The following is a 54969-nucleotide window of genomic DNA, read 5'->3' on the forward strand; positions in this document are numbered from 1 at the left end:
TGGTGGCGCTGGTGACGGTCCTGGTGCTGGCCGTGGCGACCGCGGCGCTGGGCGCGCTGGTTTACGTCATGCGCGACCAGCAGCGCAACGTCGACGCCGAGCAATCCCGCAATGAGCGCTTCGTCGACACGGGCAAGCAGACCGTGATCAACATGTTCAGCTACACGCAGGACACCGTCGATGAGAGCGTCAATCGCTTCATCGACGGGACCAGCGGCCCGTTGCGCGACATGATGAGCCAGGGCAACAACGCCGACAATCTCAAGGCACTGTTCCGCGACACCAATGCCAGCTCGGAGGCCGTGGTGAACGGCGCTGCGTTGGAGAAGGTGGACGAGATCGCCGGAAACGCCTCGGTGCTGGTGGCGGTGCGGGTGACGGTCGCCGACATGGACGGGGTCAATTCGCCGACCCGGCCGTACCGGTTGCGCGTGATCGTGCACGAGGACGACAACGGGCACATGACCGGATACGACCTCAAGTACCCCGACGGTGGAAACTGATGCGCTCTAAACTCACTGCCTTGCTGATCGGCCTGTTGACCGTGGCATTCGTGGCAGCGGCGGGGGTCGGCGGCTCGCTGTACTGGAACCGGGTGATGCAACGCGCCCAGGCGGTAACCCGGGCCGAACTGCCTACCCTGGCGACCGATCAGATTCCCAAGGTGTTCGGCTACGACTATCAGACCGTCGAGCGCAGCTTGACGGAGACCTATCCGCTGCTCGCCCCGGGCTTCCGGCAGAAGTTCGAAGAGGATGCCACCGCCAAGGTGATCCCTGAGGCACGCAAGCGTCAGCTCGTGGTGCAGATCAGCATCGTGGGCGTCGGGGTGATGACCGCCCAACGTGAGTCGGGATCGGTGCTGGTGTACATGAACCGCACGGTGACCGACAAGTCCCGCCAACCGTTGTACGACGGCAGCCGACTGAAGGTCGACTACCGCAAGGTGGACGGCAACTGGCTGATCAACGCGATCAATCCGATCTGACGCGGCCCAGCGCTCACGCTGGGTTCGCGTTTCCCAACGCCTCGAGGAAAGCGCGGGCCCACCGGTCGACGTCGTGGGCCAATACCTGCCGGCGCAGGGCGCGCATGCGCCGCTTGCCCTCTTCGGGGCTCTGCTCCAGCGCAGCCTCCATGGCGTCTTTGACGCCCTCCAGATGGTGGGGGTTGATGAGATAGGCCTGACGCAGCTCGGCGGCCGCACCGGTGAACTCGGACAGCACCAACGCCCCGCCGAGGTCACTGCGGCAGGCCACGTACTCCTTGGCCACCAGGTTCATCCCGTCGCGTAGCGGCGTGACCAGCATGACGTCGGCGGCGACGAAGAACGCGATGAGCTCGTCGCGCGGCACCGGGCGGTGCACGTAGTGCACGACGGGATGCCCGACCTCGCCGAACTCGCCGTTGATGTGCCCGACCTGACGCTCGATGTCCTCGCGCATCGCCTTGTAGCTCTCGACACGCTCGCGGCTGGGTGTGGCCAATTGGACCAGGACGGTGTCGTCGCGTTTGACCCGCTGCTCTTCGAGCAGCTCGGAGAACGCGTGCAGCCGGACATCGATGCCCTTGGTGTAGTCGAGCCGGTCGACGCCGAGGAGGATCTTGCGGGGGTTGCCGAGCTCGGCGCGGATCTGCCGGGCGCGTTGCCGGATCGCGCGGTTGCGCGCCCTGGCATCCAGATCTGCCGAGTCGATGGAGATGGGGAAGGCTCCGACCGTGACGGTGCGGAAGCCGTAGGAGATCTGGCCGAAGCGTGAGCGCACACCGATCGAGGCGCGTGAGGTGTTGGCCCCGATCAGGCGCCGCGCCAAGACCAGGAAGTTCTGCGCGCCGCCGGCCAGATGGAATCCGACCAGGTCGGCGCCAAGCAGGCCTTCGACGATCTCGCTGCGCCATGGCATCTGCATGAACAGTTCGACCGGTGGGAAGGGGATGTGCAGAAAGAAGCCGATGGTGAGGTCGGGGCGGAGCATCCGCAGCATCTTCGGGACGAGTTGCAGCTGATAGTCCTGGATCCAGACGGTGGCACCGGGTGCGGCGGCGCGGGCCGTCGCCTCGGCAAAACGCCGGTTCACCTCGACGTAGGCGTCCCACCACTTGCGGTGGTACACGGGTTTGACGATGAGGTCGTGATACAGCGGCCACAGCGTGGCGTTCGAGAACCCTTCGTAGTAGTCCGCAACATCTTGGGCAGACAATTCCACCGGGAAGAGCTGCAGGTCTTCCTCGACGATCGGCTCGTCGCCACTGTCGGGGATGCCGGCCCAGCCGATCCATGCGCCGCGGCGTTTACGCAGCAGCGGTTCCAGCGCCGTCACCAGTCCGCCGGGACTGCGTTTCCATGTCGTGCTGCCGTCCGGCAACCGCTCCATGTCGATGGGCAGCCGATTGGCCACCACGACGAAGTCGGAGCTACCGGAGGCGGCCTTGCGGCCACCTTCCGGGCTCACCTACGCCTCGGTTTTCGAAGGCCCAATGCCGAGCATGGACAGGAACATCCGGCACTCGTCGGCGTCGGTGGCGTAGGTCGCCACGACCCGGCGGGCCTGGCTGGCCGTGCTGTCGGCCAGGGGCTCGACGTCGTCGATCTCGGCGGTTTCAGATTTCGCAGGCATGACACAACTGTATGCGACCGGGACAGGCCCGGCCGCCTCACGCCATCAGCCGATGGAACCGTGCACTGTCGGGCTGCTGCCGACGGTGGACTCCGGGACCGGCTGCGGCCCCTGGGACTGCTGTTCCTCGGCCAGGCCGATGCACTCCCCGGAGTTGGCACCGGTGCAAGGGATGGAACCGCCGCCGCCGGGCTCGTTCACAGCGGGCAGGTTCGGGTTGCCCGGGATGCTGCTGAAGCCGCCCGGGGAATTCGGCACGGTGTGCGGAACACAGTTGCCGGTGTAGAGGTCTTCTTCTTCGCCGGTCGGGCAGGCCAGCACCGGGCCGGAGGGCACTGGGGCGGAGAACGCGACGATCGCCGGCGCGGCGGCCGCAGCGAGTGCAAAGCCGCCGGCAAAGATCAGTCGTCGCATCGAGATCGGGAAGGTCGCCATCGTCACGCTTTCTCTAGGTATTCGATTGTCTGTTGGTGGGATTCTATGGACGCTGTGGGATATCTGCATCCGATCTACGAGTTGGCTGGGAAACCGTCCCGAGGCGCTAGGGGCTGGCGCTGATCGTTGAACGCGGAATGGGTCGTGGACCTTCGGCCTCGTCCTCCTCGGCCAGGCCGATACATTCGCCGGCGTTGTGGCCGGTGCACGGGATGGCTCCGCCTCCGCCGGGCAGATTCACCGCAGGCAAATCCGGATTGCCCGGGATGCCGCTGAACGGCGACGGCGAATTCGGCACCAGGAAAGGCGTGCAGGTGGTCGTGTAGATGTCCTCTTCCTCACCGGTTGTGCACGTTGCCTGGGCGACCGGCGTCCCCAGCCACAAGGACAGTGCGCAACCGGCACCGGCTACAGCCAGCGCGACGGGCGCGACGACGGATTTCACACCAGCAGTCTAGGGCTGCTGGAGGTTTACTGTGCGGTCTCTGCCGTAGCGCTGTGTCAGCCGATGTGGCCGGTCGCGGTCGGGCTGCTGCCGACCGTCGACTGCGGCACCGGTTGCGGCCCCTGGGTCTGTTGCTCTTCGGCCAGGCCGATGCACTGACCGGAATTGCCGCCGGTGCAGGGGATGCCGTCGATCTGCGGCAGTTGGTTCGGGGCGGAGCTGAACTCCGGGGAGTTGGGCACCAGGTACGGGACGCACACCCCGGTGTAGGTGTCCGCGGTTTCCCCGTTGGGGCACGACGCCTCCGCTTGAGCAGGGGGGATCGGTGCGATCAGCACGGCCGCTGCCGGGGCTGAAGCGATGGCAGCGGCGAGGCCTGCCGCGACGGCGAAGCGGCGGGCGAGCAGTGGGGTGATGGCCATTGCCAGGCTTTCTCTATAGGGCCGGTGTGGTTTGCTGAATAACTGGCGGCAGTGGCTTGATGACGGTCCGGAAGCCATATCGGCACACGCCGAAAGTCTACGCTCTACGTGGAGAAATGGCTCTACCCCGGGCTTGGGGACTGCGGTGCTCCGGCGCTGCTGTGAGTCCTCTGCATGGTTGCTGTGATCCCGGTGTGAGCGCGATTACGCGATACACGTAATGTGCAATCCGTAACTTACTTACCGTGCCTAAGAGGTGGTCCGAAATGGTCAGTCCCGACGACACAGCCCGCCAGGTCGAATACGAGACGCTCGACGACGGACGCATCGCCCGGATCTGGCTGAACCGTCCGGATGCGCAAAACGCCCAGTCCCGGACCCTGCTGGTGCAGCTCGACGAAGCGTTCGGGCGCGCCGAGGCCGATGATGCCGTCCGTGTGGTGATCCTGGCTGCACGTGGGAAGAACTTCTCGGCCGGACATGACCTCGGCTCCGAAGAGGCGCTTGCCGAGCGCCAGCCAGGGCCGACTCAACACCCGACCTTCCGCTCGCACGGTGCCACCGCCGCCGGTGTCGCCGAACGAACCTATTTGCAGGAGTGGCACTTCTACTTCGAGAACACCCGGCGCTGGCGCGATCTGCGCAAGATCACCATTGCCCAGGTACAGGGCAACGCGATCTCCGCGGCCTTGATGCTGATCTGGGCCTGTGACCTGATCGTGGCCGCCGACGACGCCAAGTTCAGCGACGTCGTCGGGGTGCGGATGGGAATGCCGGGAGTCGAGTATTACGCCCACCCATGGGAATTCGGTGCCCGCAAGGCCAAAGAGCTACTGCTGACCGGTGATTCGATCGACGCCGATGAGGCGTACCGGCTGGGGATGGTGTCCAAGGTCTTCGCGCGCGACGAACTCGAAGACAAGACACTGGAATTCGCGCGGCGCATCGCCGACCGGCCGACAATGGCGGCGTTGCTGGTCAAGGATTCCGTCAACGCAGCCAGTGATGCGATGGGCTTCACCGAAGCGCTTCGGCATGCCTTCCACATTCACGAACTCGGGCACGCGCACTGGGCGTCGGCCAACGAGAATCGCTGGCCGGTGGGTATGCCGCCAGATGTTCCCGACTGGCGGACATTGGGGGCTCCCAAGCCCGCCCGGCGTGATACACCATGACCATGCAGATTTCGTTAGAGGGTCGAACCTATCTGGTCACCGGCGGCGGCAGCGGCATCGGCAAGGCTTCCGCGGCCGCCATCGTCGCCGCCGGCGGCAACGCCCTGCTGATCGGGCGCAATGCCGACAAGCTCAGCGCCGCCACTGACGAGCTGAATGCCCAGGGGCCCGGATCGGTCCGCTATGAGCCTGCCGACGTCACCAACGAAGACGAGGTTCGCCGGGCGGTCGACGCGGCCACCGCATGGAACGGCCAGTTGCACGGTGTCGTGCACAGCGCAGGCGGGTCGCTGACCATCGGTCCGATCACCCAGATCGATTCCGAACTGTGGCGCCAGACCGTCGATCTGAACGTCAACGGCACGATGTACCTGATCAAGCACGCGGGCCGGGAGATGGTTCGGGGCGGCGGTGGCTCGTTCGTCGGCATCTCGTCGATCGCCTCGAGCAACACCCATCGCTGGTTCGGTGCGTACGGGGTGAGCAAGGCCGCGCTCGACCACCTGCTCAAGCTGGCCGCCGACGAGCTCGGGCCGTCCTCCGTGCGGTTCAACAGCATTCGTCCGGGATTGACCCGCACCGAGATGGTCGGCCCGGTCTTCGAGCTCCCCGCGGCCCGCGACGACTACGAAGCTTGCACGCCCATGCCGCGGTTCGGCGAGGTCGAGGACATCGCCAACCTGGCGGTGTTCCTGCTCAGCGATGCCGCGGGCTGGATCACAGGCCAGGCCATCGGGGTGGACGGCGGACACGCGCTGCGCCGCGGGCCGGATATCTCGGGAATGCTCGAACCGTTGTACGGCGCCGACGGCCTGCGCGGCGTCGTCCCCGACTGACTCGGTGGCGCGTGGCCGGGGCCTACACCGAAGGCCCCGGCTTTCATGCCGTCGGTGTCGCCATGAGTTGGCCTACTGTTGGCCGGCCGAGTCGAGCTCCGCGTTGCCTTCCGCGTGTTCGCAAACCCGGTGCACGGCGGTCACGATGCCCTGATACCCGGTGCAGCGGCAGAAGTTTCCCGACAACCCCTCGCGGATCTCGCCATCGGTGGGATTCGGGTTGTCGCGCAGCATCGCGGTGATCGAGGTGACGAATCCCGGTGTGCAGAAGCCACATTGCAGCCCGTGGCACTCCTTGAGTGCGGTCTGCACAGGGGACAGCTCGCCGTCCGGTCCGGCGATGCCCTCGACCGTGGTCACTTCCTGTCCGTCCACCTGAACCGCGAACAGCAGGCAGGACCGGACGGCCTGCCCGTCCAGCAGAACCGTGCAGGCGCCGCAGGCGCCGTGCTCGCAGCCGAGGTGGGTGCCCGTGAGACCGCAGGTGTCCCGCAGGAAGTCGGCCAGCGTGACGCGGGGTTCGACCACCCCCTGGTAGTCCCGCCCGTTGACCGAAACCGCAACTGGCAGTTCATGCATTGAGGGCCTCCTCGGCGTGCGTGGTTGCCTGGGTCCAGGCGCGGGATACCATGGCGGCCCCCACCCGGGCCCGGTATGACGCCGAGCCTTGCAGGTCGGCGGGAATGTCGCTGAGTTCGGGCATCGCCAACCGGCCGATCTCGTCGGCGGTGAGGCCGCCGATCGGGGTGCCGATCACCGCCGCTTCGGCCGCGGTGGCCCGCAGTGGGGTGGAGCCGAGCCCGAGCAGTCCGATGCCGCAGCGGGTGATCCGGTCGTCCTCGTCGAGTTCGATTCCGACGACGGCCCCGGCGATCGCGAAATCGCCGTGTCGCCGTGCGAATTCGGCGATCCCGAAACCGCTGCGGCCCGATGCCACCGGGAAGCGCACCGCGGTGAGGATCTCGTCTGAGGCCAGCGCGGTCTCCCACAGGCCGGTGAAGAACTCGGCGGCCGGGATGGCCCGGGTGCCGCGGGATGAGGTCGCCTCGATCGTGGCGTCGAGTGCCAGGGCGACAGCCGCGTACTCTGCCGCCGGGTCGGCATGCGCGATCGCCCCGCCCAGCGTGCCGCGGCTGCGGATCTGGAAGTGCCCGATGTGCGGTGTGGCCAGGGTCAGCAGCGGCACCGAATCGGCGATCTCGTCGTCCAGTCCCACCATGGCGTGCGGGGTGGCCGCACCGATCCGAACCTCATTGTCCTGCAGCGCGATGTCGTCCAGTTCGGAGAGTCGTGAGATGTCGATCAGGTTGTCGAAGTGGGTCAGGCGCATCGACAGCATCGGCACCAGGCTCTGACCGCCCGCCAGGACCTTGGCGTCCTCGCCGTACTCGCTCAGCATGCCGACTGCCTCGGCGACCGAGGTGGGCCGGTGATAGGCGAAGGGGGCGGGTTTCATGACACCAACCGCAGCAGTGCGGCCTGCAGGTCCTCGGTGCTCAGCCCACTGGACTTTCGCTTGTTGCGTCCGGTCCGGCCGATCAAGAAGCCGAGCACGCCTGCGGCCGCGGCCGCGCCGATCGCCGGGGCGAAGCGCTTGGCCATCGGCACGGCCATCACTTTGGCCAGCGCGAGTGCGTTGATCGGGGCGGCCTCCTGGGCCGGCTGTTCGGCGGCCGTTGCGGCCGAGCCGGTTTGGGCCTGCGTCGTCTCGCCGACCAGCTCGGCCTCCAGGCTGCGGGCGAACTGGTCGATCAGGCTGCCGGCCACGTCTGCCAGCACGCCCCGGCCGAACTGGGCTGCCTTGCCGGAAATGGCGAGATCGGTGGTGACCACGACCAGTGTGGAATCGGCGCCTTCGTCCTTGAGCTGTGCGGTCACGACCGCCGAGGCGGTGCCGCTGCCGCGGGTCTCCTTGCCGTTGGCTTTGAGGACCACCCGCTGTGCTGCCGCGTCCTTCTCCTGGAATGTCGCATCGCCCTTGTAGGACACCGTGATCGGGCCGACCTTCACCTTGACGGCACCCGTGAAGTCGTCACCGTCGACGCTCAGCAGGGTGGCGCCGGGCAGGCAGGGTGCGACGCGCTCGACGTCGGTGAGCACCTCCCAGGTTTTCGCCGCCGGCACCGCGACCCGGAATTCGTTGTTGAGCTCCACGATTGGTGGTCCCTTCCTAGAGGTTTCTACGAGTGGTGTTCCTGCGCCAGCTCGATGGCTTCGACGATGGCTGCCGGAGTGGCGGGCAGGGTGGTCAGGGTGACGCCGAGCGGGGCCAGTGCATCGTTGACGGCGTTTATCACCGCGGGTGTCGAGCCGATGGCCCCACCCTCACCCGCACCCTTGTAGCCACCGACGCCGGGTCCCGGGATCTCGACATGGCCGTACTCGATCGTCGGGACTTCGGTGGTGGTGGGCAGCAGGTAGTCGACAAATGTCGAGGACAACGGGTTTCCGGCGTCGTCATAGGACAGCTTCTCCAGCAGCGCGCCGCCGATGCCCTGCACGGTGCCGCCGGCGATCTGGCCTTCGACCACGTTGGGGTTGATCATCGGACCAACATCCTCGCTGACGATGTAGCGCGTGAGGGTGACGTGCCCGGTGATCACGTCGACCTCGCACGTGCAGGCGTGGGTGGCGTTGGCCCAGTGGATCGGGGCGGTGGGCGGTGCGGTGTACCGGGCGGTGGCTTCCAGGGAAGCTGAGGTGCCGGGCGGAAGCATCTGCGGCTCGTAGTGGGCGCGGTAGGCCAGATCGGCGAAGCTGACGCTCTTTTCGGGATCGTGGCGCGCCGTCGCCTTGGACCCGCCGAGTTCGATCTCGGACTCCTCGACCTCGAGCCGGGCCGCGGCCATCGCGACGAGCTGTTTGCGCAGGATGGTTCCGGCCTCGTTGACCGCACCCGCGGTCATCGGGGCGCTGCGGCTGCCCTGGGTTCCTGCGCCGTACGGCGTCACCGCGGTATCGCCCTGAATGGTGGCGACATCGTCGATGTCGGCACCCAGGGCGTCGGCGGTGAGCTGAATAACGGTGGTTTCCAAGCTGTTTCCGGTGGAACCGCCGTTGACGTAGACGTTGATCTTGCCGGTCGGTTCCATCCGGATCGTGCAGCCCTCGCTGGCCAGGTGGCCGGTGGCTGCACCGGTGGGTTCGATGTAGGCCGAGAAGCCGAGTCCGAGGTAACGGCCCTGGGCCAGCGCCTCGGCCTGCTCCTTGCGGAAGCCTTCGTGGTCGAGGATCTTGACGGCCTGCTCGAACGTCTCGATCGGGGCGACGTGGTCATACGGCATGCCGTTGGGGTTGAAGTACGGCATCTCGTCGCGGCGGAGCAGGTTCTTGCGCCGCAACTCGACGGGGTCCACACCCATCTTGCGGGCTGCGATGTCGAGAAGTATTTCGCGGGTGAGGGTTTCGTACTGCCACGGGCCGCGGTAGGCGTGCAGGCCGGCGGTGTTGGAGAACACGGTCTTGTAGTTGAAGCTGGCCTTGGGCACCCGGTACGGGCCGGGGAAGAACATGCCGATGGCCGCGGTGGTCAGCACGGGATAAGGGGTCGGGTAGGAGCCGACGTCTTGGATGAAGTCGATGTCGGCGGCCAGTATGGTGCCGTCCTCGTCGAAGGCCATGCGTACGTCGCCGTCGACGTGACGGGACTGCCCGGCCGACATCAGGTTTTCCCGGCGGTCCTCGATCCACTTGAGCGCTGTGCCTGATCGCGCGTGCGAGGTCGCACTGGAAACTTTGCGGGCGGCCAGCATGATGCACATGTCCTCGCGCATCGGGACCACCTTCTGGCCGAATCCGCCGCCGGTGTCGCGCATGATGACTCGCACATGCTGGGCCGGGATGCCGAGCAGGCGGGCCGCGAAAGCGCGCAGTTCGTGCGGAGTCTGGGTGGAGGCCCAGATGGTCAGCTCGCCTGAGGTCGCCGACCATTCGGTGACCATTCCCCGGCACTCGATCGGCACCGGCACGTGCATCTGCTGGTAGATGTGCTCGTTCACCACGTGCGCGGCTGAACTGAAGACCTCCTCGTCGGGAGGCATGCCGGCCATCCCGCCGGCATTGTTGTCCGGAAAGGCCTCGTGGACGGACACTTCCGAGGCCAATGCCTGCCGGAAGTCGGCGATCGCCGGAAGCGGTTCGTAGTCGACGTCGACCAGGTCGACGGCATCCTCGGCGAGGTAGCGGCTCTCGGCGATGACCAGCGCCACGGGATCTCCCACGAATTTGACCTCGCCCTCGGCCAGGGGCGGGCGCGGGGTGTCGGGGACGTCCTTGCCCGCGACGGCATGCCAGGCCTCCTTGACCTCCGGGTTGAGGTCGGCGGCGGTGAGCACGCAATGCACCCCGGGCAGCGCCAGGGCGGCGGCTGCGTCGATGCGGGTGAATTTGGCATGCGCGTACGGGCTGCGGACGAAGCAGGCATGCAGCATGCCGGGCCGCGTGACGTCGTCGACATAGGTGCCGCGTCCGGTGAGTAGTCGGGTGTCCTCGACCCGTTCGACCCGTCGGCCGGCATAGCGGGTTGCGACGGTCTCCGGTACGGCTGACGCCATAGGATCGCTCCAATCCGTCGGTTCACGTATGCGCAGTACTTATGCGCATAACCTAGCGGCCGCCGGAGGCTCCGACGCCGAATCAAGAGTGTGGTTATCGTACATCGGAAAGCAATATGCCTGAAGAAGAGAGTGTCATTTCCGCAGGATTGCGGTTACTGACCGGCACGGTACTGACGACTATCGCCATCGTCGCTGCGGTGGCCTCGGCGCCGCCGACGTTCGCCAGGCCCGCTGCCGAGGCCGGACTGGTCGACGTGCGCACCGTGGTGCCGGATGCAGTGGTCGACCTGCGGTACGCGACTCCCGACAATTTCGTCGGCCGGCGGCTCTATCCGGCCGGGGCACCCTGCCTGGTGCACGAATCCCTGGCCGCCGGGTTGGCCACCGCAGCGGCCGTGCTGCGGCCGGACAAGCTCGTCTTCTGGGACTGTTATCGGCCGCATGAGGTTCAGGTGCGGATGTTCGAAGTGGTGTCGAATCCCAACTGGGTGGCGCGGCCGGGACCGTACGCCCGCAGCCACGAGGCCGGCCGATCGGTGGACGTGACGATCGCCGGGGCCGACATGGGCACCGGTTTCGACGACTTCACCGAACGCAGCCGGGCTTATGCGACCGACGGGATCACCCCTGCCGCCCGAGCCAACCGGACCCGGCTGCGTGAGGCGATGGGCGCCGGCGGATTGACCGTGTATTCAGGGGAGTGGTGGCATTTCGACGGGCCGGGTGCCGCCGATCCGCGCCCCTACCTGGACGTCCCGCTCGGATAAGTTTCCCCTGGGTACTTGAGGCTTTTGTCCGCGTTTGGAATGTGTCAGCATGGGGAACCGTAACGTTCGTCACGATCCGGTAGGCGTGGAGTCGAAATGAACGTCCTCAAGCTGTTCCAGGGTGCGATGCTGATTGCCGCCTGCGCCCTACCAATCGCACCGATGCCCAACGCGTCGGCGCAACCACCGTGTCCAGACGTCGAGGTGGTCTTCGCCCGAGGAACCTACGAGCCGCCGGGTGTCGGCGGACCGGGACAGTCCTTCGTCGATGCGCTGCGTGCCCGCGTCGGGGAGCGTTCCGTCGAGGTGTACCCGGTGAACTACCAGGCCAGTGGGAACTTCGGGGACCGGATCGAGTTCGCCAGAACGGTGGTCGACGGCATCCGCGACGCATCCGACCACATCAAGGCGACGGCCAGGGACTGCCCGAAGACGAAGGTGGTCCTGGGCGGCTACTCCCAGGGCGCCGTCGTAGCCGGCTACACCACCGCGGCCACCGTGCCGGATGGCATCCCGCCGGAATACAAGCAATACATCCCCGAGCCCATGCCGGCCGCGGTTGCCGACCACGTGGCATCGGTGGTACTGCTCGGTGCGCCGTCCGACGAGTTCATGCGCGATATCGGCGCCCCGCAGATGGTGATCGGCCCGCGGTACAAGGACAAAACCATCGAGTTGTGCGAGCCCGGTGACACCATCTGTGACGGAACACCGGCCGGTGTACCCAACTTCGCCCACACCGCGTACGTCTTCAACGGGATGCCGGGCCAGGCCGCTGACTTCACCGTGGGCCGGCTCTGACCGGCCACGTAGATAACGATATGAAACCTCAATGGTTGCAATGTGATACGTGAGCCCAGGAGTTTTGCCCGACGCCACTATGTTCGCTGAGTGCACCGTCGAACGGCCCTGAAGATCCCGCTGGTACTGGCAGCAGCAGCGGCCCTCCCCCAAGCACTGGCCCCTCTTCCGGTGATCCCACGCGCGACCGCGGCGCCAGGCCAATGGCCGGTAGAGCGCGCCAATGCGTGGTATCAGGCGCAGGGCTGGCTCGTCGGCACCAACTTCATCACCTCGAACGCGATCAACCAGATCGAGATGTTCTCTGCAGGTACCTACGATGCGCGCCGCATCAACAGCGAATTGCAGGCGTGTCGACTGCTCGGATTCAACACGGTCCGGGTCTTCCTGCATGACCTGTTGTGGGCGCAGGACCGTGCCGGATTCCAAAGCAGGCTGGCCAATTTCGTCGGGATCGCAGCGCGTCAAGGAATCAAGCCGCTGTTTGTCTTCTTCGATTCGTGCTGGGATCCGAACCCGCAGCTCGGGGCGCAACGAGCGCCGACGCCCGGCGTGCACAACTCCGGCTGGGTGCAGAGCCCGGGTGCGCAACGCATCGACGATCCGCGTTACCGCCCGGTGCTGCGCGACTATGTGGTCGGGGTGATGAGCCAGTTCCGCAACGACGATCGGGTGCTGGGCTGGGACCTGTGGAACGAACCGGACAACCCTGCCAAGCAGTACCGCAAGGTCGAACGCAAGGACAAGATCGACGCGGTCGGAGGCCTGCTGCCGCAGGTGTTCGCGTGGGCACGCTCCGTCAATGCCGCGCAACCGTTGACCAGTGGCGTGTGGCAGGGCAGCTGGGATCGTGGAAACCGAAGCGAGATGGACAATTTCCAACTCGACAACTCCGACGTCATCTCCTTTCACTCCTACGCCGGGCCCGCCGAATTCGAAGCCCGCATCGCCGAGCTCGCACCGTTGGGCCGGCCGATCCTGTGCACCGAATACCTGGCGCGCGACCAGGGCAGCACGCTCGAAGGCGTGCTGCCGGTTGCCAAGCGGCACAACGTCGGTGCCTACAGCTGGGGATTGGTGGCCGGCAAGACCCAGACGTATTTCCCGTGGGATTCCTGGGACAAGCCCTACACCAAGGTGCCGAACGTGTGGTTCAGCGACCTGCTGCAGCCCGACGGGCGGCCATACAAGCAAAGCGAATACCAGACCCTGAAGAAGCTCACCACCCGGGTGTAGGCGTTTGAGCTTCGCCCATGTGGGTGACTCCATTGACTATGGATCAAAGCGACGGCGGCCGGCCGATACCGAAAGACGCGCGCAAAGTCACCGAGGGGCAAGCGGAACTGCAGGACGAATTCGACCGTCGGGGTGAGGATCCCGACGGTCCAGCGCTGCACGAGAGCCACGAGAACATCGCCGACGAGACGTGATCATCTAGAACGACTGGCCGTTGGCATAGCGCTGTCGGCGGAAGTAGCGGCCATTGCCTCGGTTGCGGCTCTTGTACGTCGGCAGTTGAGAGTCGCAGTTCGGACAGACCAACCTCAGGTTCTCCCGGCGATTGTTCGTCGGGTTCCCGTCGATGTGGTCCATGACGAACGTGAGCGGAAGGTCCTGCCACACACTGGTCGCGCTGCAGATGGCGCAACAGCCGGACTGGGCAACGGCGATGTATTCCCGGATGTAGTGATTCTGGCGGCTGTCCACCCATGCTTCGCCGGATTCGAGCCAGCGTTTGGTGCTTGCGTCGCGTCGGGCTGCCGCCTGACATGCATTACCGCAGTAGACCTTCTGACTGCGCTTCGTCAGTGGTGAACCACAGTTGCGACAGAGCCTCATGTGAGGAAGTTACTAACATGCACCGACAACAATCGATGCGTGTGGAGCCCCCTATCGGGATTGAACCGATGACCTACATATTACAAGTATGTTGCTCTACCACTGAGCTAAGGAGGCGGGTGGAACGCGCCCTAGCTTAACGGGTCACTCGTCGGCGTCGATAACTCGCTGGGAACTGACCGGCCGCGGGGAGCCCCGCCGGGACGAGCGACGGGGCAGCGGGATGCGGTCGGCGATGCTGCTGAGCGGGTTGACCACCTGGCTCAGTGTGATGACCGCATCGTGCAGTGCATCGATGGTGGGGGCCAGCGCCTCCAGTCCGGGCGCCAGCCGGTTCAGCGTGTCGGCCACGTCGGCGAGTTTGAGCAGCGGGCCATCGGGGTCGGTCAGGGTATCCAGCAGGCCGCCCTCGGCGAGCAGCCGGTCGGCCACGCCGTCCTCACGCAGCACCCGCTCGATGAGGCCGTCGTTTGCCAGCAGCTGATCGGCCAGCCCGCCTGGCGCGACCACCCGTGAGAGCGCGCCGTCATCGGTGGTGAGCCGGTCCAGCAGCCCGCCCTCCATGGTGACCTGGTCCACCAGCCCACCGGGGGCCACCGCCCGGGCCACCGCGCCGTTGTCCGCGGTCAGCCGGTCCAGCATGCCGCCCTCAGCCGTTAGCTGATCGACCAGCCCGCCTGGTCGCAGCAAACGGTTGATCGGGCCGTCGGGCGCCAGTGCCCGACCCAGCGGGGCGTCGTCGTCCAACAACCGCGCGAGCCGGTTCGCGCGCTCGACCGCATCATCGATCCCGAACAGCGAGGCCATCGATGACCTGCTGGTGAGCGGGTTCGCATCGGTGATTCCGCGTTGCACGGCGTTGAGCGTCTCGTTGGCGATGCCGAGTCCGGCGTCGGCCACGGCCAACCCGATGCGCACGGGCGCGGTAGCAACCTGGACCAGCGTCTTGCCGAGGTTCATGGGCGTCAGTGTAGTTACCCGCGTCACAGCTAAACTCACAGGAAGTGCACAGCGTGCATGCAGGTTGAGTTCAAGAGGCACGATCAACATCAGAGAATGGCCATGCCTGCAGTTCCTGAGAGCGTCCCCGAAGCCCGAATCCTCGTCGTCGACGACGAGGCCAACATCGTCGAGCTGCTGTCCGTCAGCTTGAAGTTCCAGGGTTTCGAGGTGCACACCGCGTCCAACGGTGCTGCGGCCCTCGACAAGGCCAGGGAAGTCCGCCCCGATGCGGTGATTCTCGACGTGATGATGCCCGGCATGGACGGTTTCGGGTTGCTGCGCCGGCTGCGCGCGGACGGCATCGACGCGCCGGCCTTGTTCCTCACCGCGCGCGACAGCCTGCAGGACAAGATCGCCGGGCTCACCCTCGGCGGAGATGACTACGTGACCAAGCCGTTCAGCCTCGAAGAGGTGGTGGCCCGGCTGCGGGTGATCTTGCGCCGGTCCGGCCGGGGAGTGGAGGAACCGCGCAGCGCCAAGCTGTCGTTCGCCGACATCGAACTCGACGAGGACACGCACGAGGTGTGGAAGGCGGGCGAGCCCGTCTCGCTCTCGCCTACGGAGTTCACCCTGCTGCGGTACTTCATCATCAACGCGGGCACGGTGCTGTCCAAGCCGAAGATTCTCGACCACGTGTGGCGCTACGACTTCGGTGGCGACGTCAACGTCGTCGAGTCGTACGTGTCCTACCTGCGCCGCAAGATCGACACCGGAGACAAGCGCCTGCTGCACACCCTGCGCGGGGTCGGTTACGTTTTGCGTGAGCCGCGCTGACGGCCGGCCAGTCAGCGGCATACTTTTACCGGTGTTGGACCGGGTAGAACGGCGCGGGGTGCCGTTGCGCGTCGGCCTGGTGGCCGTCGCACTGGTCTTGGTGGCATGCGGTCTGCTGGCCTCCGGCGTCGCGGTCACTTCGATCATGCGGCACACCGAGGTCAACCGCATCGATCAGACGCTGCTCGATGCCGCGGGCAGCTGGGCACAGGAGCCGCGCCAACTGCCCTCGACGCCGCTGGTAGGTCCGAATCCGGCGCGTCCGCCATCGAACTTTTACGTCCGCGGCGTCGATCAGGACGGCCGAACCTGGATCGCGATCAACGACCGCGAGGCCGAACCGGAGTTGCCTGACGACAACGATGTCGGCCCGGTCCCCGTGACCGTCGAGTCTGTCGGGGCCTCCGATGTGCAGTGGCGGGCCATGACGGTCCGGGGCCCGAACGGTGAGCGCACCACGGTCGCGATCGACCTGTCCGACGTCCAGTCGTCGGTGCGGGCGTTGATCTGGTCGCAGGTCGGCATCGGCACGGTCGTGCTGCTGGTGCTCGGTATCGTCGGCTACGCCGTCGTACACCGCAGCCTGCGTCCGCTCGTCGAAGTGGAACGTACGGCCGCGGCGATCGCGGCCGGCCAGTTGGATCGCCGTGTCCCCGAACGGGATCCGCGTACCGAGGTGGGCCGGTTGTCGTCCGCGCTGAACGGCATGCTCGCACAGATCCAGCGGGCGGTGGCCTCCTCGGAGGCCTCGGCCGAGCAGGCGCGTACGTCCGAGGAACGGATGCGCCGCTTCATCACCGACGCCAGCCATGAACTGCGTACCCCGCTCACCACGATCCGCGGATTCGCCGAGCTCTACCGCCAGGGCGCTGCCCGCGACGTCGAGATGCTGATGGGGCGCATCGAGAGTGAGTCCCGGCGGATGGGCCTGCTGGTCGAGGATCTGCTGCTGCTGGCCCGTCTGGATGCGCAGCGGCCGCTGGATCAGCATCGCGTCGACCTGCTGACCCTGGCGACCGACGCCGTGCACGATACGCAGTCGATCGCACCGGGCCGCCGGGTACGCATGGAGGTGTTCGACGGTCCCGGCACCCCCGAGGTGCTCGGCGACGAAGCCCGCCTGCGTCAGGTGCTGAGCAACCTGGTGGCCAACGCGGTGCAGCACACCCCGGACACCGCCGGGATCACGGTGCGGGTCGGCACCGACGACGACCACGCCATCATCGAGGTGTGCGACGAAGGTCCGGGCATGAGCCAGGACGATGCGCGGCGGGTGTTCGAGCGGTTCTACCGCGCCGACAGCTCACGCACCCGGGCCAGTGGCGGCACCGGGTTGGGCCTGTCGATCGTGCATTCGTTGGTGCTGGCTCACGGCGGCACGGTCACGGTCACCACCGCGCCCGGTCAGGGCTGCCGGTTCACCGTCAGCTTGCCTAGGATTGCAGATCTGCCAGCGCGGCCTTGATCTTGGTCTGTGCCTCGTCGAGGGACTCGGCCGACGGATTGTTGTCGACGTGCGCGAAGCCGAAGTCGGTCAGGTTGTAGGCCGGGAACACGTGCACGTGCAGGTGCGGCACCTCAAGGCCGGCGATGATCACGCCGGCCCGCTGTGCACCGAAGGCCCGGCACACAGCCTTGCCGATCAGCTGTGACACCTCCATCACCCGGCCGAAGACGGCGGGTTCGACGTCCTGCCAGTTGTCGATCTCGGCCCGGGGCACCACGAGGGTGTGGCCCTGCGTCATCGGCGCGATGGTGAGGAACGCGACGATGTCATCGTCCTCATAGACGAATCGCCCGGGCAATTCTCCGTTGATGATCTTCGTGAAGACGGACGCCATGTCGCAAGCATAGTGAGGCCGCGAAGCCGCCAAGCGCGAGCGTGAAGCCTCCCGAACCCGGTCAGGCCCCGGAGATGGCCGCGTGCAATTCCCCGACCGTCCACGGCGGCGTGCTGTGATGGTCGCGGTATCCGATGAAACCGGTTGAGGGTCGCGCGAATTCGCCGATGAACCCGCCCGCGGCGATGAAGATGCGGCCGGTCACGCCCTTGGCCTCGTCGCTGACCAGGTAGGCGTACGTCGGGGCGACGTATTCCGGTGGAGCGGCGTCCAGCGCGCCCTGCATGCTGACGTCGTCGAGCAGGCCGCGGCGGTTGAGCTCGGCGATGTGCTGCTCGTAGTCGGACCCGGTGGACAGCCGGGTGCGGGCACCCGGGCACACCACGTTGGCCCGCACCCCGTGTTCTTTGAGCTCGGCGGCGATCGCCAGGGTCAGCCCGTTGACCGCGCCTTTGCCCGCGGGGTAGCCGCTGCCTCCGTAATCGCCGAGAAAGGCGAAGGAGCTGGTGTTGACGATGGCGCCGCCGCCTTGGGCCACCATCTTCGGCGCCGCCGCGCGGCAGGTTTCGAACACTGTGCCCAGGTGCGCGTCGAGCAGCTCGTGAAATTCGGCACTGGTCACATTGAGGATGGACGATCCCGCCGGTTCGGCGGTCCCGGCACAGTTGACCAGGATGTCGACCCGGCCGAACTCGGCGACACAGGTGTCGACGAGCGCGTCGGCCACCTTGGGGTCGGCAGGTGACCCGGCATGCGCGACACCGGAAACCCGCTGTGCCGCAGCGGCTGCCGCATCGGCGTCGCGACCGTTGACCACCACACCCGCGCCCTGGGCGGCGAGCAGTTCGGCAACTGCCAGCCCGATGCCGCGGGTGCCGCCGACAACGATCGCGCCGCGGCCGGCGAGCGGGCCGCTAATCGGCATCTGCCTCGGCGAACTGCATGGCCTCCAGGTTCCAGTAGCCGCGCAGGTTGGTGATCAGACCTTCGTCGTTCACCTTGTAGGTGAAGACGCCGCGCACGGTGGCGGTGAATCCGTTCGGAAACTTGGTGCGCAGCACCAGGATGTACGCGATCTCGTTCGGCGAGCTGGACGGGAACGTCTCCTCGCACGTGACGGTCAGCTCGTTCGGCCCGATGTTGGCGTCGTAGAAAGCACCGAGGGCTTCCTTGCCGCGCACGCCGGTACCGTCGGGGTTGGTGACGGCCTCCCCGATCGGGTCCTCGACCAGGACGTCGTCGGCCATGAGCGCCAGCCAGCCCTCACGATCACCGGATTGCACGCACTTCCAGGACGACCGCGAGGCCACGACCACGGGTGTCTCGGTGTGTGTTTCGGTCACGTAATTCCCTTCCTACCCAATAAGTTGTGGAGCCGTAGCCGTATTGAGGACGGCTACGGCTCCACAAATCGCAGAGTGGTCAGCGATCGGCATCCGTGTAGCGGATGACGCCGCGGATGTTGCGACCTTCCAGCATGTCGGCGTAGCCGTCGTTGATCTGCTCGAGCTTGTACTGCCGGGTGACCATGTCGTCGAGGTTCAACCGGCCCGCCTTGTACATGCTCAGCAGCTGCGGGATGTCGTGGTGCGGGTTGCCGCCGCCGAAGATGGTGCCCTGCAGGCGCTTCTGCAGCAGCGTCAGCATCGACAGGTTGAGCTTCACGTCGTTGCTGGCCATGTTGGCGACGGCGGTGGCCACCACGGTGCCGCCCTTGGCGGTGATGTTCATGTAGTGGTCGATGTCCTCGCCCTTGAGCTCACCGACGGTGACGATCGTCTTGTGCGCCATCCGGCCCTGGGTGACCTCTGCGACGCCGGCCATCGCGGAGAAGATGTCGGGGTAGGCGTGGGTGGCGCCGAACTTCAGCGCGTTGTCCCGTTTGAACTCAACGGGATCCACCGCGAAGACGTTGCGCGCGCCTGCGGCCAGCGCGCCCTGCAGCGCGCCGGTGCCGACACCGCCGACCCCGACGATGACGACGTCGTCGCCGGGGCGGACGTCACCGCTGCGCACGGCCGAGCCGTAGCCGGTGGTGACACCGCAGCCCACGAGGCAGGCCACCTCGAACGGGATGGACGGATCGATCTTCACGACCGAGCTCTTGTGCACCACCATGTACGGGCTGAAGGTGCCCAGCAGGGTCATCGGGATGACGGGCTGGCCGTTCTTGACCGCGTGGATACGGTGGGTGCCGTCGGACACGGCGGTGCCGGCCAGCAGGCCCGCGCCCAGATCGCACAGGTTCCGCAGGCCCTCCTGGCACGCCGGACATTCACCGCAGGACGGGATGAACGACAGCACGACGTGGTCGCCGGGCTGAATGTGGTCGACACCCGGGCCGACCTCGGTGACGATGCCTGCGCCTTCGTGGCCGCCGAGCACCGGGAACCCTGCCATCGGGATGTCGCCGGTCACCAGGTGGTGGTCCGAATGGCACATACCGGAGGCTTCCATCTGGATCTTGACCTCGTCCTTGACGGGGTCACCGATCTCGATCTCCTCGATGGTCCACGGTTGGTTGAACTCCCAGATGAGAGCGCCTTTGGTCTTCATCACGTGTGCCTTCCACTAGAGCCGTTGACCACAGACTAGAGCTATTAGTTGCGTGGGTCACACCCACCCCCAAGCAACTGCTTGGCCGGGAGCTACCAGATCTTCACGGGAGCTTCGCCGAGCGGGTAGTAGCCCGGCAGTTTCTCGCCGGCCAGGCTGCGCTCGATGCGCTTCTGCATGGTGGGGGTGAGGTCGCCGGACTCGATGAGCTTCAGGAACGCCTTCTGAACGTGGCCGAAATCGAAGAAGTCCCGCTGCCACTCGATGAGCAGTTGATCGTTGAGCCGGAACCAGCTACCGCCGATGCCGTAGATCTCGTCGCGGCTGCCGTCGCTCTTGTTGGCGATCTGCTTCCAGAAGCCGACGATCTCGTTCTGCTTCTCGTCGATCAGCACCCGCTGGTATTCGTAGACCCAGTTCTCCAGGCCTTCCATCTCCAGACCCAGTGCCACGTCGCGGATTTCGTCGCGGCCGACGCACATCACGTCTTCCTTGGGGCCGATGTTCCAGCCGTAGGTGGCATCTTCGGTGTAGAAGTCGGCCAGCGGCTTCCAGTCACCGGCCTTCTCGGCTTCCTGATTGGCCTTGAGCCAGCGATCCGACCAGGCTTCCAGTTCGTTTCTCGACGCCATTGTCATTCCTTCTCTGTGATGGATAGAGCGCGGGTAGGACACATTTCGACAGCCATCTCCACGGCATCGCGGAGCTCGTCGGGTGGCTCGTGATCGAGGATTTCGACGACGCCGCGTTTGGGCACCCGGAATACGTCCGGCGCTTCGAGCTCGCACATGGCGTGGCCCTGGCACAGATCCTCGTCGACCTCAACGCGGTAGCAGCCCATGGGACTAAACCTCTTCGATTCCCCGGTCGCTGCGCTCCTGCCCGCCGGCGACTCGCTTGCGGTATCGCACCTTGGCCGGCCGTGCCAGCTGGACCACCATCTTCGAATGGTCGTTCTGGTAGCTCTCGGGCGGCTGTGCCATCTCGAATTCATACTCGCGCAACAGGACCGAGAAGATCGCCTTGATCTGCATCTGGGCGAACGCGGCCCCGACGCAGCGATGCTTGCCGGCCCCGAAGGGGATCCAGGTCCACCGGTTGATCAGGTCTTCCTGGCGCGGCTTCTCGTACCGGTCCGGGTCGAAGGCGTCCGGGTCGGGGAAGTCCTCGGGGATCCGGTTGGAGATGGCCGGGGAAGCCGCGACCATCTGGCCCTTGTGGATCGGGAAGCCGGCCACTTCGAACTCATCCTGGGCCACCCGCATCAGGATGATCAGGGGCGGGTGCAGGCGCAGGGTTTCCTTGAGCGCATTGTCGATGTTGGGAATCTGCCGCAGCGCATGGAAACTCACCTCTTGGCCGTCGGCGTACAGGTCGTCGAGCTCCTGCTGGACCTTGGCGTAGAAGTCCGGGTGGCGCAGCAGTTCGATCAGCGTCCAGGACGACGTTCCCGAGCTGGTGTGGTGGCCGGCGAACATCAGTGAGATGAACATGCCGGTGACCTCGTTGGCGGAGAAGCGCGGATTGCCCTCCTCGTCCTTGATGGACACCAGAACGTCGAGCAGGTCACGATCGCTCTTGTCGGTGGGCGGGTTGGCGATTCGCCCGTTCATCACCTCTTGGACCAGTTCCACCAGGTTGGCCCTGGCCTCGTCGCGAACCCGGAAACTCTCGATGTCCAGGTAGGGGTCGACGTAGCAGAGCGGATCGGTGCCGCGCTCCAGCAGGTGATAGAAGTTGGCGAACCGGGAATCGAGCTGATTGCGGAACTTCGGCCCGATGAGGCAGGCCGTCGACGTGTAGATGGTGAGCTCGGAGAAGAACTCCAGCAGGTCGATTTCCCCGCTCTCACCCCAGTTCTCGATCATCCGCCGCACCTCGTGCTCGATGGTCGCGGCGTGCCCCTTCATCTGCTCACCGCGCAGCGCGGTGTTGTGCAGCATCTCGGCGCGGCGCTCGGGGTCGGCGTCGAACACCACACCCTCGCCGAAGATCGGGGTCATGAACGGGTAGGCCTCGGCCTGGTTCAGTTCGCTGTCGCTGGAGCGGAAGAAGAACTCGTTGGCCTCCGCGCCGCTCAGCAGCACCACCTGCTTGTCGGCCAGCTGGAACCAGCCCACGTCACCGCACTCGTCGCGGATGCGTTGCATCAGGCCGATCGGGTCGGTGCGGAATTCCTCGAGGTGGCCGTGCTCTTCCTCACCACCGGAAACCCGTTGAACTTCTTTGAGTTCAGAGCTCGTCATGTTCTACTCAGCCTTCCACTCTCAGCTTCTGGCGATCCTTGACGTCGGACAACGGCGCCTCGGGCTGAATCTCCAGTTCGGCGATGAAGCCGCCACGGGGGGTCTCCGCGACGAAGGTGATGGCCCGCGCGAGATCGGCCGCGCGCAGGAAGTAGTCGTGCCGGGCCTGACCCCACTTGGCCCAGTCCTCCAGCATCTCGCCTACCTTGTCCATCGGCGCGCTCCAGCCCATGGCGGTCTTGGTGGGCCCGGGGTGGACGACGGAGGCGCGCACACCGGTGCCCTCCAGTTCCATCTGCAAGGTCTTGGCCATGCCCAGCAGGCCGGCCTTGGCGGCGCCGTAGCCGCCCATGTACGGCCGCGGCCGCAGGGACACATCAGAGCCGACGAAGATGATGTCACCGCGGCGGCGCTCGACCATGCCCGGAAGCACTGCGGTGGCAAGGCGATTGGCGCCAATGAGGTGAATCTGAACTTGATTCTCGAATTCGTCGGTGCTGATCTCGTGGAGCTGGCCGAAGAAGGTGTCACCCGCGCCGGCCACGAGCAGCTCGATGTCGCCGAGCGCCTCGGTGGCGCCGTGGACGAACGACTTGACCGACTCCGCGTCGGTGACGTCGAGCGGCAAAGCGATCGCCTCGCCGCCCGCGGCCGTGATCTGGTCGACGAGCTCCTGGCACTTCTCGACGCGGCGTGCGCCGAGGGCAACCGGGAAGCCGTGTGCGGCCAGCTCGGTTGCCGTGGCGGCACCGATGCCGGACGACGCGCCGGCGACGATTGCCGGTCGACGGTCGGGATGGGGTTCGAAACGAGCCATTTAACGCGCCTTTACGGTCATTGGAAGGTGCGCGAATCCGCGGACGGAACTTGAGTGAACGCGGACGGCATTGGCCTCGTCTACCTCGTATCCGCGAATTCGCTTGAACAACTCGGTCAGTGCCACCCGGGCCTCCATGCGCGCCAGGTGCGCGCCGAGGCAGAAGTGGGCACCACTGCCGAAACTCACTAATTTCGGGCCGATCTCGCGATCGATCCGATACTCGTCGGGATTCTCGAAGACGCGTTCGTCGCGGTTCGCCGAGCCGATCAGCAACACCAGCACGTCGCCGGCGGGCACCGTGGTGTCGTAGTACGTCTGGTCTTCGGTGACCAGCCGGGCCAGGATCTGGCTGGAGGCGTCATAGCGCAGCGTCTCCTCGACCCAGGGCACCACCAAGTCGTGGTTGTCGAACACCGGCGCCAGCTGAGCGGGATTCTTGTAGCCCCAATATGCGGCGTTGGCAAGGAGTTTGGTGGTCGTCTCGTTACCCGCCACCACCATCAGGAACAGGAAGGCCATGATCTCGTCGTCGGTGAGCCGGTCTCCGTCGATCTCGGCCTCCACCAGCGCCGACGTCAGATCGTCGGTGCGGTTTTTGCGGCGCTGCTTCACCATGTCGGCGTAGTAGACCAGCAGTTCACCCGAGGCCGCGATGGCGGATTCGGGCACATCGGCGACGCCGTCTTCGCGGTGCATGACACCGTCGGCCAGCGCTCGGATGCGAACCCGGTCTTCTTCCGGCACGCCCATCAGTTCGGAGATGACATCCATGGGCAGCTTGCCGGCGAAATCGTCGACGTAGTCGAAAGTGGTGCTCTGCAGTGCCGTATCGAGGTGCTGGTGGGCGATCTCGGTGACCCGGCCCTCCAGTTCGCGGATACGCCGAGGAGTGAAGCCTTTGGATACCAGGGTGCGCAGCCGGAGGTGGCCGGGATCGTCGAGGGCCAGGAACGACATCACCCGATGTGCCTCGTCGTTACGGGAGATCGGGTCGAGGGACACGCCGTGCTTGTTGGACAGCGTGACGCTGTTGCGGAACCCGGCCACCACGTCCTTGTGCCGCGACAGGGCCCAGAACTTGAGATCGTCGTTGCGGTACAGCGGGGCCTCGTCGCGCAGCCGGCGGTAGTACGGGTATGGATCTTCGTGAAAGTCGTAGTCGTAGGGGTCGAGGATCACCCCGACTTGCTTCAAGCTCATTGGTCTTTGTCTTCTCCCAAGACGAGGCCGACAACGTAGGTCAGCCGATCGGCGATCTGGTGGTAGGTGAATGCGCCGCTGCCTGCGTTGACCAGCGCGCCGAAGAACGTCATCTCCAAGGCGGACACGATGCGGGGATCGGCGTCCGGGCCGACGGCCGAGCGGATGCGTTTGTGGATCTCGGCGCCGATGCGGTCACGCACCTTGCGCACCGCCGGATCGGTGCCGCCGCCGAGCAGGGCCGTGGTGCAGGCGGCCGCCACCTCGGGCTCGTCGGCGACAACCAGGGTCAGCGCCCGCAACGCCTTGTCGACGCGGGTGGTCATGGAGTCGTTGACGTCGGTGAAATACGGGCAACGACTGACCAGGTCCAGGTACATCTCGGCGATCAGGTGGTTCTTCGACGAGAAGTATGTGTAGGCCGTGGCCGGTGCGACCCCGGCGCGTGCGGCGACCGCACGCACCGTCAGATCGGCATACGACGATTCGCGCAACATCTCGGTTCCGGCGGTCAGGACCTTGCGGAAGGTCTCCTCCTGCCGGCGGTTGCGCGGGGCCTGCCGGTCTGGCTCCGGAGCTGGTTCTGTGACTGCGGACACCGCATCGCTGGACACATGTCCAAGTTATCCGACGATGTCGTAGTTGGGCAAGTACGGATCGCTAAAGACGGCAGTGAACTGGGTATTTTGGCGTTGTATGACGTGGGCGAGGGCCCGCCCTTGCGGCTCGACATTGTCTGCGGCTATCGTTCGAGACGAGACAGCCGGACAGTTGTCCAGAATCTTCTGAAGTGGAGTTCCCGATGCCGGTACTGGCCGATCGCCAGAGTCAACTGTTGATCGACGGCAAACTCGTCGCCGGGGGCGGCGGAGTATTCGAGACCGTCAACCCCGCCACCGAGGAGGTGCTGGGCGTCGCCGCCGACGCGAACGCCGAGGACATGGGCAATGCCATCGAAGCGGCCCGTCGCGCATTCGACGACACCGACTGGTCGACGAACACCGCGCTGCGGGTGCGTTGCTTGCGTCAGCTACGTGATGCGTTGCGCGAAAACATCGAGGATCTGCGGGAACTGACGATCGCCGAGGTGGGCGCCCCACGCATGCTCACCGCCGGGGCCCAGCTGGAAGGCCCGATCGATGATCTGGCATTTTCGGCCGACACCGCAGAGAACTACGAGTGGACAACCGATCTCGGCTACGCCACCCCGCAGGGCATCCCGACCAACCGCAAGATCGCCCGTGAGGCCGTCGGCGTCGTCGGCGCCATCACCCCGTGGAACTTCCCGCACCAGATCAACCTGGCCAAGGTCGGCCCGGCCCTGGCCGCGGGCAACACCCTGATCCTCAAGCCGGCCCCGGACACGCCATGGGCGGCCGCGGCCATCGGCCAGATCATCGCCGAGCAGACCGACTTCCCGGCCGGCGTGATCAACATCGTCACTTCCAACGATCACGCGGTAGGCGCCCTGCTGTCCAAAGATCCTCGGGTGGACATGGTTTCGTTCACCGGGTCCACCGCGACCGGCCGCGCCGTGATGACGGATGCGGCGCTCACCCTCAAGAAAGTGTTCCTCGAGTTGGGTGGCAAGTCGGCCTTCCTGGTGCTCGATGACGCCGACCTGGCCGGGGCCTGCTCGATGGCAGCCTTCACGGTGGCCATGCACGCCGGTCAGGGGTGTGCGATCACCACCCGGCTGGTGGTCCCACGGGCCCGTTACGACGAGGCCGTCGAGGCCGCCGCGGCCACCCTCGGCGGGATCAAGCCGGGCGACCCCAACAGCAAGCGCACCGTGTGCGGTCCGCTGATCTCGGCCCGCCAGCGCGACCGGGTGCAGTCCTACCTGGACCTGGCGCTGCAGGAAGGCGGCCGGTTCGCCTGTGGCGGTGGACGTCCCGCCGATCTGGACACCGGCTTCTTCATCGAGCCGACCGTGATCGCCGGCCTGGACAACAACGCGCGGGTATCGCGCGAGGAGATCTTCGGCCCGGTGCTGACCGTGATCGCCCACGACGGCGATGACGACGCCGTGCGGATCGCCAACGACTCGCCATACGGGTTGTCGGGCACGGTGTTCTCCGGCGACGATGCCCGCGCCCAGGCCGTGGCCGCGCGCATGCGCGTCGGCACCGTCAACGTCAACGGCGGCATCTGGTACTCGGCCGATGCCCCGTTCGGCGGCTACAAGCAGTCCGGAATCGGCCGCGAGATGGGTGTGGCCGGCTTCGAGGAATACACCGAAATCAAGTGCGTCGCGACCCTCGCGAACTAGGACGGTGCCCAGTGGCCAGTTATGACACGCCTTCTCGTGAAGGCCGTGCACTAACTGGCCATTCGGCGGGAAAGGAATGAACATGGGACAGTTCGACAACAAGGTGGCCATTGTCACCGGTGCCGGTGGCGGGATCGGCCAGGCCTACGCCGAGGCGCTGGCGCGCGAGGGTGCCGCGGTCGTGGTGGCCGACATCAACACCGAAGGTGCGACGAAGGTCGCCGACGGCATCAAGGGCGAGGGCGGCAACGCCCTGGCGGTGCGGGTCGACGTCTCCGACATCGACTCGGCCAAGGACATGGCGGCCCAGACGCTGTCGGAGTTCGGTGGCATCGACTACCTGGTGAACAACGCCGCGATCTTCGGCGGCATGAAGCTGGACTTCCTGCTCACCGTCGACTGGGACTACTACAAGAAGTTCATGAGCGTGAACCTCGATGGCGCGCTGGTGTGCACCCGCGCGGTATACCGCAAGATGGCCAAGCGTGGTGGCGGCGCGATCGTCAACCAGTCCTCCACGGCGGCGTGGCTGTACGCCAACTACTACGGCCTGGCCAAGGTCGGCATCAACGGCCTGACCCAGCAGCTGTCGCGTGAGCTCGGCGGGCAGAACATCCGCATCAACGCCATCGCGCCCGGCCCGATCGACACCGAAGCCAATCGGACCACCACGCCCAAGGAGATGGTGGACGACATCGTCAAGGGAATCCCGTTGTCGCGCATGGGGCAGCCGGAAGACCTGGTCGGCATGTGCTTGTTCCTGTTGAGCGATCAGGCCAAGTGGATCACCGGCCAGATCTTCAATGTCGACGGCGGACAGATCATCCGGTCATGAGCCTCAAGTACGGGTACATCGGCCTGGGCAACATGGGCGCCCCGATGGCCAAGCGGCTGGCCGAATGGCCGGGCGGGTTCATCGTGTACGACGTGCGGGCCGAATCCATGGCGCCGTTCGAGGAGCTCGGCGCGACCCTGGCGGACGACGTCGCCGATGTCGCCCAAGCTGACATCATCAGCATCACGGTGCTCAACGACGAGCAGGTGCGTTCGGTGATCGCCGACCTGGCGCCAAAGATCAAGCCGGACACCGTGATCGTCATCCATTCGACGATCAGCGACACCACCGCGGCCGAGCTCGCCGAGCAGTACAAGCCGCAGGGGATCCACATCGTCGACGCCCCGGTCAGCGGTGGCGGCGCGGCTGCCGAGAAGGGTGAGCTGGCCATCATGGTCGGCGCCGAGCGGCCCGTCTACGAGCGGATCAAGCCGGCGCTCAAGCAGTTCGGCTCCATGGTGATCCACGCCGGCGAGCCCGGTGCCGGCACCCGCATGAAGCTGGCGCGCAACATGCTGACCTTCACCTCTTACGCCGCCGCGTGCGAGGCGATGAAGCTGGCCGAGGCCGCCGGGCTGGACCTGGGCGCGCTGGGTCGCGTGGTGCGGCACACCGATGCGCTGACCAGTGGCCCGGGCGCGATCATCGTGCGCGAGGACATGACCGAGCTGACTCCCGACCACTGGCTCTACGACGCCTTCACCCACACTCGTGGGCTGGGGGAGAAGGATCTGATCCTGGCCATCGGCCTGGGCGATGTTGTGGGAGTGGACCTTCCGTTGGCTCAGGTGGCCTTGCAACGGCTCGCTGAGGGCCTCGGCGTTCCGCACGAGAACGATTAGGAGAACTTTCCATGGACGAGTTGCGCGCCAGGGGCCTGGCCAAGATGAACGAGGTCTACGGCTGGGAGATGCCGAACATCGAGGGGGATCCGTACTTCGACCTCACCGTCGACCACCTCTTCGGCACCATCTGGAGCAAGCCAGGGTTGTCGATGCGCGAGAAGCGGCTGATGACGTTGACCGCGGTGACCGCCGTCGGCTCGCAGGACCTCGCGGAGATTCAGGTCAACGCCGCGCTGCTCAACGGCGAGTTCACCGAGGAAGAACTCAAGGACATCGCCATCTTCCTCACCCAGTACCTCGGCTTCCCACTCGGTTCCGGCCTCAACGGCACGGTGTCCAAGGTGGTGGCCAAGCGCCGCAAGGCCGCCGAGAAGGGACTGGCCGAGGACCGGAAGGCGAACGTCAACGCCGCGGTCAAGATGAATACCGGGAGCGAGCTCGATGACAAGTAGGTACGCCTCGCTGACCCGCGACGAGCTGGTCAAGTTGGTGCCCGAGCTGCTGCTCATGGGGCAGATGATCGACCGCTCCGGGATGGCCTGGTGCATCAGCAATTTCGGCCGTCCCGAGATGTTGCAGATCGCGATCGAGGAGTGGGCCGCGTCCAGCCCGATCTACACCCGGCGGATGCAGAAGGCGCTCAAGTACGAGGGCGTCGACGTCATCACCATCTTCAAGGGCCTGCAGCTCGATATCGGCGCCCCGCCGCAGTTCATGGATTTCCGCTACACCGTCCATGATCGCTGGCACGGCGAGTTCCACCTCGATCACTGCGGTGCACTGCTCGACGTCGAGCCGATGGGCGAGGACTACGTGCGCGGGATGTGCCACGACATCGAAGATCCGACCTTCGACGCCACGGCCCTGGCCACCAACCGCAAATGCCAGGTGCGTCCCATCCATCGGCCGCCCCGGACTCCGAGCGACCGGCAGCCGCACTGCGCCTGGACGGTGATCATCGACGAGTCCTATCCCGAGGTCGATGACATCCCCGCTCTCGAGGTGATCGGTAAGACCCGGGCCGCCCAAACGGTTTTGGATCCCATCGACCCGTCTGATGAGGGGGCATCCGACTACTCGGGGCCGTTGCTGTCGGACTTCGACTTCGCGGCGTTCTCGCACTCGGCGCTGGTCCGCATTGCCGACGAGGTGTGCCTGCAGATGCACTTGCTCAACCTGTCGTTCATTCTGGCGGTGGGGAAGCGGGCCGGGACCAATACCGCGTTGGCCACCGAGATCTGCACCAAGCAGCTCATCGGTGTGGCCGGACTGGGTGCCGAGCGCATCCACCGGGTGCTCGAGCTGCCGGGCGGTATCGAGGGGGCGACGCGGGTCCTCGAATTGCATCCGCTGTTGAATCCTTCGGCATACGTTGATGCGGAGTTCGGTCCCGACACGGTGACGGTCCGGCGCTCACCGGCGCACGAGGACGGTTCCTGGGTGGCGCTGACCGGACCTGCCGAGACCCGACCGTTGGAGGCCGTCGTCGCTGCCGTCAACCCCCGTCTCTCTGTAGAGGTTATCGGGTCGGACGCGGAATGGACGGCCCGGGTGATCGAAACCGAAACCGCGGCAAAGGAATTCGATGAGGTCGCGGTAACGAAGTTCAGCGGGGGTGCGTCGTTCGTGTTCGAGCCGCGGAAGTCGTTGCCGCTGACCGTGGTGTGATCCCCAGACCTGAAATCCCGCATCTCGGTGCCGGGCTGCGGGCTTAGGCTGGGGCAATGCTGAAAGCGTGTGGTCACGGAGTGGTGGCGGCGTTGGTGCTCCTCGCCGGATCACTGGCCGGCTGCTCGACCTCGGAGACCTTGACGTCTGGTTCACCGGCCGCGTCCCCCGATGCCTCACCGCCTCCGGTCGACCTGGCACGGCTGGCCGACTTGAAGGATGACTTTCCGCCCGGTCTCACGCCGGAACCGGCAGCGCCGACCAAGGTGGGATCCAAGTGGGCCTACCTGGTTGGCGATATCGTCTCCTCCGGCAAACCGTTCAACGTCGACCCACCGGCATGTCGATCCCTGCTTCAACCGGTCACCGCCGATGGCGATGCCGACAAGGCAGGCATCGGCGCAGGCGGTCCGCAGCCGCCATTGCTCGGTGTTGGCGTGACTACTCCGGTCTCGGTCCCGGTCCCCCTCCCGCCGACAGATTGCGACCGGATGACATTTGAGGTGGAGGGTGCGGTTCCCGATGGGACGGTCGAGCGGCTCAGCGCACCGACTGTCGATCGTGCGACCACCTACGGTCTGAAAGTCATCTATGACGCCGGCGTCGAATATCACTACGTCGCAATCTTGGACGGCCGCACCTACGTCGAGGTGGTGGCCCGCATGGCTCCGGACTTCCAACCGGATCCTTTGCTCCCGGACCTGCTGACCAAGGCGGTGACTGCGATCAGAAGGTAGTAAAGTGCGTCTACCTGGCTGGGCCCACGCGCGGGTCGGGTATCCAGGCGCCCCCGTTGGGCACCAGTTCGGTGTATCCGAACTTGCCGTACGTGCTTGGGTCGCCGGAGACGTACGGCGGTCGGTAATCGATCTTGGTGAGATCGACTGGTGCCTCCGGAGGGTCCTTCGGCCACATCGGGCCGCCCGGGGTCGGCACCCAAGTGCCTGAGCCAGGTACGAGCTCGGTGTATCCGGACGGACCGTACGTGCTCGGGTCACCGGCAACATACGGTGGTTTGTACACGATGTCGTTGTAGTCCAGTGGCGCCTGAACGGGCGTGGGCCGGTACAACGGGCTCTTGGGATCCGGCACCCAGGTGCCTGAATTCGGTACGAGCTCACGGTATCCGGGTGGGCCGAACGTTTTCGGATCATTCGGATCATACGGAGGCAACTGTTTGATGTCGCTGATATCGAATGTCGTCTCGGGCAACGAGTTCGGCTTCTTCTCGTCGTCGCTGAGTTGCGTTGCTTCGGGTTCGGCCTTGTCCTTGCCCTCCTCGCTGATCGCCGCGTATTCGCGGCCGATGCCACGCACACGTTCACCGATCGCGCTCATTTGATCGTTGGACTGTTGGATGACATCGCTGATCTGGCCGATCCCCTTGCTGGCGAGGATCATCCGCATGGTCTCGGCGGACTTGCCGGGCGGGATCGACGCCTCCATGCTCGACACCCAACTCTGGGTTTGCTCGAGATTCTGGCGGCCAACGGTGACGGCTGTCGCGGCCCGATTGCCTTCGGCGGCCATCCGCTGGTCGAGATCCGCGAGCTTGCCGTAGACGGCGGCATGTTCGGCGTTCCTTGCCGCGTAGGCCTGCGAGGCCGTACCCTGCCATCGTTCGTCGGGCGCTGCGGACTCGATCTTGGATTGCATCTCGCGAAGGTGACTGCCGTCGCCGAACTGGGAGCCGTCCCGTGGCGTGCCGGCACCGAATGTTTCCCGGGCTTGCGACCAGGTCGAGTAGAACGCATCCATCGCACCCATTGCGTTCGCCTCCTCGCTTCGACTACGTGCTCACTTTATGTAGCAGGTGCAGTTAGCATCAGGTAGCCACCGCCCCCAGGGGTGACTACCACGTCGGCCGGGAACGTCACTCGGTGGTTGTCACCGCGCAGGTAATCGGCACTCACTCCGGCTGCTTTGACGGGCTTACCGTGGTTCTCGAATATCAGCAGGCTGGCTTTGGAATCGTAGAAATCATTCTTGATCACCGGCGCGCCGACGGTTTCCTCGATGAACTCACGACCGGTCCATTCGTGGAACAGATGTACCTCGTCCCACTCCCAGCTGGTGAAGTCGCTGAGCCGGGCTGACGTGTTCTGGTGCAGCAGCAGTTGCAGGCCGTCATTCAGCTTGTGGTCGTTGTAATCGACATCCATAGACGGCCGCAGTGCCTGTCTGACCAGGTCGCAGCTGGTCAGCGAGAAACACAGCAACAACATGCAAAGTGCAACGCGTACTGCTGACGGGCCGGCCAAGTTCAATCCCTCCTGCTGATTGCTCCGCAGCCTCGGGGCTGACCGAGCTCAAGTCTAAATCCGGGCAAAGGGGCGCCCGGTCATCAATTTCTCGCCCTCGGTGCGCGCGGGAGGCCTGCCAGTTTCGCGATCTAGAGTCGCAGGGTGGGCATCGCAGCCTTCCGCGTATGTGCCCTGGTCGTGGTCCTGTTCACCGGGTGCACGACGGCGTGTGCCGGTGTTGCGTCGGATCCGGTGCGGGCACCGGAAACCATCTCTGCCTCGCCGCAGAATCCGCAGCCCAGCGCGGAGCCGGAGCAACCCGCGCGGGTTCAGCCGGTGGACGCAGCGGCGCTGGGCGCGACTTGGCGGCCGGGTTGCCCGGTGCCTCCTGCCGATCTCCGCCGAATCACCCTGTCGTACATCGGTTTCGACGGGCGTTCTCATCGCGGTGAGTTGGTCGTGCACCGTGATGTGGTCGGCGAGGTGATCGAGATCTTCGGGGACCTGTACTCGACGCGATTCCCGATCGAGAAGATGCGCACCGTGGGCAACTATCCCGGCGCTGCCGATGAGCTGTCGATGCAGGACAACAACACCTCGGCGTTCAATTGCCGGCCGTTGCCGAGTGGATCGTGGTCATTGCACGCCTTCGGGCGTGCGGTCGACATCAACCCGCTGGTCAACCCCTACATCTCGGCTTCCGGTGACTTGCAGCCGATCACGGTACGGGCGCATCTGGACCGCACCCGCACCGATCAGGGGATGATCCGCGACGGCGACGTAGTGGTGCGGGCCTTCGCCCGGCGTGGCTGGCGTTGGGGTGGCCATTGGCATGACCCCGTGGACTACCAGCATTTCGAACGACGCTGACAACCCTGGGGTGCTAGGTGGTGTTCATGTTGAGGTGGACGAAGCGAACGTTGGGCTCGCGCTCGTCGACGATCACCGTGCGGTACACCGACTTGCCCTCAGCGTTTCGATAGCGATCCTGCGCACTGACCACCGACGGAGAACTCGCGAGGTCCGGGCCCGCGATGATCGGTTCGAACGGGGGATGGGCCCGGGTGAGTGGCTTGGTGAAATCCGACCCCGTCAGAAGCGTGGGTAAGTCGGAGGGCAGCATCTTCAGTACCAATTGATATCTGGTGTCCATCGCACTGTCGAGGTGAGCTTGCAGCACCTCGGCGCCAGACGGTATCACCATACCCCCGAATTCGCTTGCTTGCCTGATGAATTCGGGGTTGGTTGACCTCTCGTCTCGGGAGCCGAGGGTGCGGCCGACCGGGTCGTCGTGTGAAGCGCAAGCGACCGCGATGAACAATGCGACTGCGGCAAGCCCGAGCAGGGACGGACGTTTCGTCGGTGATCGCATCAATTCTCGACGGGGCGAAGCCACTGAGGCTGGGTATCGGCTGCCACATGCCCGCTCGCCACCGCCGAACCGACCCAGCGCATCAGGTAGCTGCGCAGGGCTGCTCCGGTGCGCGGGGGCCGGCCCGGGTCGACGACGAAGGACTGGATGATCCGCAGCACGTGCTCGGCGAGCTCGTCGAGCTCAGGGTCGGTGTACCCGACGGCAGCCCAGTCGACGTCCAGCCTGCGCAACATCGTGCGGGCAAAATCGACCGCCACGTCCGAGGTCACCGACTCGGTGTGGGCGTTCGGACGTCCGGGAGCCACGAGCAGACCGATGTGTTTGTCCTTGGGCAGCCATTCCAAGGAGGTGGCAATGCACTCGGTGACGGCCTTCACCGGATCGGTCACGCCGTTGATATGGGTGGCCAGCCGGTCCAGGAAGTCGCCGGCGGCATGCACCGCGGATGCCACCAGTAGGGCATCGGTGCTGGGGAAGTAGCGGTACACCGTCTGGCGGGTGACGCCGAGGGTGCGCGCCACGTCGGCAATGGAGAAGTCGGCGCCGCGCTCATCGATGGCGTTGCCCGCAGCGACGAGGATGCGAGCAATCGCCTCCTCGTCGCTGGCCGGCGTCGAGCCGGACCACCCGTGCGTTCGCATGGGCGAATCCTAGAACAATGGGCCGGCCAGATAGCCGATCAACCGTGGTAGGAGACCGGCAGATCCTTGACCCCGTTGATCCACCCGGACCGGAGGCGTTGCGGCTCACCCAGTTTGGTGATGTCGGGGATCTGATCGGCGATCTCGTTGAACATCAGCTTGATCTCCATGCGTGCCAGGTTGGCGCCGATACAGTAATGCGCGCCGTTGCCGCCGAAGGCCAGGTGCGGGTTGGGATTGCGCAGGATGTTGAACGTGAAGGGAGCGTCGAAGACTTCTTCGTCGTAGTTGGCCGAGCTGTAGAACAGCCCGACACGCTGCCCGGCCTTCACGGTCACGTCACCGACCTCGGTGTCGACCAGGGCGGTTCGCTGGAAGCAGTGCACCGGGGTGGCCCAGCGGATGATCTCGTCGACTGCGGTCTCCGGGCGCTCGCGCTTGAAAAGCTCCCACTGGTCGGGGTTTTCGAGGAAGGCGTTCATGCCGTGCGTCATGGCATTGCGGGTGGTCTCGTTGCCGGCCACGGCCAGCAGGATCACGAAGAACGCGAACTCCACGTCAGTAATGCCTTCGCCGGCTGTGCCTTCTAGATCAGCCTGCACAAGGCGCGTCACGATGTCATCGGCCGGACACTTCCGGCGCTGTTCGGCCATGTTGTACGCGTAGCCCATGAGCTCGGCATTGGCCATCGTCGGATCGGCGTCGAAGTCCGGATCGTCGGTGTTCATGATGGCGTTGGTCCAGTGGAAGAGCTTCTCGCGGTCTGCCTCGGGGACACCGATCAGATCGGCGATGGCCAGCAGCGGCAGGCTCATCGCAACGTCGTCAACAAAGTTGCCGCTGCCCTTCTTGGCCGCCGCGGCCACGATGTCGCGGGCCGCCACCGCGAGCTTCTCCTCCAGCGCGGCCACCGAACGCGGGGTGAACAATCGTGACACCAGCTTGCGTAGCCGGGTGTGCTCTGGCGCGTCGTGGTTGATCAGCAGGGCCTTGGTGAGGTCGAGTTGTTCTGAGGTGACCCCTTCTGGGAGGCGCATGACGGCCCCCTTGGCGTTGGTCGACCACACTGTGCCGCCGTCGCGGGAGATGGCCTTGATGTCCTCGTGACGGGTGATCACCCAGTAACCGCCGTCATTGAAGATCGACTCGTCCTGCTCGTTCCACCACACCGGCGCGGTCTTGCGCAGTTGGGCGAACTCGTTGACGGGAATCCCGCGGAGCAGGACGTCGGGATCGGTGAAGTCGTACCCCGCGCCGAACGGGCAGGCGCTCATGGTGGTCAAGCCGGATCATCTCCTCGTGTGACGGCGAGCACATTCGATGATTTGACCATACACCGTGGGGTCAAGTGTATGCCCGCAGGTCTCCGGTTACGCTACGACCGTGCGCGTCCTCGTTATCGGTTCCGGTGCCCGTGAACACGCCCTGCTGCTGGCCCTGCGCCGCGATCCGCAGGTAGAGGAGTTGGCGGTGGCGCCGGGTAACGCCGGCACCCAGTCCATTGCCGATCAATACGACGTCGACATCACCTCCGGCGAGGCCGTGGTGAAGCTGGCCAAGCGGCTGGAAAGCGACCTGGTGGTGATCGGTCCCGAGGTGCCTCTGGTGCTCGGCGTGGCCGACGCCGTACGGGCAGCGGGCATCGCATGCTTCGGCGCCGGCAAGGACGCCGCCCGCATCGAGGGCTCGAAGGCATTCGCGAAAGACGTCATGGCCGCGGCCGGGGTCCGCACCGCGACCAGTGAGATCGTCGACAACCCGGCTCGCCTGGACGCCGCGCTGGACCGCTTCGGTCCGCCGGCCGGCCAGGCGGCCTGGGTGGTCAAGGACGACGGCCTGGCCGCCGGTAAGGGTGTGGTGGTCAGCGCTGATCGCGACGCGGCGCGTGCGCATGCCGCCAGCCTGCTGGACTCCGGGCACCCGGTGCTGCTGGAGTCGTTCCTGGACGGGCCCGAGGTGTCACTGTTCTGTGTTGTCGACGGCGCCACCGTGGTGCCGCTGCTGCCCGCCCAGGACTTCAAGCGCGTCGGCGACGGGGACACCGGGCCGAACACCGGGGGCATGGGTGCCTATGCGCCGTTGCCCTGGCTGCCGGATTCGGTGAAATCGCAGATCGTCGATGAGATCGTCAAACCCGTTGCCGCAGAACTGGTTGCACGCGGCAGCTCGTTCTCGGGTCTGCTCTACGCCGGCCTGGCCATCACCTCGAACGGTCCGGCGGTGGTCGAGTTCAACTGCCGCTTCGGCGATCCGGAGACGCAATCGGTTCTGGCCCTGCTTGATTCGCCACTCGGGCAGCTCCTCAACGCCGCGGCCACCGGCGAGCTCGCCTCGTACGGCGACCTGCAGTGGCGCGATGGTTACGCCGTCACAGTCGTGGTGGCCGCGGAGAACTACCCCGGCCGGCCGCGCGTCGGCGACGTCATCCACGGATCCGAAGCCGACGGGGTGCTGCATGCCGGCACCGCGCGCCGTGAGGACGGTGAGGTGGTGTCCTCCGGCGGCCGGGTGCTCTCGGTGGTCGGCACCGGAGCGGACCTGCCTGCCGCACGCGAGGCGGCCTACGCGCTTACCAAGTCGATCCGGTTGCCGGGCAGCCACTTCCGCAGCGACATCGGGCTGGCTGCCGCCGAGGGACGCATCAGCATCCAAGGCGCCTAGGCGACGAGCAGCGGGGCCATCCAGGCGATCTCGGCGGGCAGCTGCGAACTCCAGAAGCTTCCGTCATGGCCGCCGGGGGAGAAGCCGCCGGCAGGCGGGTTGGGCAGCTCGGCGATGAACTGCTTGGTGGCCGCATAGAACGGATCACTGTTGCCGCAATCGATCCGGATCGGGATCGACCCGAGGGCGGGCTGGCCCCAGACACTGTTGGCCGCGTAGTCCGATGCGCTGTCGAAGGCCCCGGGCGCGGCGGCCCCCGATGACGTCCACAATGCCGGGCTGACTGCGCAGATCGCCGCGGTGCGGGCCGGCCCGAGCCGCGAACCCAGCAGCAGCGCGCCGTAGCCGCCCATCGACCAGCCCAGGAACCCGACCCTCGAGGTGTCCAGGCCCTGATCGCCGAGCATCGGGATCAACTCGTCGAGCACCATCGCGCCCGAGTCCTCGCCAGATGCGCGTTTGTGCCAATAGCTTCCGCCGCCGTCGACGGCCACCACGGCGAATGGCGGCAGCCCGGCGGCCACCGCCTCGGCCAGACCCTGTTCCACGCCGCCGGCCATCACGCCGGCGGCGTCCTGTCCTTTGCCGTGCAGCGCGATCACCGGACGGAGTTTGCCGGTTTGTCCCGGCGGGCGGGCGATCGCCCAGTTGGTGTTCGTCCCACCTCGCGCGGCCGACACGAACGACCCGGTGGTGAAAGTGGGCGCGGCCACGGGGCTGGCGGGTGCGACGGGCGCGGCGGCGAGGGATAGGGCACCGGCGGCGCCGGCGGCCGCACCGACGCCGAGGCGTAGGACCGCGCGACGGGTCAACTTCGGCATGCGGGCCATCTTGCCATCGCCCGAGAATCGCATCGGTCGGTGGCATTCTCGGCCCGGCGCCGAGACGGCGGAAAAACCTGAGTAGAGCCTGATGATTGGCCGAAACCCCGATGCTGGAGGGGCCCGGCTGGCAGCATGTGGAAGGTGACGGCAGCGGTCACCCCTAAAGGGGAGCGTCGGCGGTACGCCCTCGTCAGGGCGGCCGCTGAATTGCTCTGCGAAGGCGGATTCGACGCCGTGCGGCACCGCGCTGTGGCCCGTCGTGCCGGCCTCCCGCTGGCGTCGACGACGTACTACTTCTCCTCACTCGACGACCTCATCGCGAAGGCGGTCGAGTACATCGGAACCCGAGAAGCCGAACATCTCAGCGCCGGTGTGGCCGCCCTCTCGCGGCGGCGCCGCGGTGCCGAATCGACCGCTGACGTCCTCGTCGACTTGTTGCTCGGAGGATCGCCGGAGCGTCGCGGAATCGAAGAACTGATCTCGCGGTACGAGCGCTACATCGCGTGTGCGCGGCAGCCGGGCCTGCGCGATATTCAGCGCCGCATCCTGCAACAGCGCACCGACGCTGTGGTGGAGGTGGTGGAGCGCTCGGGACGCTCCGTGCGGGCCGAGCTGGTCACCGCTCTGGTGTGCGCCGTAGATGGCGCGGTTGTGGCATCGTTGGTCGACGAAGGCGAGGGGCCCAGGGCCAGTGCTCGCGCCACGCTGATCGACGTCATCGACGTGCTGGCGCCCGTCGACGAGCGGGCAGGTACGCGGCTGACCGGCTGAAGGAGGGGGAATGTCGCAACCTGCAACCGCGGAGGCGCCACAGCTCAAGCGGGTGATGGGGCCCGGACTCTTACTACTGTTCGTCGTCGGCGACATCCTCGGCACGGGTGTCTACGCGTTGACCGGGCAGGTCGCCAAGGAGGTGGGCGGCGCCGCGTGGCTGCCGTTCCTGGCCGCGTTCCTGATCGCCACCATCACCGCCTTCAGCTATCTGGAGCTGGTCACCAAATATCCACAGGCCGCCGGCGCAGCCCTATACGCGCACAAGGCTTTTGGCATACACTTCGTCACCTTCCTGGTGGCGTTCATCGTGATGTGCTCCGGAATCACCTCGGCCTCAACGGCTTCGCGGTTCTTCGCGATCAGCTTCTTCGACGCGATAGAGATCAACTTCGGGCAGTTCTTCACCGATCACGTCGCTCAACTGAAAGTCGTCGGCGTCATCCTCCTTGCGCTGTTATTCATGGCCTTGATCGCCGCGGTGAACCTGCGCGGCGTCAGCGAAAGCGTCAAGCTGAACGTGATCCTGACATTCATCGAGATCACCGGTCTGGTACTCGTTGTCGCGGTGGGGGTGTGGGCCATCATCAGCGGGGTGGATGTCGACTTCTCCCGCGTCGTCGCATTCGACACCTCCGGAGAGAAGAACGCCTTCATCGCGGTCACCGCGGCGACGTCGCTGGCCTTCTTCGCGATGGTCGGGTTCGAGGATTCGGTCAATATGGCCGAGGAGACCAAGGATCCGGTGCGGATCTTCCCGAAGGTCCTGCTGACCGGCCTGGGAATCGCGGGCCTGGTCTACGTCGTCGTCGCCATCATCGCGGTGGCGCTCGTGCCGGTCGGGGCACTTGCCGAGTCTGACTCCTCACCGCTGGTCAAGGTGATGGAGGCAGCCGCACCCGGGCTTCCTTTCTCGAACATTCTCCCTGTCATCTCGATGTTCGCGGTATCGAACACCGCATTGATCAACATGCTGATGGCCAGTCGTCTGATCTACGGCATGGCCCGCCAGCACGTGTTGCCCCCGGTGCTCGGCGTCGTGCACCCGAAGCGGCACACACCTTGGGTGGCAATCATTTTCACCACCGTGATCGCGTTCGGGCTGATCTTCTACGTATCGGCGTTCGCGAGCGGCGACACGGTCGCGATTCTCGGCGGTACCACTTCACTGCTGCTGCTCGCGGTCTTCTCTGTGGTCAACATCGCGGTGCTGGTACTGCGCCGCGACGTGCGAAAAGAAGGCGGGCACTTCAAGACTCCGACGGTTCTGCCCGTCATCGGCTTCATCGCCTCGATGTATCTGGTGCTGCCGACGTCGGGACGGCCGGCCGTGCAGTATGTGCTGGCACTCGCATTGGTGGCCACCGGCGTGGTGTTGTTCCTGATCACCAAGCTGATCAACAAGCAACTCGGTATCACCGGGCCCGGTATCACCGACCCGACCCATCTCGCCGACGCGCCCTAGGGTTCGGCGAGTAACTTCTCAATCCGGTTCTGCAGCAACGGGATCCGGTGCGCATTGCCGTCCAGACCGATGTAGCGGTCGTCGAACACGGCCAGGAGGGCATCGTCGAGGCGACGCACCGCGCCTGGCGGGAACCGGTAGTCCATCAGCCGGTTGATCTCGTCGGTGTCCACCGAGTCCAGCACGCCCGTGAGCGCTTCCAGCGAGGTGATGCCGAGCTCGAGCAGTAGCCCCGAGATCCAGCTGTAGTGGTCCGTGCGTGACCAGCCGGCGTCGGGGAAGCGGTTGCCCAGATAGGTGGCCAGTACCGGGGTCGGAATGCGCGCGTCCGAAGAGGGCACGGTGAACTTGGGGTCCTCCTCGTCGGTCATGGTCTGCCGCAGCCGTTCCCGGATCTCGGTGAATTCACGGTCGGCGAGCTCCAGCAGACCGGCGGCCAGCGTGAACCGGCGATCCAGTTCGCTGACGTGCTCGGCCGGTATCGACCCCTTGTACCGCACGTCATGCTCGAACTCGGCCCACGCGTGCTGCAGCACGGTACGTACCTGGATGGACGCCGGATACTGTTCGCCTTCGACCCCGAACAGCAGATGCCGACTCGCATACCCCCAGCGGCCCTGGCGGGCGGTCTGCAGACCCATGTCCTGGTCGTCGAGCAGCCGCATCTCCTCGGCCAGCAGGTTTGCCACCGCGTCGACGTCCTCGCGCAGGTAGGTGATGACGCGCAGCCCGACCTGGTCGGTGATCTCCACCAGCGGATCGCTGTACATCGGAGTCCCGTCGGGCGCGCGCCGGTTGGCCTTCATCGCGAACGAATCGACGCTCTTGGTCCGTGCCGCGATGCTCAGATAGTTGATGCCCGCCTCATCGAGCAGTCCGGTGACCAGCTTGAGGTACTGCTCGGTGGCCGCCACCAGATCCGGGCGCCGGGCAGCATATTCGGCCACTGCCTTGGACGGGGCTGCCCCGCGGCCCGGTGCGGGCCGCGGCCCAGGGCGCCGATCGGAAGGCAGGGACGGGGTGACGATGTAACCCGAGGCGAAGTCGCCGTAGATCGTGACGTCCTCGGGCCGGTGATACCAGTACAGCGCGATGTACGCGCACAGCAGCGCATCCACCGGATCCTCGTCACGGTCGAGCTGACCCGGCCGGGTGGCAGCCTCGATCCGCTTACGCAATTCCACCCAGCTGACGTTCCGGTTGGCGCGCAATCGAGGCGTCGCCCCGTCGAGCTCGTCGATGAACGTCATCAACCTCAGCAGTTCGCGCTGCCGGTCGCCGAACGCGCCCCGCTTGTACTTCAAGGTCTTGTCGAGCCCGAACAGCGCGACGCTCGCCGGGTGCGGATAAACCTCGATCGCGCGCCGGTTCGACGACGACGACGGATCCATGTCGAGGCCCAGCGAGGCGGCGAGACGCGCGGCACGCGGATGCTTGAACTCCGGTCGTTCGGTGAATGCCGGGCGTGCTCCGGCATCGAACCGCTGGAAGTCGCGGTTGAGATCCCGCTCGCACGGGCGGTGGCCCGTCGGGTTCTTGACGATCAGCGGAGCGTCGATGGCGACCAGACAATCGCCGCTGACGTAGGGCTCGATGGCCGCCGCGATGTCGTCGTCGTCCTGGGCCACACCGACGTGAAGAACCCGCCCACCGGCGTCGATGACCGCCACACCCGTCTGGTTCTTCTCGCCCCATGCGAGGTCGAGTCCGACGAAGTACATCCGTCCACTGTCTCATTGGTCCGGGTGCCGGGGCCGTAAGCTGTGTGTTCGTGACGATCCCGAATGTTCTGGCCAACCGCTACGCCAGCGACGAAATGGTCGCGATCTGGTCACCGGAGGCCAAGATCGTCGCCGAACGCCGACTGTGGCTCGCCGTCCTGCGTGCGCAGTCCGAGCTGGGCGTCTCGGTGCCCGACGGCGTGATCGACGACTACGAGCGTGTTCTGGAGAACGTCGACCTCGCCTCGATCGCCGCCCGTGAGCGTGTCACCCGCCACGACGTCAAGGCCCGCATCGAGGAGTTCAACGCGCTGGCCGGGCACGAACACGTGCACAAGGGCATGACCAGCCGTGACCTCACCGAGAACGTCGAGCAACTGCAGATCCGCAACTCCCTAGAGTTGGTTTTCGCCCACGGCGTGGCCGTCGTCGCGCGGCTGGCCGAACGCTCCGTGGTCTACCGCGACGTGGTGATGGCCGGCCGGTCGCACAACGTGGCCGCGCAGGCGACGACGCTGGGCAAGCGGTTCGCCTCGGCCGCCGAGGAGACGCTGCTGGCGCTGACCCGGCTGCGTGAGCTGATCGACCGCTACCCGCTGCGCGGCATCAAGGGCCCCATGGGCACCGCCCAGGACATGCTCGACCTGTTCGACGGCGACACCGAGAAACTCGCCGAGCTGGAACGGCGTGTCGCCCAGTTCCTCGGCTTCACTGAGGTTTTCACCAGCGTCGGGCAGGTATACCCGCGCTCGCTGGACCACGACGTACTCTCCGCGCTGGTGCAGGTGGGGGCAGGCCCGTCCTCGCTGGCACACACGATCCGGCTGATGGCCGGCCATGAGCTGGTCACCGAGGGCTTCGCGCCCGGCCAGGTCGGCTCGTCGGCCATGCCGCACAAGATGAACACCCGGTCCTGCGAGCGGGTCAACGGCCTGCAGGTGGTACTGCGCGGCTACGCCTCGATGGCCGCCGAACTGGCCGGTGCGCAGTGGAACGAGGGCGACGTTTTCTGCTCGGTGGTGCGCCGCGTCGCGTTGCCCGACGGTTTCTTCGCCATCGACGGGCAGACCGAGACCTTCCTGACCGTGCTCGACGAGTTCGGTGCCTACCCGGCGGTGATCCAGCGAGAGTTGGATCGGTACCTCCCGTTCCTGGCCACCACGCGAATCTTGATCGCCGCGGTGCGTGCGGGTGTGGGCCGCGAAACCGCGCACGAGGTGATCAAGGAACACGCCGTCGCCGTCGCCTTGGCGATGCGCGAGCAGGGGCGTGAGCCCGATCTGCTGGACCGGCTGGCCGCCGATCCACGGCTGCCGCTGGACCGGGCCGCTTTGGAGGCCGCGCTCGCCGACAAACAGGCCTTCACCGGAGCGGCAGGCGCCCAGGTCGACGGTGTTGTCGCCGCCGTCGACGACCTGGTCAGCCGCTACCCGGAAGCCGCCAAGTACACCTCGGGTGCCATCTTGTGAGTTTGGCGGCCGACCTCACCGACCTCGACAACTTCGCTGCCGGATTCCCGCACGAGTTGTTCGCCGCACACCGCCGTGACGCACCGGTGTACTGGCACGAGCCCACCGAGCACACGCCGGACGGCGAAGGCTTCTGGTCGGTGGCCACCCACGCCGAAACCCTTGCGGTGCTGCGCGATGCGGACACCTACTCCTCGGTGACCGGTGGCACCCGGCCCTACGGCGGCACGCTGCTTCAGGACCTGTCGATCGCCGGGCAGGTGCTCAACATGATGGACGACCCGCGCCACGCCGAGATCCGCCGACTCGTCAGCTCTGGACTGACCCCGCGGATGATCCGGCGCGTCGAAGACGATCTGCGGGCTCGAACCCGCCGGTTGCTCGACGACGTTGAGCCAGGTGTGCCGTTTGACTTCCTGGTCGACGTGGCCGCTGAGCTGCCCATGCAGATGATCTGCATTCTGCTGGGAGTGCCTGAATCCGAACGGCATTGGCTGTTCCATGCGATCGAACCGCAGTTTGATTTCGGTGGTTCTCGTTCGGCGGCCATGGCCCAGATGTCGGCCGAGGAGGCCGGCTCACGGATGTACACCTACGGGCAGGAACTCATCGCCGCCAAACGTGCCGAGCCGACCGACGACATGCTGTCGGTGGTGGCCAACGCAACGGATGCCTGCCTTTCCGACCTGGAGCTGTATCTGTTCTTTTCCCTGCTGTTCAGTGCCGGGGCAGAGACCACCCGCAACTCGGTGGCGGGTGGGCTACTGGCCCTGATCGAAAACCCTTCGCAGATGGCGTTGTTGCGTGAAGATCTCGAAGAGCTGTCCACCGCGGTCGAAGAGATGGTGCGCTGGACCTCGCCGTCACCGTCGAAACGCCGCACCGCGACCCGAGCCGTGACATTGGGCGGCTGCGACATCGAGCCCGGGCAGAAGGTACAGGTCTGGGAAGGCTCGGCGAACCGGGACTCGCTGGTCTTCGACCAGCCGGATGTTTTTGACATCACGCGTAAGCCCAACCCGCACTTGGGTTTCGGCTACGGCATTCACTACTGCCTGGGCGCCAACCTGGCCCGGCTGGAACTTCGCGTGCTGTTCGAGGAATTGCTGACCCGGTTCTCGTCGGCGCGCCTGGTCAAACCCGTGGAGTGGACCCGCAGCAACCGGCACACCGGCATCCGGCATCTGGTGGTCGAGCTCGCCTAACCTCGGGGCATGGACTCCGGCCCGAATGACCACCTCCGTGTCTCAGACGCCGAGCGCGCGAAGGTGGGGCAACTCCTCGAACGTGCGGTCGCCGAGGGCATGATCACGCTCGACGAATTCAGTGACCGCTACGACGCCGCCCTGGCCGCCCGCACGCGTGGCGAGTTGGGCGCAGTCGTGGCGGACCTGCCGATGGCCCTGCCCCCGACGGCCGCCGCACCGCACCTGCCCGCGGCGGCGCTCGACCAGGCCCCAGAGGAACTGCGCGGCTGGATGTCCTCGATCGTGCGGCGCGGACTGTGGAGGGTGGCGCCGGCCCTGCGCCTCAACACTCGGCTGTGCAGCACGACCCTCGACTTCACCTCTGCGGTGCTGTCCCGGCCTGTGGTCGAGATCGTCATCGACGATTACTGCAGCAGCACCGAGCTCATCGTTCCCGCCGCGGCCACCGCCGATCTCAACAGTGTCGACGCGATCGCAGGCAGTTCCACGGTCAAGGTACGCACCAGCCCGCCGTCGGATCAGCTGCATCTCATCGTGCGCGGCCGCGTGCGGATGGGGTCGGTCACCGTGCGGCACCCGTTCGGAAGCTGGCTGCGGCGCCTGACTGGATAGCCAGGCCAATCTCGGCGATCACCCGCTGCGGATACTCGGTCAGGTCCAACCAGGTGAATCGCAGTACCTGCCAGCCCATCAGGGCGATCTCGTTTTGCTTGACGCGGTCCTTGTGAAAGTCGTCGTGGTCGTGGTGAAAAGCCCAGCCATCGGTCTCGACAGCGACCTTGTGACCGGCAAATGCCACGTCGATCACATAGCGGCCCAGGCGGTAGTTGGCCTTCCATCCTGTGATGCGGGCTTCTCTGAGCAGCTTGATCAGCAGCCGTTCGGCTTCTGACCGTGCTCCGTCGGCCGCTGCGATGAGCAACCTGCGCGCAGCGGGCGAGCCGTGCCTGCCTTTGTTGCGAAGATGTGCCCGCCACAGGTCACGCAGTTCGGTATGGCGCTGCAGCGCGGTGTCCATCAGCTTGGTGCCGCCACCACGGCGGGCTGCGGCTTCGACGACAGTGAGCGGCAACGCGGTCACTTGTAGTCCGCGGCGTTCGACGACGTCATGCGGGTCGAGGTCCCGCCGGCGCAGTGTCGTACCAGGGTGTGCCCGAAGCCGACTGGCCCGCGGAACAGTCGCTTCGATGATCTGCGGTGGGTACTTGGTAATCCCGTGCCACCATGCGGCAACCAGCCCGCTTGCGACCGCGTGCGGGCCATACGACCACACGCCGACCCGAGCACGGGCGCTGTCGGTGAACGGCCTGTCATCAACGAAGTACACGCCGCGGGCGCAGCGGATCCAGCGCCCGGCCTTCACTCGGCAGTCGACCATGTCCTGGCTGAGTCCTGACTGCTTGGCCTGAGCCAGGGTGATGACGCCGTCGTGGTCCCGCAGATAGTCGTCCAGCACATGCGATTGGACGTGGTTGGGTCGTCAAACGGTTCCCACCCTGCGATTTGTGGAGTTCTAACCGTGCTCGTGACGGCTAAAACTCCACAAATCAATGGGAAATCACTCGATGCGGCGCAGACGCATGCCGGCCGACCGCAGCTCCAGGGCGGCCAGGCCGCGAATGGCCTGCCGGTCTTGGCTGCGCCACGCCCCGACCGGGTCATCGGACACGGATGTCAGCTTGGCCAGCGGCCGGTTGGCCAGTGCCCGCAGGGCGAGCAACTGCTCCCCGGCCGCGGTCGAGGCCAGGGTGATCGCGGTCCACTTGCGCCGGAAGAACCGCACCCGGAGATAGAGCCAGGGCATGGCGACGAACAGGATCGGTGCGGCGGCCACCGCCAGGGCCAACACCCAGGCCAGCCAGCTCGCGGTGCTGTCCAGGTTGGCGCCCGCACCGGCGATGTCGAGGGCCGCGTCACTGGCGGCGCGCAGCGGTTTGCTCAAGGTGTCACCGATCAGCGGAACGTTGTCGGTGCTGTCGCCGGCGGAGCCGAGGTTGTCGGCAACGCCGTTGGCGCCGCTCTGGACCTGCCTGCCGACCTCGGCGATGGTCGACACCGCCGAATGGACCGCCACCCCGACCAATATCCACACCGCGGTCCAGGTGATGACGGCCACGTCGCTGAACAACTGGGCCAACAAGCGGCCGGGTCTGCTGGCATAGGGCAGGTACCGCGATCTCATGAAACAGATCCCAACACATAGGCTGGCCCAATGCGCCCTGCTCTGTCCGACTATCAGCACCTGGCCAGCGGCAAAGTCCGCGAGTTGTACCGCATCGACGACGAGCACCTGCTGTTCGTGGCGACCGACCGGATCTCGGCCTACGACTACGTCCTCGACTCGCAGATCCCGGACAAGGGCCGGATCCTGACGGCGATGAGCGTGTTCTTCTTCGACCTGATCAGCGCTCCCAATCATCTGGCCGGCCCACCGGACGACAAGCGCATTCCCGCCGACGTGCTGGGCCGCGCGCTGGTGGTCAAGCAACTGAAGATGCTGCCCGTGGAGTGTGTAGCCCGGGGCTACCTGACCGGCTCGGGGCTGCTCGACTATCAAGCCTCGGGATCGGTGTGCGGGATCCCGCTGCCACCCGGGCTCGGTGAGGCGAGCAAGTTCGACGAGCCGCTGTTCACCCCGGCCACCAAGGCGGACATCGGCGAGCATGACGAGAACATCTCGTTCGACCACGTGATCGATCTGGTTGGCCCGGCGCTGGCCAATCAGCTCAAGGAACGCACGCTGCAGATCTACATCCAAGGTGCGGATCATGCGCTGACCAAGGGCATCATCATCGCCGACACCAAGTTCGAGTTCGGCGTCGACCAGGACGGCACGGTGGTCCTGGCCGATGAGGTCTTCACCCCGGACTCTTCCCGGTATTGGCGCGCCGAGACCTATCGGCAGGGTGTGGTGCAGGACAGCTTCGACAAACAGTTCGTCCGCAACTGGCTGACCGGGCCGGACTCTGGCTGGGATCGGCACGGCGGCACCCCGCCGCCACCATTGCCCGAGGAGATCGTGGCCGCCACCAGGGACCGGTACATCGAGGCCTACGAACGGATTTCGGGCTTGCGCTTCGACGATTGGATCGGTGCATGAGCCAGTCGGTGCAGCCCCCGGTGGCCAAGCGCGGCAATCACCGCCGCGAACATCACGGTGACGTGTTCATCGATCCTTATGAATGGTTGCGCGACAAGGACAATCCCGAGGTGATCGCGCACCTGGAGGCCGAGAACGCCTACACCGAGGTCGCCACCGCCCATCTGGAACCATTGCGGCAGAAGATCTTCGACGAGATCAAGGCCCGCACCAAGGAAACCGATCTTTCGGTGCCGATGCGCCGCAACGGCTGGTGGTATTACGCACGTAGCTTCGAGGGCAAGCAGTACGCGGTGCACTGCCGGTGCCCGATCGGCGATCCCGACGACTGGACCCCACCCGAGCTCGGCGAGGGGGCCGAGCTCCCCGGCGAGCAGGTCCTGCTCGACGAGAATGTCGAGGCCGACGGCCACGAGTATTTCTCGCTCGGTGCGGCCACGGTGAGCCTGGACGGCAACATCCTGGCCTACTCGGTGGACGTCAAGGGTGACGAGCGATACACCTTGAAGTTCAAGGATTTGCGTACCGGCGAGCTCTACGACGACACGATCACGGGGATCGGCGCGGGCGGCACCTGGGCCGCCGACAGCCGCACCCTGTACTACACCACGGTGGATGACGCGTGGCGGCCGGACACCGTATGGCGGCATCGGCTGGCCTCCGGTCTGCCTTCTGAGAAGGTCTACCACGAACCCGACGAACGGTTCTGGGTGGCGATCGGGCGCAGCCGCAGTGACAAGTACCTGTTCGTCGCCTCGGGCAGCGCGGTCACCACCGAGGTCCGTTATGTGGACGCGAATGACCCGACCGCCGAACTCACCACGGTGTGGGAGCGTCGCGATCTGGTGGAGTACTCCGTCGAGCATGCTGTGGTCGGCGGTGAGGACCGGTTCCTGATCCTGCACAACGACGGTGCCGAGAACTTCATGTTGGTCGACGCTCCGGTCAGTGACCCGAGTGATTTCCGCACCGTGATCGAACACCGGACCGATGTGCGTCTGGACGGTGTCGACGCGTTCGACGGCTTCCTGGTGATCAGCTATCGCAGTGAGGCATTGCCGAAGATGGCGCTGTGGCCGCTCACGGCCGATGGCTACGGCACGCGCGAGGAGCTGACCTTCGACTCCGAGCTGACGGCCGCAGGAATGGGCGGCAACCCGAACTGGTCCACTCCCAAGCTGCGGATCGGGGCGACGTCGTTCATCACGCCGGCCCGGATCTACGATCTGGACCTGGCTAAGCCCGAAGGTGCTCCTCACGTGCGCGCTGGCGAGCGCACCCTGCTGCGGGAGCAACCTGTGCTGGGCGGCTACCGGCCCGAAGACTATGTGGAGCGCCGGGATTGGGCGATCGCATCCGACGGGGCGCGGATCCCGATCTCCATCATCCATCGGGCCGGACTGCAGTTCCCGGCGCCGGCGTTGCTCTACGGCTATGGCGCTTACGAGTCGTGTGAGGATCCGCGGTTCTCGATCGCAAGGTTGTCGCTTTTGGACCGCGGCATGGTGTTCGTGATCGCTCACGTGCGCGGGGGCGGAGAGTTGGGGCGGCCGTGGTATGAGCACGGCAAGCTTCTGGAGAAGGCCAACACCTTCACCGACTTCATCGCGGCCGCACGGCATCTCGTGGACACCGGAGTGACCCGGCCGCAGAACCTGGTGGCTCTCGGGGGCAGCGCCGGTGGCTTGTTGATGGGCGCGGTGGCCAACATGGCTCCGGAGCTGTTCGCCGGAATTCTGGCCCAGGTGCCGTTCGTCGATGCGTTGACGACGATCCTGGACCCGTCCTTGCCGCTGACCGTGACCGAGTGGGACGAGTGGGGAAATCCGTTGGAGGACCCCGAGGTTTACCGCTACATGAAGTCATACACGCCGTACGAGAATGTGGCGGCGCAGGACTATCCGGCCATCCTGGCGATGACCTCGCTCAACGACACCCGGGTGTACTACGTCGAACCGGCCAAATGGGTTGCGGCCCTGCGGCACGCGAAGACCGATGGTCATCCGGTACTGCTGAAGACGGAGATGGTGGCCGGCCACGGTGGTCTGTCCGGACGCTACGAGCGGTGGAAGGAAGCCGCGTTCCAGTACGCCTGGCTGCTGGCTGCCGCCGATCCCGACAATTACGGCAGCGGCCAGGTGGGCAGCCTCTTCGGCGGTCCGAACGCCTGACTGCGGGATCGTCGGTATCGATCGACGCACGCGGGCACTGATCTAGTCGTTGTCAAGATTCGGGGCTAGGATGGCCGGCATGGGCTATCACCACGGCGACCTGCGGGCCGTGATCCTCGCTCAGGCCGCCGACCTGGTGGCCGAGCGTGGCGCCGACGGCATTTCGCTACGCGAGCTAGCCCGCGCCGCGGGCGTCTCCCACGCCGCTCCCGCGCACCACTTCACGGACCGGCGCGGCTTGTTCACCGCGCTGGCCACCGAAGGGTTTCAGCTTCTGGCCGCGGCGTTGACTGACGCCCGGCCGCAATTCATCGATGCCGCCAAGGCCTATGTGCGGTTCGCCCTCGACCACCCCGGCCACTACCAGGTGATGTTCGATAAATCGCTCTACGACGACGCCGACGCCCAGCTGGTTGCCGCCTCGGCGGCCGCCGGCGCCGAGCTGAACCGCGGCGTCGGTACCCTGGCCGATCCGAAGGCCGCTGCCGATCCGAACGGTGCAGCTCTGGCGGCTTGGTCTCTGGTGCATGGTTTTTCGATGTTGTGGCTCAACGACGCGATCGACACCGCGGGTGATCCGATCGCGAAGGTGGAGGGTCTGGCCGCGATCTTGTTCGACGGGTAGGTCCGGTAGCGTCGCAAGCATGAGCCTCAAGGACATCCCGCTGACCACCCTCGACGGCAAATCCACCACATTGGCCGAGTTGGCCGACGGCGCTGCACTGGTGGTCAACGTGGCCTCGAAATGCGGATTGACGCCGCAGTACAGCGCGCTGGAGAAGCTCGCGCAGGAATACGCGGCTCGCGGGCTGACCGTCGTCGGGGTCCCGTGCAACCAGTTCATGGGTCAGGAGCCGGGCTCCGCCGAGGAGATCCAGACGTTCTGCTCGACCACGTACGGCGTGACGTTCCCGTTGCTGGCCAAGGCCGACGTCAACGGCGCCGACCGTCACCCGCTCTACGCCGAGCTGGCCCAAGCCACCGACGCCGCCGGAGAGGCCGGCGATATCCAGTGGAACTTCGAGAAGTTCCTGCTGACCCCCGGCGGTGAGGTGGCCAACCGGTTCCGTCCCCGCACCGAGCCGGACGCACCCGAGGTGATCGCGGCCATCGAGGCGGTCCTGCCGGCCTGATCTCTGGCCCAATGGACACTCTGTGTCAGAGTGTTCGACACCGTCCCGACATGTGACGTTGCCACACTGGCAGCGTGACCGGACAACTCATCGTCTCGATATCGCAGCTCAGCGATCGCACGCTGGGTGATGTCGCGTCCTTCTCCGCCGAACTCGATGCCCGTCGCGTGCCCGCCTCATTGTTGGTGGCACCCCGGCTCAAAGGTGGCTACCGGTTGGATCGCGACGCCGACACCGTCGAGTGGGTGGCCCGACGTCGCAGTGGCGGCGACGCCGTCGTGTTGCACGGCTACGACGAGGCGGCCACCAAGAAGCGTCGCGGCGAGTTTGCCTCGCTGCCTGCCCACGAGGCCAACCTGAGGTTGATGGGCGCCGACCGGGTGCTCGAGCATGTCGGCTTGCGTACCAGGCTGTTCGCCGCTCCCGGCTGGACCGTCTCGCCCGGCACGGTGAGAGCCTTGCCGCGCAACGGCTTTCGTTTGCTGGCCGATCTGAACGGGGTCACCGACCTGGTCCGCCAGACCACGACACGAGCCCGCGTGGTGGGCATCGGAGAGGGATTTCTGTCGGAGCCGTGGTGGTGCCGCACCGTCGTGCTCTCGGCGGAACGCACGGCGCGCCGCGCAGGCACGGTCCGCGTCGCGGTTGCCGCACGGCACCTGCGCCGGCCCGGCCCCCGGCAGGCCATGCTCGATGCGATCGACCTGGCTTTGCTGCACCAGTGCGTGCCCGCCGTCTACCAGTGGCGAGGATTTTCGGTACTGACCGACGCGGCCTGACAACGGCTAGTCTTGCGTCTCATGGCAGACGCCGATGTCATTGTCGTGGGGGCGGGTCTCGCCGGGCTGGTGGCAGCGTGCGAACTGGTCGAGCACCCCGGCGGAGCCGGGAATTCGGGCCGGAGCCTCCGAGTCCTCGTCCTCGATCAGGAGAACGCTGCCAACCTGGGCGGCCAGGCATTCTGTTCTTTCGGTGGACTCTTTTTCGTCGACAGCCCCGAACAGCGCAGGCTCGGTATCCGCGACAGCCAGGAACTGGCGTTGCAGGACTGGCTGGGCACCGCGGGGTTCGACCGTCCCGAGGACCATTGGCCCCGGGAGTGGGCGCACGCTTATGTCGATTTCGCGGCCGGGGAGAAACGCAGCTGGTTGCGCGCCCGGGGCCTGCAGACCTTCCCGTTGGTCGGGTGGGCCGAACGGGGCGGTTACGGCGCGCTGGGTCACGGCAATTCGGTGCCGCGGTTCCACATCACCTGGGGGACCGGGCCGGCGATCGTCGACGTCTTCGCCCGCCGGTTGGCGGGGGAGCCCCGGGTGCGGTTCGCGCACCGGCACCGCGTCGACGAGCTCATCGTCTCTGAGGGGGCCGTGACGGGGGTGCGTGGTGCGGTGCTGGAGCCGTCCGACGCCCCACGCGGGGCAGCGTCGTCACGGAACGTCGTCGGGGAGTTCGAGTTCCGCGCCTCCGCGGTGATCGTGGCCAGCGGCGGGATCGGCGGCAACCACGATCTGGTGCGTAAGAACTGGCCGGCTCGCATGGGCCGGGTGCCCGAGCAATTGCTCAGCGGTGTCCCCGCGCACGTCGACGGCCGGATGATCGGCATCTCCGAGGCTGCCGGCGCAAACGTCATCAACAGCGACCGGATGTGGCACTACACCGAAGGCATCACCAACTACGACCCCATCTGGCCCGACCACGGTATCCGCATCCTGCCCGGCCCCTCGTCATTGTGGTTGGACGCCAACGGAAAACGGTTGCCCGGCCCGCTGTATCCCGGCTTCGACACCCTGGGCACGCTCGAGCACATCTGCCGCACCGGGCAGGATTACACCTGGTTCATCCTCAACGCGCGGATCATCGCCAAGGAGTTCGCGTTGTCGGGTCAGGAGCAGAACCCCGACCTCACCTCGCGCAGCGTGCGCGAGGTGCTGTCACGGGTACGTCCCGGCGCACCGGCGCCGGTACAGGCATTCGTCGACCGCGGAGTCGACTTCGTCAGCGCCCGCACGCTGCGCGAACTCGTCGCCGCCATGAACGATGTGCCGGATGTGGTCGAACTCGACTACGCCACAGTGGCCGCCGAAGTCACCGCGCGGGATCGTGAGGTGGTCAACAAGTTCACCAAGGACGGGCAGGTCACCGCGATCCGGGCGGCCCGCGGCTACCTCGGTGACCGGTTCAGTCGCGTCGTGGCCCCGCATCGGCTCACCGATCCGAAGGCCGGACCGATGATCGCCGTAAAACTGCATATTCTGACCCGAAAGTCCTTGGGCGGGTTGGAAACCGATTTGGACTCGCGCGTACTCAAGGAGGACGGCACCGCGTTCGCCGGCCTCTATGCCGCGGGCGAGGCCGCCGGATTCGGCGGCGGTGGGGTGCATGGCTACCGGTCCCTGGAGGGCACGTTCCTGGGCGGCTGCATCTTCTCCGGCCGCGCGGCCGGTCGTGGCGCGGCCGGAGACATCGCGTAGGCCCCCGGCCCCTTGGCTCGCGGTCGCACTCGCGGTCAGAACAGAGTGCCGTTTTCCTCGGTGAGCACCTGGAATTCGGTGTTCGTCATCTCGGCCAGCCGACCGTAGTAGATCCCCCGCGCGTTCGGCTCGATGATGCCCTGATGGATCGGCACCGCCCTGCTCGGTGCGACCGCGCGCAGGTAGTCCACGGCCTCCGAGATTTTCATCCAGGGGGCGGCCGCGGGCGTGGCAAGCACGTCCACCGGTTCGCCCGGCACGAACAGCGCGTCACCGGGGTGCATGAGCCGCGCCGGGTGCTCGTCGTCGCCCAACAAATACGAAATGTTGTCGATCACAGGGAGTTCCGGGTGGATCACGGCATGCCGACCGCCGGTCCCCCGTACGTTGAGCGAGCCGATCCGGAACTCGTCGCCCGGATGTACCGCCTTCCAGGGGGCGCCCAGTTGAGCCGCGGTCTGGGGGTCGGCGTACAGCGCCGCTTGCGGGTTGGCCTCGATCAGCGCGGGCAACCGGGCGGTGTCGGCGTGATCCGGGTGCTGGTGGGTGATCAGGATGGCCGACAGACCGGTGATGCCTTCGAAACCGTGTGAGAAGGTGCCCGGGTCGAACAGCACAGTGGTGTCCGAAATACCGGCCAGTAGGCACGAATGTCCGAAATGCGTGAGTTGCATACCTATATTGTGGCGCTCGGTGGGGATATGGCGGGTGATCGTGGCGATGTCGATCGTGCTCTGCGGGCTGGCCGTAGGGCCGCCTTCGGCGCGGTCGGAGCCCAGCGCCGACTGTCCGCCACTGTGCGACCGCATCCCGGATTCGGCGTGGGTCGCCCCCTCTGAACTCCCGTTGAACCGCCAGTACCGCTGGCCCGGCCTGGCCGGCTTGGCCGTGACATCGGTGGCACCGCGCTTCCGCTTCGAGGAGGAGTGCGCGTCACCGCCGATACCCGGTGATCCGCGCGGTTACGCTGTCGCGGCGCGGGCCGAGGTCTCCCAGCCCGCCGGGCACTGGCAACTGAGGGTCCAGGTGATCCACTGGCGTGGCGACACCTGGCAGGGCGGTCAGACCGCGCTCGCTGTCGTGCAGGGCGCGGCCGGGGCGCTGCGCAGCTGTCCGGAGGCGGGAACGTCGATCACCACCGATCGGCCCGGCCGGCTGGTGGCCGCGATGAACCTCGGCAACACCCGGGTGCTGCACCAGTACCTGCTCGCCGACCCGAACAACAGCACCATCGTGGAACTGGCCATGTGGTCGAGCACGCCGCCCCAGGTTCCGTGGTCGGCGCAGGCGGACAACCAGGTGCTCGATGCGCTGGCCGACCCACTGTGCACGGCTTACATAGCGTCGTGCCGGTAGAGTGTGCGCCGTGGCAAAGGTGGTTGTGCACGTCATGCCCAAGGCAGAGATCCTCGACCCGCAGGGTCAGGCGATTGTCGGGGCACTTGGTCGGCTCGGACACGGCGGTATCGCGGACGTCCGTCAAGGCAAGCGTTTCGAGCTCGAAGTCGACGACTCCGTAGCCGACGAAACCCTGGCCGAGATCGCTGAATCTCTGCTGGCCAACACCGTTATCGAGGACTTCTCGGTGAGCCGGGAGGACTCGTGAGCACCCGTGTCGGGGTGATCACCTTCCCCGGCACGCTCGATGACATCGACGCGGCCCGCGCAGTTCGTCTGGCCGGGGCGGAGGCGGTGAGCCTCTGGCATGCCGACGCCGACCTGAAGGGCGTCGACGCGGTCGTCGTCCCCGGCGGCTTCTCCTA

Annotated in this window: 63 protein-coding genes and 1 tRNA gene (2 of these 64 running past the window's edge); 32 read left to right on the forward strand and 32 right to left on the reverse strand. The window is 66.1% G+C overall.

The features are described from left to right. A protein-coding gene (locus tag BKG60_RS21305; RefSeq protein ID WP_070946213.1) for a mammalian cell entry protein crosses the window boundary here: on the forward strand, window positions 1-503 show its 3' portion. 196 nt of this gene lie to the left of the window's left edge; only the last 503 of its 699 coding nucleotides appear in the window; the start codon falls outside the window, past its left edge; the stop codon is at window positions 501-503. Next, complete coding sequence (locus BKG60_RS21310; RefSeq protein WP_070185285.1) at window positions 503-988, forward strand: mammalian cell entry protein; 486 nt, start codon at window positions 503-505, stop codon at window positions 986-988. Before BKG60_RS21305 ends, BKG60_RS21310 begins: the two co-directional genes overlap by 1 nt. Window positions 989-1001: 13 nt before the next feature. Here the strand turns inward: BKG60_RS21310 and BKG60_RS21315 are convergent, their stop codons facing one another. The 5 genes from BKG60_RS21315 to BKG60_RS21330 form a co-directional block, all read right to left on the reverse strand. Further along, a complete protein-coding gene (locus tag BKG60_RS21315; RefSeq protein ID WP_070185284.1) occupies window positions 1002-2453 on the reverse strand; it encodes an alpha,alpha-trehalose-phosphate synthase (UDP-forming) in 1452 nt (483 codons plus the stop codon). Further along, on the reverse strand, window positions 2454-2618 hold the full coding sequence (locus tag BKG60_RS31560) for a hypothetical protein (protein ID WP_097925806.1): 165 nt from the start codon (window positions 2616-2618) through the stop codon (window positions 2454-2456). 45 nt (window positions 2619-2663) lie between these two features. After that, window positions 2664-3053: an intersectin-EH binding protein Ibp1 gene (locus BKG60_RS21320; RefSeq protein WP_070185283.1), complete on the reverse strand. Its 390-nt coding sequence runs from the start codon at window positions 3051-3053 to the stop codon at window positions 2664-2666. Between the two features lie 106 nt (window positions 3054-3159). Then, on the reverse strand, window positions 3160-3498 hold the full coding sequence (locus tag BKG60_RS21325; protein WP_070185282.1) for a hypothetical protein: 339 nt from the start codon (window positions 3496-3498) through the stop codon (window positions 3160-3162). Window positions 3499-3554: 56 nt separating this feature from the next. Continuing rightward, entirely contained in the window at window positions 3555-3920 is a 366-nt protein-coding gene (locus tag BKG60_RS21330; protein WP_070946214.1) for an intersectin-EH binding protein Ibp1, read from the reverse strand. 266 nt (window positions 3921-4186) lie between these two features. On the opposite strand from BKG60_RS21330, the gene BKG60_RS21335 reads away from it, so the two are divergent. Both BKG60_RS21335 and BKG60_RS21340 read left to right on the forward strand, forming a co-directional pair. Then, window positions 4187-5095, forward strand: coding sequence for an enoyl-CoA hydratase (locus tag BKG60_RS21335; RefSeq protein WP_070946215.1), 909 nt, complete (start codon window positions 4187-4189; stop codon window positions 5093-5095). A 2-nt stretch (window positions 5096-5097) separates the two neighbouring features. Continuing rightward, window positions 5098-5931 (forward strand): SDR family oxidoreductase, encoded by an 834-nt coding sequence (locus tag BKG60_RS21340; protein WP_070185301.1) that lies wholly within the window; start codon window positions 5098-5100, stop codon window positions 5929-5931. 72 nt (window positions 5932-6003) lie between these two features. Here the strand turns inward: BKG60_RS21340 and BKG60_RS21345 are convergent, their stop codons facing one another. From BKG60_RS21345 to BKG60_RS21360, 4 genes are read right to left on the reverse strand one after another with little or no spacing between them, the layout of a single operon-like run. Beyond that, window positions 6004-6510, reverse strand: a complete 507-nt coding sequence (locus BKG60_RS21345; protein WP_070946216.1) for a (2Fe-2S)-binding protein — start codon at window positions 6508-6510, stop codon at window positions 6004-6006. After that, window positions 6503-7387 carry an FAD binding domain-containing protein gene (locus tag BKG60_RS21350; RefSeq protein WP_070946217.1) on the reverse strand — a complete coding sequence of 295 codons (885 nt, stop codon included), beginning with the start codon at window positions 7385-7387 and terminating at the stop codon, window positions 6503-6505. The genes BKG60_RS21345 and BKG60_RS21350 overlap by 8 nt, the downstream gene beginning before the upstream one ends. Then, a complete protein-coding gene (locus tag BKG60_RS21355; RefSeq protein WP_070185277.1) occupies window positions 7384-8085 on the reverse strand; it encodes an SRPBCC family protein in 702 nt (233 codons plus the stop codon). Before BKG60_RS21355 ends, BKG60_RS21350 begins: the two co-directional genes overlap by 4 nt. 26 nt (window positions 8086-8111) lie before the next feature. After that, window positions 8112-10484 (reverse strand): xanthine dehydrogenase family protein molybdopterin-binding subunit, encoded by a 2373-nt coding sequence (locus BKG60_RS21360; RefSeq protein WP_070946218.1) that lies wholly within the window; start codon window positions 10482-10484, stop codon window positions 8112-8114. A 116-nt stretch (window positions 10485-10600) separates the two neighbouring features. On the opposite strand from BKG60_RS21360, the gene BKG60_RS21365 reads away from it, so the two are divergent. From BKG60_RS21365 to BKG60_RS32075, 4 genes are all read left to right on the forward strand, one after another. Then, a complete protein-coding gene (locus tag BKG60_RS21365) occupies window positions 10601-11254 on the forward strand; it encodes a M15 family metallopeptidase (protein ID WP_070946219.1) in 654 nt (217 codons plus the stop codon). A 96-nt stretch (window positions 11255-11350) separates the two neighbouring features. Beyond that, window positions 11351-12055 (forward strand): cutinase family protein, encoded by a 705-nt coding sequence (locus BKG60_RS21370; RefSeq protein WP_070946220.1) that lies wholly within the window; start codon window positions 11351-11353, stop codon window positions 12053-12055. Between the two features lie 90 nt (window positions 12056-12145). Next, a complete protein-coding gene (locus BKG60_RS21375; RefSeq protein ID WP_070185273.1) occupies window positions 12146-13291 on the forward strand; it encodes a glycoside hydrolase 5 family protein in 1146 nt (381 codons plus the stop codon). A 32-nt stretch (window positions 13292-13323) separates the two neighbouring features. Beyond that, on the forward strand, window positions 13324-13485 hold the full coding sequence (locus BKG60_RS32075; RefSeq protein ID WP_159437510.1) for a hypothetical protein: 162 nt from the start codon (window positions 13324-13326) through the stop codon (window positions 13483-13485). A 4-nt stretch (window positions 13486-13489) separates the two neighbouring features. Here the strand turns inward: BKG60_RS32075 and BKG60_RS21380 are convergent, their stop codons facing one another. From BKG60_RS21380 to BKG60_RS21390, 3 genes are all read right to left on the reverse strand, one after another. Further along, window positions 13490-13894 carry an HNH endonuclease gene (locus BKG60_RS21380; RefSeq protein ID WP_070185272.1) on the reverse strand — a complete coding sequence of 135 codons (405 nt, stop codon included), beginning with the start codon at window positions 13892-13894 and terminating at the stop codon, window positions 13490-13492. A gap of 42 nt (window positions 13895-13936) precedes the next feature. After that, window positions 13937-14011, reverse strand: a tRNA-Thr gene (locus tag BKG60_RS21385). A gap of 27 nt (window positions 14012-14038) precedes the next feature. Continuing rightward, window positions 14039-14854 (reverse strand): hypothetical protein, encoded by an 816-nt coding sequence (locus BKG60_RS21390; RefSeq protein WP_070185271.1) that lies wholly within the window; start codon window positions 14852-14854, stop codon window positions 14039-14041. 96 nt (window positions 14855-14950) lie between these two features. Between BKG60_RS21390 and BKG60_RS21395 the strand changes: the two genes are divergently transcribed. After that, a complete protein-coding gene (locus BKG60_RS21395) occupies window positions 14951-15670 on the forward strand; it encodes a response regulator transcription factor (protein ID WP_003879841.1) in 720 nt (239 codons plus the stop codon). Window positions 15671-15701: 31 nt separating this feature from the next. Next, window positions 15702-17135, forward strand: a complete 1434-nt coding sequence (locus tag BKG60_RS21400) for a sensor histidine kinase (RefSeq protein WP_083283953.1) — start codon at window positions 15702-15704, stop codon at window positions 17133-17135. Here BKG60_RS21400 and BKG60_RS21405 read toward each other — a convergent pair. The 10 genes from BKG60_RS21405 to BKG60_RS21450 all read right to left on the reverse strand — a co-directional run bounded on the left by BKG60_RS21405 (window position 17104) and on the right by BKG60_RS21450 (window position 24947). Then, window positions 17104-17511: an HIT family protein gene (locus BKG60_RS21405; protein WP_070185270.1), complete on the reverse strand. Its 408-nt coding sequence runs from the start codon at window positions 17509-17511 to the stop codon at window positions 17104-17106. The genes BKG60_RS21400 and BKG60_RS21405 overlap by 32 nt on opposite strands. 61 nt (window positions 17512-17572) lie before the next feature. Next, window positions 17573-18436, reverse strand: coding sequence for an SDR family NAD(P)-dependent oxidoreductase (locus tag BKG60_RS21410; RefSeq protein WP_234998177.1), 864 nt, complete (start codon window positions 18434-18436; stop codon window positions 17573-17575). Beyond that, a complete protein-coding gene (locus BKG60_RS21415) occupies window positions 18426-18854 on the reverse strand; it encodes a nuclear transport factor 2 family protein (RefSeq protein WP_036447481.1) in 429 nt (142 codons plus the stop codon). Before BKG60_RS21415 ends, BKG60_RS21410 begins: the two co-directional genes overlap by 11 nt. Window positions 18855-18933: 79 nt before the next feature. Continuing rightward, complete coding sequence (locus tag BKG60_RS21420) at window positions 18934-20067, reverse strand: NDMA-dependent alcohol dehydrogenase (protein ID WP_003879847.1); 1134 nt, start codon at window positions 20065-20067, stop codon at window positions 18934-18936. Window positions 20068-20159: 92 nt separating this feature from the next. Then, window positions 20160-20699, reverse strand: a complete 540-nt coding sequence (locus BKG60_RS21425) for a nuclear transport factor 2 family protein (protein ID WP_064848664.1) — start codon at window positions 20697-20699, stop codon at window positions 20160-20162. Window positions 20700-20701: 2 nt separating this feature from the next. Further along, entirely contained in the window at window positions 20702-20908 is a 207-nt protein-coding gene (locus tag BKG60_RS21430; RefSeq protein ID WP_065457680.1) for a ferredoxin, read from the reverse strand. Window positions 20909-20912: 4 nt separating this feature from the next. Beyond that, entirely contained in the window at window positions 20913-22313 is a 1401-nt protein-coding gene (locus BKG60_RS21435) for a cytochrome P450 (protein WP_070185269.1), read from the reverse strand. A 7-nt stretch (window positions 22314-22320) separates the two neighbouring features. Beyond that, window positions 22321-23130: an SDR family oxidoreductase gene (locus tag BKG60_RS21440; RefSeq protein ID WP_070185268.1), complete on the reverse strand. Its 810-nt coding sequence runs from the start codon at window positions 23128-23130 to the stop codon at window positions 22321-22323. After that, window positions 23131-24333: a cytochrome P450 gene (locus BKG60_RS21445; protein ID WP_070185267.1), complete on the reverse strand. Its 1203-nt coding sequence runs from the start codon at window positions 24331-24333 to the stop codon at window positions 23131-23133. After that, window positions 24330-24947: a TetR/AcrR family transcriptional regulator gene (locus BKG60_RS21450; RefSeq protein ID WP_070185266.1), complete on the reverse strand. Its 618-nt coding sequence runs from the start codon at window positions 24945-24947 to the stop codon at window positions 24330-24332. The genes BKG60_RS21445 and BKG60_RS21450 overlap by 4 nt, the downstream gene beginning before the upstream one ends. Window positions 24948-25135: 188 nt before the next feature. On the opposite strand from BKG60_RS21450, the gene BKG60_RS21455 reads away from it, so the two are divergent. The 6 genes from BKG60_RS21455 (at window position 25136) to BKG60_RS21480 (ending at window position 30690) form a co-directional block, all read left to right on the forward strand. Then, window positions 25136-26605, forward strand: a complete 1470-nt coding sequence (locus tag BKG60_RS21455; protein WP_070185298.1) for an aldehyde dehydrogenase — start codon at window positions 25136-25138, stop codon at window positions 26603-26605. 82 nt (window positions 26606-26687) lie between these two features. Then, window positions 26688-27440 carry an SDR family oxidoreductase gene (locus tag BKG60_RS21460; RefSeq protein WP_070185297.1) on the forward strand — a complete coding sequence of 251 codons (753 nt, stop codon included), beginning with the start codon at window positions 26688-26690 and terminating at the stop codon, window positions 27438-27440. Beyond that, entirely contained in the window at window positions 27437-28282 is an 846-nt protein-coding gene (locus tag BKG60_RS21465; protein WP_070946221.1) for an NAD(P)-dependent oxidoreductase, read from the forward strand. Before BKG60_RS21460 ends, BKG60_RS21465 begins: the two co-directional genes overlap by 4 nt. Before the next feature lie 11 nt (window positions 28283-28293). Continuing rightward, window positions 28294-28737, forward strand: coding sequence for a carboxymuconolactone decarboxylase family protein (locus tag BKG60_RS21470; protein WP_070946222.1), 444 nt, complete (start codon window positions 28294-28296; stop codon window positions 28735-28737). Next, window positions 28727-29953: a hypothetical protein gene (locus BKG60_RS21475; RefSeq protein ID WP_070946223.1), complete on the forward strand. Its 1227-nt coding sequence runs from the start codon at window positions 28727-28729 to the stop codon at window positions 29951-29953. Before BKG60_RS21470 ends, BKG60_RS21475 begins: the two co-directional genes overlap by 11 nt. A gap of 56 nt (window positions 29954-30009) precedes the next feature. Continuing rightward, window positions 30010-30690 carry a DUF5642 family protein gene (locus BKG60_RS21480; protein WP_131823413.1) on the forward strand — a complete coding sequence of 227 codons (681 nt, stop codon included), beginning with the start codon at window positions 30010-30012 and terminating at the stop codon, window positions 30688-30690. 10 nt (window positions 30691-30700) lie between these two features. Here BKG60_RS21480 and BKG60_RS32210 read toward each other — a convergent pair whose 3' ends face one another. Beyond that, complete coding sequence (locus BKG60_RS32210; RefSeq protein WP_207549604.1) at window positions 30701-31720, reverse strand: EspA/EspE family type VII secretion system effector; 1020 nt, start codon at window positions 31718-31720, stop codon at window positions 30701-30703. 35 nt (window positions 31721-31755) lie between these two features. Continuing rightward, entirely contained in the window at window positions 31756-32214 is a 459-nt protein-coding gene (locus BKG60_RS21490; RefSeq protein ID WP_239252268.1) for a hypothetical protein, read from the reverse strand. Between the two features lie 144 nt (window positions 32215-32358). Between BKG60_RS21490 and BKG60_RS21495 the strand changes: the two genes are divergently transcribed. Beyond that, window positions 32359-33066, forward strand: a complete 708-nt coding sequence (locus BKG60_RS21495; protein WP_070946225.1) for a M15 family metallopeptidase — start codon at window positions 32359-32361, stop codon at window positions 33064-33066. 13 nt (window positions 33067-33079) lie between these two features. On the opposite strand, the gene BKG60_RS21500 is transcribed toward BKG60_RS21495, so the two are convergent. The 3 genes from BKG60_RS21500 to BKG60_RS21510 form a co-directional block, all read right to left on the reverse strand. Beyond that, window positions 33080-33400: a hypothetical protein gene (locus BKG60_RS21500; RefSeq protein ID WP_239252270.1), complete on the reverse strand. Its 321-nt coding sequence runs from the start codon at window positions 33398-33400 to the stop codon at window positions 33080-33082. 167 nt (window positions 33401-33567) lie between these two features. Further along, window positions 33568-34212 carry a TetR/AcrR family transcriptional regulator gene (locus BKG60_RS21505; protein WP_070946226.1) on the reverse strand — a complete coding sequence of 215 codons (645 nt, stop codon included), beginning with the start codon at window positions 34210-34212 and terminating at the stop codon, window positions 33568-33570. Between the two features lie 38 nt (window positions 34213-34250). Continuing rightward, on the reverse strand, window positions 34251-35486 hold the full coding sequence (locus BKG60_RS21510; protein ID WP_075909959.1) for a cytochrome P450: 1236 nt from the start codon (window positions 35484-35486) through the stop codon (window positions 34251-34253). A 109-nt stretch (window positions 35487-35595) separates the two neighbouring features. On the opposite strand from BKG60_RS21510, the gene purD reads away from it, so the two are divergent. Next, a complete protein-coding gene (purD, locus tag BKG60_RS21515) occupies window positions 35596-36873 on the forward strand; it encodes a phosphoribosylamine--glycine ligase (protein WP_070946228.1) in 1278 nt (425 codons plus the stop codon). On the opposite strand, the gene BKG60_RS21520 is transcribed toward purD, so the two are convergent. Further along, window positions 36870-37703: an alpha/beta hydrolase gene (locus BKG60_RS21520; protein WP_070946238.1), complete on the reverse strand. Its 834-nt coding sequence runs from the start codon at window positions 37701-37703 to the stop codon at window positions 36870-36872. The two genes, purD and BKG60_RS21520, sit on opposite strands and share 4 nt — an antisense overlap. A gap of 126 nt (window positions 37704-37829) precedes the next feature. Between BKG60_RS21520 and BKG60_RS21525 the strand changes: the two genes are divergently transcribed. Both BKG60_RS21525 and BKG60_RS21530 read left to right on the forward strand, forming a co-directional pair. Further along, the gene (locus BKG60_RS21525) at window positions 37830-38468 is read left to right on the forward strand and encodes a TetR/AcrR family transcriptional regulator (RefSeq protein WP_070946229.1); all 639 of its coding nucleotides are present in this window, start codon (window positions 37830-37832) and stop codon (window positions 38466-38468) included. Between the two features lie 10 nt (window positions 38469-38478). After that, complete coding sequence (locus tag BKG60_RS21530; protein WP_070946230.1) at window positions 38479-39933, forward strand: APC family permease; 1455 nt, start codon at window positions 38479-38481, stop codon at window positions 39931-39933. Here BKG60_RS21530 and relZ read toward each other — a convergent pair. After that, the gene (gene relZ / locus BKG60_RS21535) at window positions 39930-41654 is read right to left on the reverse strand and encodes a bifunctional ribonuclease/(p)ppGpp synthase (protein WP_070947076.1); all 1725 of its coding nucleotides are present in this window, start codon (window positions 41652-41654) and stop codon (window positions 39930-39932) included. The genes BKG60_RS21530 and relZ overlap by 4 nt on opposite strands. Before the next feature lie 50 nt (window positions 41655-41704). Between relZ and purB the strand changes: the two genes are divergently transcribed. From purB to BKG60_RS21550, 3 genes are read left to right on the forward strand one after another with little or no spacing between them, the layout of a single operon-like run. Next, window positions 41705-43123 carry an adenylosuccinate lyase gene (gene purB / locus BKG60_RS21540; protein WP_070947080.1) on the forward strand — a complete coding sequence of 473 codons (1419 nt, stop codon included), beginning with the start codon at window positions 41705-41707 and terminating at the stop codon, window positions 43121-43123. Beyond that, on the forward strand, window positions 43120-44328 hold the full coding sequence (locus BKG60_RS21545) for a cytochrome P450 (protein WP_207549625.1): 1209 nt from the start codon (window positions 43120-43122) through the stop codon (window positions 44326-44328). The genes purB and BKG60_RS21545 overlap by 4 nt, the downstream gene beginning before the upstream one ends. A 9-nt stretch (window positions 44329-44337) precedes the next feature. After that, a complete protein-coding gene (locus BKG60_RS21550; protein WP_070947075.1) occupies window positions 44338-44943 on the forward strand; it encodes a DUF1707 SHOCT-like domain-containing protein in 606 nt (201 codons plus the stop codon). Here BKG60_RS21550 and BKG60_RS21555 read toward each other — a convergent pair. Then, window positions 44894-45787, reverse strand: coding sequence for a DUF559 domain-containing protein (locus tag BKG60_RS21555; protein WP_070947074.1), 894 nt, complete (start codon window positions 45785-45787; stop codon window positions 44894-44896). The genes BKG60_RS21550 and BKG60_RS21555 overlap by 50 nt on opposite strands. Window positions 45788-45889: 102 nt before the next feature. Then, a complete protein-coding gene (locus BKG60_RS21560; protein ID WP_070947073.1) occupies window positions 45890-46513 on the reverse strand; it encodes a hypothetical protein in 624 nt (207 codons plus the stop codon). Window positions 46514-46543: 30 nt separating this feature from the next. Here BKG60_RS21560 and BKG60_RS21565 point away from each other — a divergent pair, with 30 nt between their 5' ends. The 6 genes from BKG60_RS21565 (at window position 46544) to BKG60_RS21590 (ending at window position 53206) form a co-directional block, all read left to right on the forward strand. After that, a complete protein-coding gene (locus BKG60_RS21565) occupies window positions 46544-47431 on the forward strand; it encodes a phosphoribosylaminoimidazolesuccinocarboxamide synthase (protein WP_070947072.1) in 888 nt (295 codons plus the stop codon). After that, window positions 47428-49602 (forward strand): S9 family peptidase, encoded by a 2175-nt coding sequence (locus BKG60_RS21570; RefSeq protein ID WP_070947071.1) that lies wholly within the window; start codon window positions 47428-47430, stop codon window positions 49600-49602. Before BKG60_RS21565 ends, BKG60_RS21570 begins: the two co-directional genes overlap by 4 nt. A 79-nt stretch (window positions 49603-49681) precedes the next feature. After that, window positions 49682-50227 carry a TetR/AcrR family transcriptional regulator gene (locus BKG60_RS21575; protein WP_070947079.1) on the forward strand — a complete coding sequence of 182 codons (546 nt, stop codon included), beginning with the start codon at window positions 49682-49684 and terminating at the stop codon, window positions 50225-50227. A 19-nt stretch (window positions 50228-50246) separates the two neighbouring features. Next, window positions 50247-50735: a glutathione peroxidase gene (locus tag BKG60_RS21580; RefSeq protein WP_070947070.1), complete on the forward strand. Its 489-nt coding sequence runs from the start codon at window positions 50247-50249 to the stop codon at window positions 50733-50735. Between the two features lie 74 nt (window positions 50736-50809). After that, window positions 50810-51514, forward strand: a complete 705-nt coding sequence (locus BKG60_RS21585; RefSeq protein WP_070947069.1) for a DUF2334 domain-containing protein — start codon at window positions 50810-50812, stop codon at window positions 51512-51514. Window positions 51515-51535: 21 nt separating this feature from the next. Further along, window positions 51536-53206 carry an FAD-binding dehydrogenase gene (locus BKG60_RS21590; RefSeq protein ID WP_075909952.1) on the forward strand — a complete coding sequence of 557 codons (1671 nt, stop codon included), beginning with the start codon at window positions 51536-51538 and terminating at the stop codon, window positions 53204-53206. A 35-nt stretch (window positions 53207-53241) separates the two neighbouring features. On the opposite strand, the gene BKG60_RS21595 is transcribed toward BKG60_RS21590, so the two are convergent. Beyond that, a complete protein-coding gene (locus tag BKG60_RS21595; RefSeq protein ID WP_070947067.1) occupies window positions 53242-53880 on the reverse strand; it encodes an MBL fold metallo-hydrolase in 639 nt (212 codons plus the stop codon). 46 nt (window positions 53881-53926) lie between these two features. Here BKG60_RS21595 and BKG60_RS21600 point away from each other — a divergent pair, with 46 nt between their 5' ends. The 3 genes in view from BKG60_RS21600 to purQ are tightly spaced (at most 10 nt apart) and all read left to right on the forward strand, a layout consistent with a single transcriptional unit that may run on beyond the window. Then, complete coding sequence (locus tag BKG60_RS21600) at window positions 53927-54562, forward strand: ATPase (RefSeq protein ID WP_070947078.1); 636 nt, start codon at window positions 53927-53929, stop codon at window positions 54560-54562. 10 nt (window positions 54563-54572) lie between these two features. Continuing rightward, a complete protein-coding gene (gene purS, locus BKG60_RS21605; protein ID WP_054603966.1) occupies window positions 54573-54812 on the forward strand; it encodes a phosphoribosylformylglycinamidine synthase subunit PurS in 240 nt (79 codons plus the stop codon). Next, window positions 54809-54969, forward strand: the start of a protein-coding gene (purQ, locus tag BKG60_RS21610; RefSeq protein WP_070947066.1) for a phosphoribosylformylglycinamidine synthase subunit PurQ. The gene runs 514 nt beyond the window's last position; only the first 161 of its 675 coding nucleotides appear in the window; it begins with the start codon at window positions 54809-54811; its stop codon lies beyond the right edge, outside the window. The genes purS and purQ overlap by 4 nt, the downstream gene beginning before the upstream one ends.

This window comes from Mycobacterium syngnathidarum, from assembly GCF_001942625.1.
GTDB lineage: Bacteria > Actinomycetota > Actinomycetes > Mycobacteriales > Mycobacteriaceae > Mycobacterium > Mycobacterium syngnathidarum.

Excerpts from the sequence above, each read along its gene's own strand:
- BKG60_RS21310 (WP_070185285.1), top strand. The coding sequence starts at position 503 with ATGCGCTCTAAACTCACTGCCTTGCTGATCGGCCTGTTGACCGTGGCA.
- BKG60_RS31560 (WP_097925806.1), bottom strand. The coding sequence starts at position 2,618 with ATGCCTGCGAAATCTGAAACCGCCGAGATCGACGACGTCGAGCCCCTG.
- BKG60_RS21320 (WP_070185283.1), bottom strand. The coding sequence starts at position 3,053 with ATGGCGACCTTCCCGATCTCGATGCGACGACTGATCTTTGCCGGCGGC.
- BKG60_RS21330 (WP_070946214.1), bottom strand. The coding sequence starts at position 3,920 with ATGGCCATCACCCCACTGCTCGCCCGCCGCTTCGCCGTCGCGGCAGGC.
- BKG60_RS21335 (WP_070946215.1), top strand. The coding sequence starts at position 4,187 with ATGGTCAGTCCCGACGACACAGCCCGCCAGGTCGAATACGAGACGCTC.
- BKG60_RS21340 (WP_070185301.1), top strand. The coding sequence starts at position 5,098 with ATGCAGATTTCGTTAGAGGGTCGAACCTATCTGGTCACCGGCGGCGGC.
- BKG60_RS21345 (WP_070946216.1), bottom strand. The coding sequence starts at position 6,510 with ATGCATGAACTGCCAGTTGCGGTTTCGGTCAACGGGCGGGACTACCAG.
- BKG60_RS21350 (WP_070946217.1), bottom strand. The coding sequence starts at position 7,387 with ATGAAACCCGCCCCCTTCGCCTATCACCGGCCCACCTCGGTCGCCGAG.
- BKG60_RS21360 (WP_070946218.1), bottom strand. The coding sequence starts at position 10,484 with ATGGCGTCAGCCGTACCGGAGACCGTCGCAACCCGCTATGCCGGCCGA.
- BKG60_RS21365 (WP_070946219.1), top strand. The coding sequence starts at position 10,601 with ATGCCTGAAGAAGAGAGTGTCATTTCCGCAGGATTGCGGTTACTGACC.
- BKG60_RS21370 (WP_070946220.1), top strand. The coding sequence starts at position 11,351 with ATGAACGTCCTCAAGCTGTTCCAGGGTGCGATGCTGATTGCCGCCTGC.
- BKG60_RS21380 (WP_070185272.1), bottom strand. The coding sequence starts at position 13,894 with ATGAGGCTCTGTCGCAACTGTGGTTCACCACTGACGAAGCGCAGTCAG.
- BKG60_RS21390 (WP_070185271.1), bottom strand. The coding sequence starts at position 14,854 with ATGAACCTCGGCAAGACGCTGGTCCAGGTTGCTACCGCGCCCGTGCGC.
- BKG60_RS21395 (WP_003879841.1), top strand. The coding sequence starts at position 14,951 with ATGGCCATGCCTGCAGTTCCTGAGAGCGTCCCCGAAGCCCGAATCCTC.
- BKG60_RS21405 (WP_070185270.1), bottom strand. The coding sequence starts at position 17,511 with ATGGCGTCCGTCTTCACGAAGATCATCAACGGAGAATTGCCCGGGCGA.
- BKG60_RS21410 (WP_234998177.1), bottom strand. The coding sequence starts at position 18,436 with ATGCCGATTAGCGGCCCGCTCGCCGGCCGCGGCGCGATCGTTGTCGGC.
- BKG60_RS21420 (WP_003879847.1), bottom strand. The coding sequence starts at position 20,067 with ATGAAGACCAAAGGCGCTCTCATCTGGGAGTTCAACCAACCGTGGACC.
- BKG60_RS21425 (WP_064848664.1), bottom strand. The coding sequence starts at position 20,699 with ATGGCGTCGAGAAACGAACTGGAAGCCTGGTCGGATCGCTGGCTCAAG.
- BKG60_RS21430 (WP_065457680.1), bottom strand. The coding sequence starts at position 20,908 with ATGGGCTGCTACCGCGTTGAGGTCGACGAGGATCTGTGCCAGGGCCAC.
- BKG60_RS21435 (WP_070185269.1), bottom strand. The coding sequence starts at position 22,313 with ATGACGAGCTCTGAACTCAAAGAAGTTCAACGGGTTTCCGGTGGTGAG.
- BKG60_RS21440 (WP_070185268.1), bottom strand. The coding sequence starts at position 23,130 with ATGGCTCGTTTCGAACCCCATCCCGACCGTCGACCGGCAATCGTCGCC.
- BKG60_RS21445 (WP_070185267.1), bottom strand. The coding sequence starts at position 24,333 with ATGAGCTTGAAGCAAGTCGGGGTGATCCTCGACCCCTACGACTACGAC.
- BKG60_RS21455 (WP_070185298.1), top strand. The coding sequence starts at position 25,136 with ATGCCGGTACTGGCCGATCGCCAGAGTCAACTGTTGATCGACGGCAAA.
- BKG60_RS21460 (WP_070185297.1), top strand. The coding sequence starts at position 26,688 with ATGGGACAGTTCGACAACAAGGTGGCCATTGTCACCGGTGCCGGTGGC.
- BKG60_RS21465 (WP_070946221.1), top strand. The coding sequence starts at position 27,437 with ATGAGCCTCAAGTACGGGTACATCGGCCTGGGCAACATGGGCGCCCCG.
- BKG60_RS21470 (WP_070946222.1), top strand. The coding sequence starts at position 28,294 with ATGGACGAGTTGCGCGCCAGGGGCCTGGCCAAGATGAACGAGGTCTAC.
- BKG60_RS21475 (WP_070946223.1), top strand. The coding sequence starts at position 28,727 with ATGACAAGTAGGTACGCCTCGCTGACCCGCGACGAGCTGGTCAAGTTG.
- BKG60_RS21480 (WP_131823413.1), top strand. The coding sequence starts at position 30,010 with ATGCTGAAAGCGTGTGGTCACGGAGTGGTGGCGGCGTTGGTGCTCCTC.
- BKG60_RS32210 (WP_207549604.1), bottom strand. The coding sequence starts at position 31,720 with ATGGGTGCGATGGATGCGTTCTACTCGACCTGGTCGCAAGCCCGGGAA.
- BKG60_RS21500 (WP_239252270.1), bottom strand. The coding sequence starts at position 33,400 with ATGGTGATACCGTCTGGCGCCGAGGTGCTGCAAGCTCACCTCGACAGT.
- BKG60_RS21505 (WP_070946226.1), bottom strand. The coding sequence starts at position 34,212 with ATGCGAACGCACGGGTGGTCCGGCTCGACGCCGGCCAGCGACGAGGAG.
- BKG60_RS21510 (WP_075909959.1), bottom strand. The coding sequence starts at position 35,486 with ATGAGCGCCTGCCCGTTCGGCGCGGGGTACGACTTCACCGATCCCGAC.
- BKG60_RS21520 (WP_070946238.1), bottom strand. The coding sequence starts at position 37,703 with ATGGCCCGCATGCCGAAGTTGACCCGTCGCGCGGTCCTACGCCTCGGC.
- BKG60_RS21525 (WP_070946229.1), top strand. The coding sequence starts at position 37,830 with ATGTGGAAGGTGACGGCAGCGGTCACCCCTAAAGGGGAGCGTCGGCGG.
- BKG60_RS21530 (WP_070946230.1), top strand. The coding sequence starts at position 38,479 with ATGTCGCAACCTGCAACCGCGGAGGCGCCACAGCTCAAGCGGGTGATG.
- relZ (WP_070947076.1), bottom strand. The coding sequence starts at position 41,654 with ATGTACTTCGTCGGACTCGACCTCGCATGGGGCGAGAAGAACCAGACG.
- BKG60_RS21550 (WP_070947075.1), top strand. The coding sequence starts at position 44,338 with ATGGACTCCGGCCCGAATGACCACCTCCGTGTCTCAGACGCCGAGCGC.
- BKG60_RS21560 (WP_070947073.1), bottom strand. The coding sequence starts at position 46,513 with ATGAGATCGCGGTACCTGCCCTATGCCAGCAGACCCGGCCGCTTGTTG.
- BKG60_RS21565 (WP_070947072.1), top strand. The coding sequence starts at position 46,544 with ATGCGCCCTGCTCTGTCCGACTATCAGCACCTGGCCAGCGGCAAAGTC.
- BKG60_RS21570 (WP_070947071.1), top strand. The coding sequence starts at position 47,428 with ATGAGCCAGTCGGTGCAGCCCCCGGTGGCCAAGCGCGGCAATCACCGC.
- BKG60_RS21575 (WP_070947079.1), top strand. The coding sequence starts at position 49,682 with ATGGGCTATCACCACGGCGACCTGCGGGCCGTGATCCTCGCTCAGGCC.
- BKG60_RS21580 (WP_070947070.1), top strand. The coding sequence starts at position 50,247 with ATGAGCCTCAAGGACATCCCGCTGACCACCCTCGACGGCAAATCCACC.
- BKG60_RS21590 (WP_075909952.1), top strand. The coding sequence starts at position 51,536 with ATGGCAGACGCCGATGTCATTGTCGTGGGGGCGGGTCTCGCCGGGCTG.
- BKG60_RS21595 (WP_070947067.1), bottom strand. The coding sequence starts at position 53,880 with ATGCAACTCACGCATTTCGGACATTCGTGCCTACTGGCCGGTATTTCG.
- BKG60_RS21600 (WP_070947078.1), top strand. The coding sequence starts at position 53,927 with ATGTCGATCGTGCTCTGCGGGCTGGCCGTAGGGCCGCCTTCGGCGCGG.